This is a genomic window from Azospirillum sp. RU38E, assembly GCF_900188385.1.
Lineage (GTDB): Bacteria > Pseudomonadota > Alphaproteobacteria > Azospirillales > Azospirillaceae > Niveispirillum.
Genome location: NZ_FZOI01000023.1, coordinates 1 through 57671 on the forward strand (window position 1 = coordinate 1; position 57671 = coordinate 57671).

General features: G+C 61.2%; 41 protein-coding genes and 2 pseudogenes (1 of these 43 running past the window's edge). 15 read left to right on the forward strand and 28 right to left on the reverse strand.

The features are described 5' to 3' along the window. Positions 1–382: 382 nt before the first annotated feature. Positions 383–1609 carry a tyrosine-type recombinase/integrase gene (locus CHB97_RS23045; protein WP_371333134.1) on the forward strand — a complete coding sequence of 409 codons (1227 nt, stop codon included), beginning with the start codon at positions 383–385 and terminating at the stop codon, positions 1607–1609. Between the two features lie 169 nt (positions 1610–1778). Here the strand turns inward: CHB97_RS23045 and CHB97_RS23050 are convergent. Beyond that, a pseudogene (locus tag CHB97_RS23050) lies at positions 1779–3112 on the reverse strand (IS1380 family transposase). A gap of 504 nt (positions 3113–3616) precedes the next feature. On the opposite strand from CHB97_RS23050, the gene CHB97_RS26195 reads away from it, so the two are divergent. The 7 genes from CHB97_RS26195 (at position 3617) to CHB97_RS23080 (ending at position 15958) form a co-directional block, all read left to right on the forward strand. Continuing rightward, positions 3617–4225 carry a hypothetical protein gene (locus CHB97_RS26195; RefSeq protein ID WP_143271144.1) on the forward strand — a complete coding sequence of 203 codons (609 nt, stop codon included), beginning with the start codon at positions 3617–3619 and terminating at the stop codon, positions 4223–4225. Between the two features lie 57 nt (positions 4226–4282). Continuing rightward, positions 4283–5299, forward strand: a complete 1017-nt coding sequence (locus tag CHB97_RS23055; protein WP_089290420.1) for a hypothetical protein — start codon at positions 4283–4285, stop codon at positions 5297–5299. Positions 5300–5349: 50 nt separating this feature from the next. Then, entirely contained in the window at positions 5350–7296 is a 1947-nt protein-coding gene (locus CHB97_RS23060; RefSeq protein WP_089290421.1) for a dynamin family protein, read from the forward strand. Between the two features lie 35 nt (positions 7297–7331). Further along, positions 7332–10073 carry a right-handed parallel beta-helix repeat-containing protein gene (locus CHB97_RS23065; RefSeq protein WP_089290422.1) on the forward strand — a complete coding sequence of 914 codons (2742 nt, stop codon included), beginning with the start codon at positions 7332–7334 and terminating at the stop codon, positions 10071–10073. 66 nt (positions 10074–10139) lie between these two features. Further along, positions 10140–12032 (forward strand): SUMF1/EgtB/PvdO family nonheme iron enzyme, encoded by a 1893-nt coding sequence (locus tag CHB97_RS23070; RefSeq protein WP_089290423.1) that lies wholly within the window; start codon positions 10140–10142, stop codon positions 12030–12032. Between the two features lie 137 nt (positions 12033–12169). Then, positions 12170–14065 (forward strand): Hsp70 family protein, encoded by a 1896-nt coding sequence (locus CHB97_RS23075; RefSeq protein ID WP_089290424.1) that lies wholly within the window; start codon positions 12170–12172, stop codon positions 14063–14065. A gap of 195 nt (positions 14066–14260) precedes the next feature. After that, positions 14261–15958, forward strand: a complete 1698-nt coding sequence (locus CHB97_RS23080) for a dynamin family protein (RefSeq protein WP_089290425.1) — start codon at positions 14261–14263, stop codon at positions 15956–15958. A 60-nt stretch (positions 15959–16018) separates the two neighbouring features. Here CHB97_RS23080 and CHB97_RS23085 read toward each other — a convergent pair whose 3' ends face one another. After that, positions 16019–16489 carry a helix-turn-helix domain-containing protein gene (locus CHB97_RS23085; RefSeq protein WP_089290426.1) on the reverse strand — a complete coding sequence of 157 codons (471 nt, stop codon included), beginning with the start codon at positions 16487–16489 and terminating at the stop codon, positions 16019–16021. Between the two features lie 344 nt (positions 16490–16833). On the opposite strand from CHB97_RS23085, the gene CHB97_RS23090 reads away from it, so the two are divergent. The 6 genes from CHB97_RS23090 to CHB97_RS23110 all read left to right on the forward strand — a co-directional run bounded on the left by CHB97_RS23090 (position 16834) and on the right by CHB97_RS23110 (position 27734). Continuing rightward, complete coding sequence (locus CHB97_RS23090; protein ID WP_160106195.1) at positions 16834–18849, forward strand: hypothetical protein; 2016 nt, start codon at positions 16834–16836, stop codon at positions 18847–18849. Between the two features lie 31 nt (positions 18850–18880). Beyond that, the gene (locus tag CHB97_RS23095; RefSeq protein WP_089290428.1) at positions 18881–20944 is read left to right on the forward strand and encodes a dynamin family protein; all 2064 of its coding nucleotides are present in this window, start codon (positions 18881–18883) and stop codon (positions 20942–20944) included. Next, positions 20941–21525, forward strand: coding sequence for a hypothetical protein (locus tag CHB97_RS23100; RefSeq protein WP_089290429.1), 585 nt, complete (start codon positions 20941–20943; stop codon positions 21523–21525). The genes CHB97_RS23095 and CHB97_RS23100 overlap by 4 nt, the downstream gene beginning before the upstream one ends. Positions 21526–21764: 239 nt before the next feature. After that, positions 21765–22265, forward strand: coding sequence for a hypothetical protein (locus CHB97_RS26205; protein WP_143271151.1), 501 nt, complete (start codon positions 21765–21767; stop codon positions 22263–22265). 50 nt (positions 22266–22315) lie between these two features. Beyond that, positions 22316–25492 carry a right-handed parallel beta-helix repeat-containing protein gene (locus CHB97_RS23105; RefSeq protein WP_143271153.1) on the forward strand — a complete coding sequence of 1059 codons (3177 nt, stop codon included), beginning with the start codon at positions 22316–22318 and terminating at the stop codon, positions 25490–25492. 58 nt (positions 25493–25550) lie between these two features. Next, the gene (locus CHB97_RS23110; protein ID WP_089290431.1) at positions 25551–27734 is read left to right on the forward strand and encodes an Hsp70 family protein; all 2184 of its coding nucleotides are present in this window, start codon (positions 25551–25553) and stop codon (positions 27732–27734) included. A 310-nt stretch (positions 27735–28044) separates the two neighbouring features. On the opposite strand, the gene CHB97_RS23115 is transcribed toward CHB97_RS23110, so the two are convergent. The 12 genes from CHB97_RS23115 to CHB97_RS23170 are packed head-to-tail and all read right to left on the reverse strand — an operon-like array spanning position 28045 to position 37922. Beyond that, positions 28045–28362 carry a DUF736 family protein gene (locus CHB97_RS23115; protein WP_089290432.1) on the reverse strand — a complete coding sequence of 106 codons (318 nt, stop codon included), beginning with the start codon at positions 28360–28362 and terminating at the stop codon, positions 28045–28047. 3 nt (positions 28363–28365) lie between these two features. Continuing rightward, a complete protein-coding gene (locus CHB97_RS23120; RefSeq protein WP_143271155.1) occupies positions 28366–28662 on the reverse strand; it encodes a DUF2274 domain-containing protein in 297 nt (98 codons plus the stop codon). 3 nt (positions 28663–28665) lie between these two features. Then, entirely contained in the window at positions 28666–29844 is a 1179-nt protein-coding gene (locus tag CHB97_RS23125; protein WP_089290433.1) for a TrbI/VirB10 family protein, read from the reverse strand. Further along, positions 29841–30821, reverse strand: coding sequence for a P-type conjugative transfer protein TrbG (gene trbG / locus CHB97_RS23130; protein WP_089290434.1), 981 nt, complete (start codon positions 30819–30821; stop codon positions 29841–29843). The genes CHB97_RS23125 and trbG overlap by 4 nt, the downstream gene beginning before the upstream one ends. After that, the gene (gene trbF / locus CHB97_RS23135) at positions 30818–31525 is read right to left on the reverse strand and encodes a conjugal transfer protein TrbF (RefSeq protein WP_089290435.1); all 708 of its coding nucleotides are present in this window, start codon (positions 31523–31525) and stop codon (positions 30818–30820) included. The genes trbG and trbF overlap by 4 nt, the downstream gene beginning before the upstream one ends. Before the next feature lie 2 nt (positions 31526–31527). Further along, entirely contained in the window at positions 31528–32838 is a 1311-nt protein-coding gene (gene trbL, locus CHB97_RS23140) for a P-type conjugative transfer protein TrbL (protein WP_089290436.1), read from the reverse strand. 11 nt (positions 32839–32849) lie between these two features. Then, positions 32850–33545: a P-type conjugative transfer protein TrbJ gene (gene trbJ / locus CHB97_RS23145; RefSeq protein WP_089290437.1), complete on the reverse strand. Its 696-nt coding sequence runs from the start codon at positions 33543–33545 to the stop codon at positions 32850–32852. Positions 33546–33557: 12 nt separating this feature from the next. Beyond that, on the reverse strand, positions 33558–35969 hold the full coding sequence (trbE, locus tag CHB97_RS23150) for a conjugal transfer protein TrbE (protein ID WP_089290438.1): 2412 nt from the start codon (positions 35967–35969) through the stop codon (positions 33558–33560). Continuing rightward, positions 35963–36226, reverse strand: coding sequence for a VirB3 family type IV secretion system protein (locus CHB97_RS23155; protein ID WP_089290439.1), 264 nt, complete (start codon positions 36224–36226; stop codon positions 35963–35965). The genes trbE and CHB97_RS23155 overlap by 7 nt, the downstream gene beginning before the upstream one ends. Further along, complete coding sequence (locus CHB97_RS23160) at positions 36223–36546, reverse strand: TrbC/VirB2 family protein (RefSeq protein WP_089290440.1); 324 nt, start codon at positions 36544–36546, stop codon at positions 36223–36225. The genes CHB97_RS23155 and CHB97_RS23160 overlap by 4 nt, the downstream gene beginning before the upstream one ends. A gap of 12 nt (positions 36547–36558) precedes the next feature. Beyond that, the gene (gene trbB / locus CHB97_RS23165; protein ID WP_089290441.1) at positions 36559–37527 is read right to left on the reverse strand and encodes a P-type conjugative transfer ATPase TrbB; all 969 of its coding nucleotides are present in this window, start codon (positions 37525–37527) and stop codon (positions 36559–36561) included. Next, positions 37524–37922: a CopG family transcriptional regulator gene (locus CHB97_RS23170; RefSeq protein WP_089290442.1), complete on the reverse strand. Its 399-nt coding sequence runs from the start codon at positions 37920–37922 to the stop codon at positions 37524–37526. The genes trbB and CHB97_RS23170 overlap by 4 nt, the downstream gene beginning before the upstream one ends. A gap of 210 nt (positions 37923–38132) precedes the next feature. On the opposite strand from CHB97_RS23170, the gene CHB97_RS23175 reads away from it, so the two are divergent. Next, positions 38133–38420 carry an HU family DNA-binding protein gene (locus CHB97_RS23175; RefSeq protein ID WP_089290443.1) on the forward strand — a complete coding sequence of 96 codons (288 nt, stop codon included), beginning with the start codon at positions 38133–38135 and terminating at the stop codon, positions 38418–38420. A gap of 47 nt (positions 38421–38467) precedes the next feature. Here the strand turns inward: CHB97_RS23175 and CHB97_RS23180 are convergent. The 14 genes and pseudogenes from CHB97_RS23180 to CHB97_RS23245 all read right to left on the reverse strand — a co-directional run. Then, positions 38468–40493 (reverse strand): annotated as a pseudogene (locus CHB97_RS23180) (conjugal transfer protein TraG). A gap of 107 nt (positions 40494–40600) precedes the next feature. Further along, a complete protein-coding gene (locus CHB97_RS23185) occupies positions 40601–40942 on the reverse strand; it encodes a CU044_2847 family protein (RefSeq protein WP_089290444.1) in 342 nt (113 codons plus the stop codon). Positions 40943–40957: 15 nt separating this feature from the next. Further along, complete coding sequence (locus tag CHB97_RS23190; protein WP_089290445.1) at positions 40958–45646, reverse strand: trypsin-like peptidase domain-containing protein; 4689 nt, start codon at positions 45644–45646, stop codon at positions 40958–40960. Between the two features lie 125 nt (positions 45647–45771). Then, the gene (gene rlxS, locus CHB97_RS23195) at positions 45772–47760 is read right to left on the reverse strand and encodes a relaxase/mobilization nuclease RlxS (protein ID WP_089290446.1); all 1989 of its coding nucleotides are present in this window, start codon (positions 47758–47760) and stop codon (positions 45772–45774) included. Between the two features lie 262 nt (positions 47761–48022). Then, on the reverse strand, positions 48023–48388 hold the full coding sequence (locus tag CHB97_RS23200; RefSeq protein WP_089290447.1) for a hypothetical protein: 366 nt from the start codon (positions 48386–48388) through the stop codon (positions 48023–48025). A gap of 286 nt (positions 48389–48674) precedes the next feature. After that, entirely contained in the window at positions 48675–48968 is a 294-nt protein-coding gene (locus CHB97_RS23205; RefSeq protein WP_143271156.1) for a hypothetical protein, read from the reverse strand. 181 nt (positions 48969–49149) lie between these two features. Next, positions 49150–49704, reverse strand: coding sequence for a lytic transglycosylase domain-containing protein (locus tag CHB97_RS23210; RefSeq protein ID WP_089290449.1), 555 nt, complete (start codon positions 49702–49704; stop codon positions 49150–49152). After that, entirely contained in the window at positions 49692–50258 is a 567-nt protein-coding gene (locus tag CHB97_RS23215; protein ID WP_244559681.1) for a S26 family signal peptidase, read from the reverse strand. Before CHB97_RS23215 ends, CHB97_RS23210 begins: the two co-directional genes overlap by 13 nt. Then, positions 50255–50494, reverse strand: coding sequence for an AlpA family transcriptional regulator (locus CHB97_RS23220; RefSeq protein WP_089290451.1), 240 nt, complete (start codon positions 50492–50494; stop codon positions 50255–50257). Before CHB97_RS23220 ends, CHB97_RS23215 begins: the two co-directional genes overlap by 4 nt. Positions 50495–50670: 176 nt before the next feature. Then, entirely contained in the window at positions 50671–51009 is a 339-nt protein-coding gene (locus CHB97_RS23225; protein WP_089290452.1) for a DUF736 domain-containing protein, read from the reverse strand. Between the two features lie 447 nt (positions 51010–51456). Then, entirely contained in the window at positions 51457–54681 is a 3225-nt protein-coding gene (locus CHB97_RS23230; RefSeq protein ID WP_200820090.1) for a type I restriction endonuclease subunit R, read from the reverse strand. Continuing rightward, positions 54678–55943: a restriction endonuclease subunit S gene (locus CHB97_RS23235; RefSeq protein ID WP_089290453.1), complete on the reverse strand. Its 1266-nt coding sequence runs from the start codon at positions 55941–55943 to the stop codon at positions 54678–54680. The genes CHB97_RS23230 and CHB97_RS23235 overlap by 4 nt, the downstream gene beginning before the upstream one ends. Beyond that, on the reverse strand, positions 55940–57484 hold the full coding sequence (locus CHB97_RS23240; RefSeq protein WP_089290454.1) for a class I SAM-dependent DNA methyltransferase: 1545 nt from the start codon (positions 57482–57484) through the stop codon (positions 55940–55942). Before CHB97_RS23240 ends, CHB97_RS23235 begins: the two co-directional genes overlap by 4 nt. Before the next feature lie 100 nt (positions 57485–57584). Further along, positions 57585–57671, reverse strand: partial view of a hypothetical protein gene (locus CHB97_RS23245; RefSeq protein ID WP_089290455.1) — the 3' end only. It continues 399 nt past the right edge of the window; only the last 87 of its 486 coding nucleotides appear in the window; the start codon falls outside the window, past its right edge; the stop codon is at positions 57585–57587.

Genomic DNA, 57671 nt, shown 5'->3' on the forward strand with positions numbered 1-57671 from the left:
AAGCCCTGACCCGAAAAATCCTACCCCCAACCCGGCGCCGGAGGCCAAATGCGACCGATTTTTCAGGCAAAAAAATTCCCGTGACGAATCCGGGGCGGACAGCAAAAACCCCAGCAACCGTTTCGGATTGCTGGGGTTTTCTTTTGGATGCGGGGACAGGATTTGAACCTGTGACCTTCAGGTTATGAGTTTGAAAAGTACTCATACGATGATGTACTCTGGAATACCCCAAATCATCTAAATATCTGATAACACTTCTGATATTTTGACTTCCATGTACGACCAGATACCATCATCAGCGCTCCGATTTTATCTCATCTGGTAGCTATATGGTAGCTGATACCAAGCACCATGATGGTGCTTCCGGTGTTTCTGGAGATGGATGATGGCAAAGCTCTCCAAGCGTTCCGTGGATGCGGCGGCTGCAGGTCCGACCCTGAAGGTGGTCTGGGATGACGAGTTGCGGGGGTTCGGCGTCCGCATCCATCCCACGGGTCGCAAGGTCTATATCGTGAAGTGCCGGATCAACGGACAACAGCGTTTCATCACGATTGGTCAGCATGGCCCTGTAACCGCGGAGCATGCCCGGGCGCGGGCATATGAAATCCTGTCTGAAGCGAAGAACAAACGTGATCCGGCACAGGAACTCGATCAAGCGCGGAAGGCACCGACCATGAAGGCGCTGGGAGAGCGGTTTCTGGAAGAGCACGTTGCTGTCCGTTGCAAGCCTTCGACCCAGTATGAATATCGGCGGTCGGTCGAGCTGTTCATCAATCCCAAGATCGGCACTCGGCGGGTTACAGACATTCAACGCCGGGATATTGCGGAACTCCACCATTCGCTGCGGCATATCCCCTATCAAGCCAACAGAACCCTTGGCGTATTATCCAAGATGTTCAATTTGGCTGAAGTCTGGGGCCTTCGACCGGACGGCAGCAACCCATGTCTGCATGTGAAGAAGTTCCCTGAGGAAAAGCGGGAGCGTTTCCTCAGCGCGAACGAATATGCAGCGCTGGGGCGGACACTGGCCGAGTTGGAAGCAGCGAAATCGGAGCCGGCTTCCGTCATCGCTGCCATCCGGCTGCTGATGCTGACGGGTTGCCGGCTTGGCGAAATCATGATGTTGAAGTGGGCCTATGTTGACTGGCAGGCCAAGGCGTTCAGGCTGCCGGATTCAAAAACGGGGGCCAAAGTCGTTCTGTTCGGAGAGGCTGTTGCAGTCGTCCTGCGTGCTGTCCCAAAGCTGCCGGATAATCCGTGGGTTATCACAGGCACAAAGAAGGGAACCAGACTGACAGACTTGCAACCACCATGGCGGCGCATTCGCCGACGGGCGGGGCTGGACGACGTTCGCCTTCACGACTTGCGACATTCCTTCGCCAGCGGTGCCCTGTTCCTGGGCGAAGGACTACCGATGATAGGGAAGTTGCTGGGCCATACGCAGGTGCAGACCACCGCCCGGTATGCGCATCTGGCGCTTGATCCGGTCAGGAACGCTGCGGAGAAGGTGTCTGGCTTCATTGCAAAACAGGCTGGTGGCTCATCGCACTCCAGCTACGCACGGCGCAGTCGGTTCAGGATCAACGCCCGGAACTCAACGGTCAGATAACTTGGGAAATACGTTTAGCCCGTCTTATTCACCGGATATGATCTGACCGGTTCTGTGTTCTGCGGGTGTACACGTTTTGGTGGCGCGAAATGCGCGGTTTTATCTTGGCTTTGGATTTGGGCTTGGGTTTTCAGGGTTGTGGGTTTGCCGGGACACGCCGTCCCGTTGCTCATGCCGGTGCCGGCCTGAGCGCGTATGCCAAGCCGCGAAACAGCGGTGCTTCCGGGCATGATGCTGCAAATGCGATGCGGACGCGGCTGGTTGTCTCGATGACGCGGGCAGCGCTTTTCAGCAAGCGCAGCCTGATTGTTGCGAATTCGGCCCTGGCAAGGGGATTTTGGCGAGGAACGGCATCGCGGACGGTGAGCATCAGCCAATAGGCGGCGGTGTGCATGATCAGGCGGACCTGATTGGCCAGCGGAGAACGGCAACTGGTGCGATCAGACGCCAATTGGGTCTTGTGCAGTTTGATCAGGTTTTCGGCCTACAATAGAGGCTTTCATACAGCCATTCTGGCGTGCCGATATCCAGGCTGGTGACGACAAAGCGGATATCCAGGCCGAGCCGGGTGGCCTCGATGCGGGCGACGACGCGGCGCTGTCTTTTCCATGATCCCGCCTTGTGACTGGTCTCGGCAAAGCCACGCACGGCGTCCTTGTCCTCCAGGGCGCGATGGGTGCGCACGGCATCGGCGGCGGTCTCCACCTTGGCCTTGAGCGGCTTGGAGCCGGTCAGGCCGAAGATATAGTCGATGCCGTTATCGTCGCACCAGTCCATCACCTCCGGCCGGCCATAATGGCCGTCGCCACGGATGGTGAGGCGGGTGGCGGGCCAGTGCCGCCGGACCCGGCGGACCAGACGGCGCAGATGACCCCGGATTTCCACGCCGGTCGGCGTTTTGCCAGGCCGCAGGATCATGGCCACCGGGCGGCTGGTCTCGGTGTCATAGATGTGGAGGGGCAGGAAACAGCGCTCATCATAATGGGCGTTGAACAGCGACAATTGCTGATGGCCATGCACGACATCGACGGTGTCGTCGATATCCAGCGTCACCGCAGTGGGCGGCTTGGCATAGCTGGCGCACCAGAGATCGACCAACACGCCGCCAAGCCGGATCACATCGCGCAGGCGGGGCGTGTTCTCCAGACGCGAGATCGTCGGCTGGGAGCAGAGATCGGCCCCGCTGTCGGGCAGCCGCCCACAGGCCAGTTTGAGGGCGGGGTCGTGGCGCAGGCTGTCCAGGTCGTCCCCGTCCTCATAGCCAAGTGCGATGGCGAAAATCCGCGCCCGCAGCATGTCGGCCAGAGAATGAATGACGCGGCTCGGATCGCGCCGGTCCGGGATCACGGACGCCAGCCGGTCGGCAAGGCCAAGCTGGCGATCCGCCAGCGCCAGCAGCATCGCACCCCCATCAGAACTGATCCGCCCACCATCAAAAGCGGCGGTCACAGGGCGACGCGAGACGGCTGGAAATGCAAACGGCAGAAGGGTATCGTCCAACATGGCGGGTGTGGCGCTCTCCGATGCGGTTGCAGAGATGGTTCAGACACCCAAATCCTACGCCATATCAGTGACTTGCGATACACCCGCCAACCAAAATCATGCAGTCCGGTGAATAAGACGGGTTAGCATTACAGTTGCGGTTCAAAACAAGGGCAATAGAGCGTTGGCAATGACCGCGCCTGAAGCCAGAAAATCACAGAAATCCTGATCTGCCGACAAGACCTTATTGAAGGGGTAAAACAAGAAAAAATCTAACTGCAACTGTAATGCTAGCCCCGATGTCATGGCTCTGGTAAGGGCACGAATTTCCGGTTTCATAAGTCGTAGCGCAGTGGAGCCATTCCGCCTTACGTTGGCTTTCTTTTTGAAAAGGCACCAGCGCTCGTCCACCGTCACCGGAAGCGATCTCGGAAAAGACCCGATTTCAGTCTTGTGGTTCGTCTAAATTAATGAGATGCTCAAGATATGAATAAGGTGACTTAACTGCATCCGGGCAGGCTCCCCATGCACAAAGACGTTTTCGTTTATATCCGGAAGCTCTTCCATTCCGCTCTGAGCCGCATGCAACTCAGGGGTAGAAGAGCCGTTCCTAGAGATAAATTTGTTGACAATGCATCGGTTCACTTAGAACCGGTGCCTTCTTCACAGAGTCCACAAGTTACCCCTCACGCGGAAGACCATCCGGTAGTGCTTCCATCAGTACCCTCACCGGTAGCGAAAGCTGAATTGCCAGAGATTGCGGCGGGAGGCCAAACCCCGGCACGCGAAACGCTTGATCTACTGGAGGATTGTGTCAGCCTTTTCGACGAAATCGACGGACATATTGCTAGTCTCGACCCTCCCGCCCAAGAAATTGCCAAGCATGTCTGTGATCGGTTGCAGGAGATTCTGGAACGAGCCGGGATGGAGGTCATCGCCGAAGATGGGGTTTTCAACCGTCGCCTGCATCGACCAGAGAAGAAGGGATCCGGAAACAACGGTGACGATTCGCAATGGCATGCGCGAATCCTCAGTCCTGGTTTCCAGTTGGACCGTCGTGTTTACCGCAAGGCACGTGTCAGCCTGCGGCCCGGCGGCGACGGGGCGACGACGGGTCAGGGCTCGGGCGCTTGATCATCAGAAGAAAGCTTGAATCCAACGAACTCCTTGGCAGAGAAAGGGTGCTCGATCATGAATGATCCTTCCAAAAGCCATCTTTCATCCTGGTCCTCTCCCTTCGATCTGGTTTTGCGGCCCGCATCGGAGGTGCCTTCAGCGCCGGTGATTACGGCGGAGCCTGTAATCGGCACGCCGCATGTTGACGCTAATGCCTGGGTCGGCCAGCAACGGCATGACGATACCTGTGGTATCCGCTGCCAGGAGTTCATCATTGCCCAGTTCACCGGCCATGACCCGGGCGAGGACGCCTTGATCAAGGAAGCCACCCAGAACGGCTGGTACCATCAGGGTGAGGGAACGACGATCAATGATCTGGGAAAACTGCTGGAGCATCACGGCATCGCCGTCAATCGCTTTGAACATGCCAATATTTTTCACCTGAGCAACGAGCTGGCGCAAGGTCACAAGGTCATGGTGGGGGTCCATGCCGATGGCCTGTGGCACCCGGACCCCATGCTTGATGCGCTGTTCGCCAAGTTGGGCATGAATGGGGCTGACCACGCCGTCGTCGTTTCCGGCATAGATACCTCTGACCCTGAGCATGTTGGTGTGATTGTGACCGATCCTGGTACCGGCGAGGCGGTTGCGCGCTATCCGTTGGAACAGTTCGTCAACGCCTGGAACGGCAGCAACTTCTTCATGGTGGCAACGCAAGAGCCTGTGCCACCGTCGGCACATCAGCCCGAAATGGCGAATTTCGATTACGCCAAGGGACACGTCGAACATGTTTGGGGTCTGCCCTACACCATGTTCACGGCTCTTGAGCATCAAGCCTCGCATTGGTTGCATGCGATACGCGATATTCTGGCTCATATGCCGGAACCCTTTCCCGGCTTTCCCCCGGTTCACCCGTCGGAGGTGCGACTGCAATCCGTTGCAGGGCATGACGAAGTCGCCACCCGTCATGATGACGGCGCGCCCCACCATACGGATCCAGGCATTCTCCACCACATTTTCGACGTGTTGGCCCACCCCGGCTATCCGCAGCCGCATGATCATGACGTCAGCGACATTCCGCGGGATCTGTGACCGGGAAGCACCTGTACCCCTTCCTTACCCAGGCTTTGAATGGAGATAGCATGACCAGTCTTTTTGAACGGATCGACGGCTTGCGCGTCGATGTCAAAGCCCTGATCAACCGGGTGACCACCCTTAGCCAGAACAGTGAATTGCCGCCGCTGCCCGATGCCGTAGATGGCATCATAGCCAAGCTGGACCAGAATATCTATCTGGTGCCGGTCATGGGCGAGGCCAAGCGCGGCAAGTCCAGCTTCCTCAACGCACTCATGGGGCGGTCGATACTGCCGGTTTCCGACAAGATCGCCACGAACCAGGTCTTCCGCATTGCCAGGGCAGAAAAATTCGCCTGCCGTCTGCGCTACGAGGATGGTAGCGCCGATCCGATCGCTGTGGAGGATCTGGCAACCTATGGCTCCCAAATCTATGCGAACAGTCCGCGGGCGCGGGCGGCAGCGCAGGGCAAGCTGCTGCGTTGGATTGAGATTGATATACCGGATACCGTGGCAAAATTTCTGCCAAAGAATATCGCCCTTCTGGACACACCCGGCCTCGGCTCTATCCTCGCCGCACACGGCAAGATCACGCGGCGTTTCATTCCCTACGGCGACGGGGTCATCTATGTCCTGGATTCAGAACGGCCGATGGTCGAAGATGACACCCAGTATATTAATGAAATACTTGATAACACGCCCAATATATTCTTCATTCAGACCCGGATCGACCAGTTCGGTTCCGCGTATAAGGGGGTGCTGGCGCGCAATCGCGAGATTCTGCGCGAAAAATTCGCGGAACGTCTTTCCGATCCCCAAGTCTGGCCAATCTCCAATACCAATCTGATGAAGGCGGTCGAAACCGGTGATGCCGATTATCTCCAGGTCAGCCGTTTCCCCGCTCTGGCCGAGGCGCTGCAGATATTCCTGTTCCGCTCGGCAGGTGTGGAAAAACTGGCCCAGGCGACGGGGCTGCTGGCAGAACAATTGCGCCAGGGCGGCGATACCCTCAATACCCGGCTAAAGAACCTGATCGCGGAGTCCCAGGAGGGTCGGGCCGAAATCCAGCGCAAGATCGCCGAGAATCTGCGCGTCTTCCACGATACCTGGGGTGAGCGGGGCCGCGAACGGGAGCTGTTGACCAAGGATCTGCGGCAGATCGTTCAGCGCGGCAAGCATCAGTTCGTCCAGACACTTCAGCCGACGGGCCGGATCGCCGCCATGATCGGTCGGGAAATTGATCAGATCGACTCTGTTGCCGCTGCAAAGAGTTTTGCTGAATCACTAAAAACCAACATTCTTGAATGGGCCGATGTTGAATGGAACAAGGTGAGCGAGGCCACCCGCACAGCCTGTGCCGCTAGGTTGGCCCATTTGATCGCCGATGTCGGTGACCTTTCCACCGGCGTAAACGGAGCCGATGGTGCCAGCATTTCCCGGACAACCACGCTCTCGGCACGCGGTGATCTATGGACACGGGTAGTGGGGGGGCGCGTTCACATGGTCCAGACGACCATGACCGCCGGTCTCGCCTCGGCTCTGGCGGGGGTCGCCATCACCACATCCTGGTTTCCACCGGTTTCGCTGTCCATAGTTGCCGGCCTCGCGGTCTGGGGTTTCCTGCGTGGTTGGCGCGACACGGGCGCCCGCGAACTGGAGAAGGCCAAGGCGGAGTTGAAGCAGCATTTGGCAGCCGGGTTGGATGAGGTACGCAGCCATTTCATGTCGGTCAGTGTCGAGCAGTCGAGTCTTCTTGACCGGCATTTCGGCGAACTGGAGGCGCGGGTTTTAAAGCGGGTCGATGGACTGATCAACGACAAATCCAAACAGGTGAAAGTGGAACAGGAACGGCTGGAGGCCGATGGCAAGCTGGGTGAGGCGGCCAGGGCGGCAAAGCTGGCGGCACTGCGTGCCCAGATCGACGATTGGACTACGCTGACTACCGACGCCACTGCCTTTCAAGGCGCGTTCAACGCGGTGCTCCAGGAACTGATGCCGAAAGAAGCGGCTGTCTGAGAGCGCCATCTTCCTCTATCCATCACGGAGTTTTCATGCCGCCTCGTATTCTTGGGATTGATTTTGGAACGACGTACAGCAGCATGGCGATGCTGGACGCGGAGAGTGGCCGTGCGGTTGTGCTGCGGAACCAGGAGGGGGAGGAGAAGACGCCCTCCATCGTCTGTTTTGGCGAAGACGGCACGGTGGCTGTGGGAGCGCCGGCCTGGGATTTGCTGGACGACGACGAGGCGGCGTGGGGTTGGGCTTTCCTGACACCGAAGCGGCATCTGGGTGATGTTGATTTTGTGCGGGGCCTGCCGGATGGTCGGGTGGTGACGGCGGTGGACGCGACGGCGGCGATCCTGCGCAAGCTGCGCGAGGATGCGGAGGCGGGTGATCTTGGCGGTCCGGCGGATACGGTGGTACTGACCTGCCCGGCCAGTTTCGGGCCGACAGCGCGGGATGGGTTGCGCGAGGCGGCGGCGCTGGCAGGCTTGGGCGATGTGCGGTTGCTGGAGGAGCCTGTGGCGGCGGGTCTGGCGGGCCTGCGCGACCAGGGTGGCCGGCTGGGTGAGACAATCCTGGTTTATGATCTGGGGGGTGGGACATTCGACGTGGCGGTGCTGCGCCGCGACGGCAGCGGCTACCGCCTGGGGGGGGAGCCACGGGGGATGGAGCGCTGCGGTGGCGAGGATTTCGACCAGGCGATCTATGACTGGTTTGACGGTTTGGCGCAGGCGGAACGGGGGCAATCGTTCGACGGTGAGGATGGCCTGAACCCAACCATGTTAAAGGCCTGCCGCCGGGCGAAGGAGATGCTGTCGACGAAGACGGATGTGCCGCTGCGGGGTTTCCTGGACGGCAAGCGCTTTGAGAAACCGCTGAGCCGGTGCCAGTTGGAAGAACTGATCGGGGAGCAGATCGCGGCGACAGTGCGGTTGAGCCAGGATGTGGCGGAGGCGGCCGAACGCCGGGGCCATGCAGTGGACAGCGTGCTGCTGATTGGCGGATCGTCACGTATCCCGCTGGTGCAACAGCAATTGCGGGATGCGCTGACCCAGCCGAAAGGCTTGGCCGAACCCGTACGTTTGGGTGCCACCGATTTTGCCGTGGTGATGGGCGCAGTGTATTTCGTGGGAGAATCGGCACCGAGGGAACTGGTGGTTGGCTCGGGTCCTGGTCAGTACCGTCGGATACAGCAGGCCCTCGACGTGGCCCCTGCGGGAGCGACAATCCGCATCACTGCGGGGCGATATCAGGAAGTGCTGACCATAACGGTACCGGTCCACCTGTTGGGGGATGGTGATCGCGACAGCATCATTCTGGAAGCAGAAGATGCCGATGTCATAGATTGGACGGCCCCCACCGGGTCGATCCGAAATCTGACCCTTCGGCAATTGGGGGGCGATGGATTTTCTTGTGTCGATATTGGTTCCGGCTCCCCTGTATTGGAGAATCTTGATATCAGTGCTCAGAACACAGGTGACACTGGAGCAGGGATTCTCATCCATAAACTAGCCGACCCGGTCATCCGCAACAACCGCATCCATGACGGGAAAGATATTGGTATCGCTGTTATTGGGCCGGGCAAGGGCACGATTGAGGGAAATGACATATACGCCAATGCTGGTTCCGGGGTCTTTATAACGGCAGGTGGCGATCCGATCATCCGCAAAAACTGCATCCATGACGGGGGATATGTCGGCATTGCTGTCCACGGCCATAGCAAGGGGACGATTGAGGGAAATGACATCTATAACAATACCCATATCGGGGTCAATGTAGTGGAATATAGTAGTCCAATAATTCGTAATAACCGTATTCATGATGGGAAAAATGTTGGTATATCTGTCATGGCACAATGCAAGGGGATGATTGAGGGTAATGACATCTATAACAATATATTTACCGGGATCCTTATAGCGACAGGATGTGACCCTTTAATCCGCAACAACCGTATCTATGGCGGTGGACATGTAGGAATTGCTTTCCACGATCATAGCAAGGGTACGATTGAAGGAAATGAAATCTTCAACAATACACTTGCTGGAATTAGCATAAAAACAGGTTGTGATCCTGTCATTCGCAACAACCGTATTTATGACGGAAAAGATGCCGGAATCGGTGTCAGCGATCAAGGCAAGGGGACGATCGAGGGCAATGATATCCACAGCAATACCTTTGCCGGGATCTCCATAATGACGGGCGGCGATCCGATTGTCCGCAACAACTGTATCCATGACGGGAAACATGTTGGTATCGCCATCCACAATCAGGGCAAGGGCACGATTGAGGGCAATGACATCTACGCTAATACCAAAGACGGAATCTTCATAGCGACAGGTGGCGATCCGATCATACGCAACAACCGCATCCATGACGGGAAAGATGCCGGTATCTTTGTCCTTGAGCAGGGTAAGGGCATGATTGAGGGCAATGACATCCATGCCAATACCAATGCCGGGATCTGCGTGATGACAGGTGGCGATCCGGTCATTCGCAACAACCGCATCCATGACGGGAAAGATGTCGGTATCCTTGTCCGTGAGCAGGGCCAGGGCACGATCGAGGGCAATGACATCTATTCCAGTCATACATTCGGGATAGTCATTTTGGATCGCGGTGATCCGATTGTCCGGCGTAATCGGATTGATACCCCGGCATCCAATGGCATCCGCATTGTCGGGAATGGGTGTGGAACAATCGAAAATAATAAAATTACAAGATGTAATGGTTTAGGTATTGCGTGGGACAAATCGTCTCCGGCAAAAATTGGGCAGAATGACACACCATGAAATTTATATTAATATCATGAATTTTATGGCTCTTTTTTGGAAAATATTCTACTAAAAGGATCGGCCATGTCGCAGCGTATACTTGGTATCGATTTTGGAACGACGTACAGCAGCATGGCGATGCTGGATGCGGAGAGTGGTCGTGCGGTTGTGTTGCGGAACCAGGAGGGGGAGGAGAAGACGCCCTCCATCGTCTGTTTCGGCGAAGACGGCACGGAGGCTGTGGGGACATCGGCCTTGGATTTGCTGGAAGATGAGGCGGCATGGGGCTGGGCTTTCCTGACACCGAAGCGGCATCTGGGTGATGTTGATTTTGTGCGGGGGCTGCCGGACGGGCGGGTGGTGACGGCGGTGGATGCGACGGCGGCGATCCTGCGCAAGCTGCGCGAGGATGCGGAGGTGGGTGACCTTGGTGGGCCGGCGGATACGGTCGTGCTGACCTGCCCGGCCAGTTTCGGGCCGACGGCGCGGGATGCGTTGCGCGAGGCGGCGGCGCTGGCGGGCCTGGGCGATGTGCGGTTGCTGGAGGAGCCGGTGGCGGCGGGTCTGGCGGGGCTGCGCGACCAGGGGGCGCGACTGGGTGAGACAATCCTGGTTTATGATCTGGGGGGCGGGACGTTTGACGTGGCGGTGCTACGCCGCGATGGCAGCGGCCACCGTCTGGTGGGCGAGCCACGGGGGATTGAGCGCTGCGGCGGGGAGGATTTTGACCGGGCGATTTACGACTGGTTTGACGGGCTGGTTCTGGCAGAGCGAGGGCAATCGTTCGACAGTGAGGATGGCCTGCTGAACCCACCGATATTGCGGGCCTGCCGCCTGGCCAAGGAGATGCTGTCGAAGAAAGCGGAGGTGCCACTGCGCGGGATTCTGGATCGCAAGCGCTATGAACGATCATTGAGCCGGGGCCAGTTGGAAGAACTGATCGGGGAGAAGATCGCGGCGACGGTGCGGTTGAGCCAGGATGTGGCGGCAGCGGCGGCGCACCGGGGCCATGCGGTTGAAAGCGTGTTGCTGATCGGCGGGTCGTCGCGCATTCCCCTGGTATGGGAGAGCCTGAAGCAGGAGTTGACCCAGCCGAAAGGCTTGGCAGATCCGCTGCGGCTGGGTGCAACCGATTTTACTGTGGTGATGGGGGCCGTCTATTTCGCGGTCGCACTGCCGGTCCCTCCCCCTCCGCCACGACGGAAGGTTGGGACGGTTTTCCGGGATAGTAAAGAACCCTGTTGCCCGGAGATGGTGGCGCTGCCGCGCGGAACCTTCTGGATGGGCTCGCCGGTGGATGAGCGTGAGCGGGACAGTGACGAGGGGCCGCGTCATCCGGTGACGATCGGCTATGATTTGGCAATGAGTACTTGCGCGGTGAGTTTTGCCGAATGGGATGCCTATGCGCAGGCTACCGGTGATTATCGTCCTTCTGACCAGAGCTGGGGCCGTGGCGAACTGCCGGTGATCAATGTGTCCTGGGATGATGTACAGAACTATCTGGCTTGGTTGAACGAGCGTCTGGGGCTGACGGGGCGGCTAAATTGCTATCGTCTGCCCAGCGAGGCGGAATGGGAATATGGTTGCCGGGCCGGGACGGAGACACCGTTCTGGTGGGGGCATGGGATTACGCCGGAGCAGGCAAATTACGAGGACCGTGTAGTTTACCTTTGCGGCAAGAAAGCGGTATTCCGGCAATACACGCTCCCGGTTCGCAGCTTTGCCCCCAATCCGTTTGGGCTGTACCAAATGCATGGGAATGTCTTTGAATGGTGCCAGGATTGCTGGACGGATAATTATGAGGATGCGCCCAGTGGCGGCGGTGCGGCTGAAGGAAATAATTTCGGCGACCGCCTCATTCGGGGTGGTTCCTGGGGCAACGATCCCAGGAACCTGCGCTCGGCCTGCCGCAACTGGTGCGCCCCCGACGATCGCCACAGCAATCTGGGGTTCCGCCTCGCCAGGACGCTCCCGTGAGGGAGCGTTGGTTCCTGGTTCTTTCGCTCGTTCGACCACCGCCTTCAAGGGTGCCTTCAACACTGTGATCCAGCGATACAGTCCGCTGTATAATTAATTAAGGCGGCCTTTTTCTCTTTCCGGTTACGGAGCAGCGCATGTCGCAGCTTATTCTTGGGATTGATTTTGGGACGACGTTTAGCAGCATGGCGATGCTGGATGCGGAGAGTGGCCGTGCGGTTGTGTTGCGGAACCAGGAGGGGGAGGAGAAAACGCCCTCCATCGTCTGTTTCGGCGAAGACGGCACGGAGGTTGTGGGAAGGCCGGCAGTGGATTCGCTGGATGTCGATGAGGCGGCGTGGGCTTGGGCTTTCCTGACACCGAAGCGGCATCTGGGTGATGTTGATTTTGTGCGGGGCCTGCCGGATGGGCGGGTGGTGACGGCGGTGGATGCGACGGCGGCCATCCTGCGCAAGCTGCGCGAGGATGCGGAGGTGGGTGACCTTGGTGGGCCGGCGGATACGGTCGTGCTGACCTGCCCGGCCAGTTTCGGGCCGACGGCGCGGGATGCGTTGCGCGAGGCGGCGGCGCTGGCGGGCTTGGGCGATGTGCGGTTGCTGGAGGAGCCTGTGGCGGCGGGTCTGGCGGGCCTGCGGGACCAGGGCGCCCGGCTGGGTGAGACAATCCTGGTTTATGACCTTGGGGGTGGCACGTTTGATGTGGCGGTGCTGCGCCGCGACGGCAGCGGCCACCGTCTGGTGGGCGAGCCACGGGGGATGGAGCGCTGCGGTGGGGAGGATTTCGACCGGGCGATTTACGAGTGGTTTGACGGGCAAGCGCAGGCGGAACGGGGTCAATCGTTCGATGGAGAGGATGGCCTGCTGAACCCACCGATATTGCGGGCCTGCCGCCTGGCCAAGGAGATGCTGTCGAAGAAAGCGGAGGTGCCACTGCGCGGGATTCAGGATCGCAAGCGCTTTGAAAAGCTGTTGACCCGGGTGCAGTTGGAAGAACTGATCGGGGAGAAGATCGCGGCGACGGTGCGGTTGAGCCAGGATGTGGCGGCGGCGGCGGCGCACCGGGGTCATGCGGTGGAAAGCGTGCTGCTGATCGGCGGGTCGTCGCGCATTCCCCTGGTATGGGAGAGCCTGAAGCAGGAGTTGACCCAGCCCCGGGGCATGGCCGATCCGTTGCGGCTGGGTGCCACCGATTTTGCCGTGGTGATGGGGGCGGTCTATTTCGCGGTCCCGCCTCCATCTCCGCCGCCACCACCCCGCCGGAAGGTCGGGATGGTTTTCCGGGATCGTGAGGAACCCTGGTGCCCAGAGATGGTGGTGCTGCCGCGTGGAAGTTTCCAGATGGGCTCCCCTGACTCCGAGCCTGAGCGGTACAGTGGCGAGGGGCCGCGTCATCCGGTGACGATCGGTTATGATCTGGCGATGGGCACCTGCGCCGTGACTTTTGCCGAATGGGATGCCTATGCGCTGGCCGCTGGTGGCTATCGTCCAGGCGACGAGGGCTGGGGTCGTGGGGATCGACCGGTGATCAATGTATCGTGGGATGATGTACAGAACTATCTGGCTTGGTTGAACGAGCGTCTGTGCCTGACGGGGCGGCCAGATTGCTATCGTCTGCCGAGCGAGGCGGAATGGGAATATGGCTGCCGGGGCGGGACGGAGACACCGTTCTGGTGGGGGCAATCGATAACGCCGAAGCAGGCGAACTATGATGGAGACTATGTGTACGCTGGCGGTGGCAGCAAGGGTGAATACCGGGCGCGGACACTGCCGGTGCGCAGCTTTGATCCCAATCCGTTTGGTTTGTACCAGATGCATGGTAATGTCTGGGAATGGTGTCAGGAAAATTATCATATAACTTCGCGAAATAGAAGTGCGTTCAGTGGTATTTTTGATATTTCTTCCCATATTCGTGTCTTTCGGGGTGGGTCTTGGAATTATATTCCTAGGGGGCTGCGCTCGGCCTGCCGCAATGGGACCGCCCGCGACACTCGCGGCTACAATCTGGGATTCCGCCTCGCCAAGACGCTCCTGTGAGGGAGCATTGGTTCCTGGTACCTGGTACTTTGCCTCTTTGCTTGTTTAAGCTTATGTTTTTGTTTCTTTGCGGGGGAAGGGGTCTCCCCTCTCCTTACCCGCCGCAGGCGGCGGCTTTCTTGGGGGACTGGCGATGGAACCCAGTCGCGGTACGCACCGCGATTGTATACTGCCCGCGAAATCGAGAGGGGATGAATGGGTGCGATCCAGGACAATGTTCGTGCCGGCCTGCATGAGGCGGCCCGGTTGCTGCAACCGGTTGACCCTGTTGTGGCGCTGGATCTGCGCCGGTTGGCGGACGAGGTGGACAAGCCCTGCACCGTCGCCGTCGTCGGCCAAGTCAAGGCCGGGAAAAGCAGTTTCGTCAATGCCCTGCTGGATGAGGATGTGGCGATGGTCGGCACAACCGAAACCACGGCGACGATCAACCACATGATTTATGGCGTCCCGGACAATAAGGACTTGCCGATCCTGTGTGTCTGGCGTGACGGCTCCGTCGAGCCCTGCGGCAAGGCCTTTCTGGATGGCTTGCAGGGGCGGGATATCGAAACATTGCGCCGGGCCGACGGCATTGGTCGGCTGGAATACCGCCGTCCTCTTCCCTTCCTGCGCCAGGCCACGCTGGTCGACACGCCCGGCACGGGTGCTGTTGTTGACGAGCATCAGAACCGTTCGGCCGAGTATCTGCGGCTGGAAAACCAGCTACGCCAGCGCCATGATGCGGAAAGCCGGATGATCGAGGGGCGGGCGGACGCCATCATCTATATCACCGGCAATGTCCCCCGCCGTGGCGACCAGCAGTTTCTGGAAGCATTCGGCCAGGGTACCGGGGAAGTATCCCGGGCGTTGAAGGCCGTTGGCGTCATCACCAAGATCGACGCCCGACCCGACGTTCTGGCCCGGCCCGATGAATTTGCCGCCGAATATGCCGAGGCGCTGAAGGGGCATCTGGGTGCCGTGGTCCCGGTCTCCGCTGCCCTGCACCGCACCGCCAACCGGCTGGCGGCCAATGATTGGGCGGTGATGGCGCGGCTGATCGATGGTATCCGCCGAATTCCCGCGGCCACCCTGGATAAGATCCTGTCGAACGAAGAATGGTTGATGGAGGATGATTTCGCTGCTCGGCTAGACTTTTCGCCTTCATCGCGGGCAGAGGTGCTGGCCTTGCGGGCGCTGGTCGATCCCTGGCCGGTATTCACCCTGATCGCCGGCATGGCCCGTGCCAACCCGGCGCCAACCCCGGCAGCCCTGGGCGCGCGGATCGCCGCCCTGTCCGGTTTTGACCGGCTGCGGGAAGTGTTGGAGCGGCAGTTCTTCGCCCGTGGCCACATCGTGCGCTGCTTTCGCATCATGGACGACGCGATGGCGGCAATGCGCGCCCTGCGCTATGAGCGGCTGGAGAAGTTGCGCGACGCTGCCGCTGAGGCGCGGGCCCGACAGCAGCGTTTCAGCAGCGTGCTGGCCGCCATCCCCACCCATAGCCCGTTCCGGCAGGAGCTGGCGGATTTCCTCGACGCGGCGCTGGCTGAAACGATGGCCGCACCGCAGCAGGCTGAACCGGTGATCGAACAGGTTCTGCGTCGGCTGGAGGGTTTGCATGGAGAGCTGGTGCGGCACAATCAGGACTTCGACGCGCTGCAAAAAATGATGACCGCACCGGAACTGTTTACCCCGGAGGAACGCGAAGAACTGGAACCGCTGTTCGGGCGGCGCGGGGTGGAGCGCAGTGCCCGGCTTCCGGGTCGTGATCAGGACAGCACCTATTGTGTTCTTCGTCAGTCCTGGTGGAGCCAACGCCTGACCCGCGAGCGTCATCCGCTGCGTCAGCAGGTGGCGAAGGCCGCCATGCAACGCTATGGCGCGCTGATCAAGGAACAGAATAACGGGAGGTGATCGACGCTGCACCGCCGGTTGGGGCGGTTCCAGAGGTCAAGAGTTGTGACATCCAATATTTTACTTGGTTTTGGATAGAATCATGGTGCTGAGCAGGGTGCCAATGAGAAAGCCGACCGGGCCCCCGGTCATCAGCGACCCGCTTACCGGCACACTCTGTCCAAAAACATTGGGTCCAGCAACATTGAATGAAGATTTCGTGGTGGATTTGGCCGCCACCTCCACTTGATGCTCACGCAACGTATCGCGCAGCATATCGGCAAGATCAAACAACAATCCCGGACGACATTCCAGCGTCCGGGCGATGGCGTCAATCTGCGGAACGGTGATGTCAGCTTCACCAAGCTCAATCCGCGACACGGTGGGCTGCGACACGCCGGAATGTTTGGCCAGTTGGTTCTGCGACCAGCCCTTTTCCCGGCGCAGCACTGCGATGACCAGCCCGATCAGGCCGGTGTAGGTGGCATCCAGGCTGTGGCCCTGGCGGCGTAAGGTTGCCAGGGCCCCTGAAAAAGTGCGTGAGTCTATCATTTTTCTTTTTGAACTTATTCTGATATGGGTTTATATAATGGTAACTGAATTGGTTCAGCAGGGCAAGAATTTTAAGCATGCCCTGTCTGCCACCCTTGTGCCACGGGGAAACTGGCGACATGAGTCAAGCGTCTTTCGGGGATGAACTGCCGGATTTACCGACCGTCCGCATCGCCGCCGGGCTATCGCAGGCTGCCCTGGCTGATGGGGTGAATGACATCTTGGGCGCTGTCTGGCTTTGCGCCGATCAGGTCTCTACCATCGAGCAGATGGACCACAAGGGGGAGGAACTGACCCGACGGCAGCATCGGGCCTGGTATCAGGCGTGCGGCTATGGCGACGACATGCCACCGCTTGATCTTGGCAACCCCTATGCGCCACTGCTCCACCGGCGCGAGACGGTCATCAAGCATATCCTGAATTGGCCGGATTCGGCATTCGGTGATGAAGATACACAGGCGGGCTTTGACAAGGCCGGTTTGCTGGCCAATGTCGCTACCGGGTTGCGCTTGCCGCGCCTGTTGGTCTCGGGCGGGTTCGACGCCGGTAAGACTTTCCTGTGCAAGAAACTGATCGGCGATCCGCCGCATGACCAGGGTGGGCTTTTGCGCTCCAATTACGCGCCGGAAACCAAGATGATCACGGTGATCATCCATATTGATCATCGCCCCCCCTGGCTGACCCAGCCGGTCGCCCTGATGTCGGCGGCCTTCGATCTGGACCGCCTGTATGACCAGCGGCATTTTAAGGCGGAATTGTTGCTGGCCGGCGATCGCTCCCTGATTGATCGTTATGCCGTTCACCAGAAGCAAAAGCCAGGTGATGCTGGTTCCGGGAATCCTCACGGCTCCGATACCGGATATGAGCCGACCGACACGGCGGTTCGGGCGCCGGAAAATGCGGTTTATTGCCTGGTTTTCATGGCGGCCCCCTTGCTGCGGTCACTCATTCTGCTTGATCCGCCGGGCTTCGACAGCGGCATGGTGCTGGACCAGGAGCGGGCCCGGAAAATGGCTGGGCTTGCCGATATCGTCATATTTCTGTCTCAGTTCGTCGGCTTCCTGAATGCCCGCGATTTCGGGCTGTTGGCCGAACAAGTGCGGGCGCTGCAGCTTTATTCGCGGCAGGCGTATCCAGGCATGGGGGCCTTCCGCAACCTTTACGTTGTCGCGACCCACGCCCGGCAGCGACAGCATGATATCGACCATGTACTGTCGGAAGGTGCTCGTCGCCTCTGGGGCGATTCGGAACGATCCTCGAAGCTGTTGCAGCGGCGTGCCACCGACGCAGGGGAAGCGCAGCGCGCACCGGGACGATTGCTGGAGCGCTTCTTCGCTTTCTATCCTGACTATCCGTTTACCCGTGAGCCCTTACGGGAAGATCTGGCGGATCTGCTGTCCGTTCCGTTTCCACAGGCTTTCAATCGCCGGGCAAAAACGGCAACCGTCCAGACACTGGAAGCAGCCCGGCTTTATTATGCCCGTCGCGTCACCCGGTTGGAGGAGATGCTCAGCGGTCGTCGTCTCGTCGGTGACGAGGTACGCCTCGCCGAAACAGCGCAGGCTCAGGTCGATATCCTTGTCGCCCGCTATAGTAAGCGACTTGAAGAGATTCTCACCCAAGCTCGCCGTGCCGGGCTGGATGCCGCCAATCAGGTAGCCGATGAGTTATATGACCCAGTCCGGGTTGAACAGATGTTGCGCGGCAGCTTCGACAGTTTCAACAAGGCCACTCAGAATTGCGGCGTGCTCATCAAGGAGACAATTCAAGGACGCCTGGAAGCGGCACTTAAGGACCCGATCCTGTTGTACAGAGCCATGGTTCGGGAGTTCGCGCGGGAGGTTGTGACCATCGACCTGTCATTGACCGGGACAACGGTCAATCTGAATGACGAAGCGCTGGTGACCGGGCTTGCTGAAAAACTTTTCGGCGGTGCTATGGCCGGGCTGTTGGCGCTGGATGTGGCGATCATTGGCACCAGCTTTTCCGCCCTGGCCTTCCTGGGGCCGATTGGCGTGGCGGTGGCGATTGCCGTCATTCCTCTGGTCGCCATCAACCATTTTGCCACCCGTTGGCAGGAACTCGCCGGGGCGGTGGTGGCAAAATTCCGCGCTGGTACATTGCGCGCCAGCCTGCATGACGCCGTGGAGGCGACGTGCGTGCCAATGCGCGAACAGTTCACAACCTTGACCTCCAAGGTGCGGGCAGATCGCCTGGCGGATCTGGCGCGCAAACAGCGCCGGTCCCGACAGACCATTTCCGATGCCATGGCGTGCTTCCGACGCGAGCGCGATCTCGCGGAGGAAAACCGCCTGCGCGTTGAGGCTTTGCAACGGTCGCTGAAGGACGGTGATCGATAGTCCACTCAAATCCGACCAAGGAGAAGTTATCATGGATGGAAGTTCCGACCTTCACGATCTGGGTGCAATGCGGCGGGCGGCGGGCCTGTCGGTTGAGGATATGGCCGCCCGTCTCGGCATCACAGCAGACGAGGTAACCGCCTGGGAAAGCGATCCCGATAATGTTCCGATGGGGCAGGTCCGCCGCTGGAAGGAGGCAACCGGTCACGCGGGAAGCTTCCAGGCGATTGATCCGGGATCGCCCTATGAGCTGTTCGCCGGTGAAGTGCTGGCCACCACGCGCTACCTGCTGAATTGGTCGGAAGCGGTGCCGAGTTTGGCAGCACCTCTGCCAACCACCGCAGAGTTAGCGGCGCAGATCCACCGCTCGGTGCGCAAACCCCGGGTGATGCTGTGCGGTGGCTTCGATGCCGCCAAGACGACATTGGCGGCATCGCTGCTGGGTCTGCCGCCGGGAACCCTGCCGGCCGCCTTTTCTCCGACCACCCGGTTGATCGTGGAGCTTCGCCACATTGACGACCGCCCGGAATGGCTGGAAGACGCGGTGGCCTATTTCGGACCGGATCTGGACCTGGATCGATTGGAGGACAGCGACCATGCGAAGGCATATCTGGTGCGCCAGGATGATCTTCAGTCACTGAATCGCTACGCGGCGCACGACCCAGAAAGCCCGGACGCAGATAGTGCGCAAACGGCCGTGGTGTTTCTGGCAGCAGACGCCCTGAAAGCCTTTTCCGTCATTGACCTGCCGGGCCTCGGTTCCGGCAACCAGGGCGACGAGGACAAGGTAGCGCAAGCCATCGGCATGGCGGATGTGCTGCTTTATCTCAGCCCGACCGCCCGCTTTCTGACCGAGATTGATTTCCTGGTCCTGCCGTTGCTGCTGCGTGCCTTACCCCAGGTACCGGGGATTGATCCGTTGGCCAACATCTTCATTGTTGCCAGCCATGCCGATGGACCCAAGGGCGAACTGGGGCCGATCCTCGACAATGGTGCGGCCCGTCTGTATCGGCAACTCACCGCCGGCATCGCACCGGAGCAGGAAGACTTCACCCTGCCGACCGAAGCGGAACTGCGCCAGCGCTTTTTTACTTTCTCCGCCCGGCAACCGATTCTGGCGGCAAGCCTGCGCGCGGCCTTAGAGGGTCAGTTGGGCAAAAGCTTGCCTGGTCCGTTCATTCAGCAGCGGCGCCATCAAGTCGCCGACCTGCTCGACCGGGCGCTTCACGTCTGCGAAGCGCAGGAACAGGCGCTTATGGCCATGAAGGACAACCGTGACGCGGCACAGCAGGAACTTGACCGGCTGAAAGCCAGTGAGGGCGATCGAGACGGCTTGGTCAAACAGGGACATGCACGGATCACCGAGATCATCCTGAAAGAGTTTGCCGGCACCAAGGAGGATGTTGACGAGATTCTGGACCGCGAATTGACCGCCGACGCTATTGAGGCCCGCATTCGGCATAGTTTTGCCGATCATGAGAAGGAGGATGCCGGCGAACGGGCGCTGCCGTTGATTGTCGGCCTGCTCCAGGCGGAGGTTTCCGGCGTTGCGACCTCGCGCATGGAGCGGGTCGAAGCCGAGGTCCAGCAGTTCATTGGCGATTATCATGGCTATTTTGAACCGGGCGAGGGGGTGGCCAAGTTGCAACTGCCCCGGTTCAATACCGCCCGGATGTTCCGCCTTAGTGCGGCCAGCGGCGGCCTGGTGATGGGGACGTTGAGCCTATTCGGTTATAGTTTGCTCTTCCCCATTGCACCCTTGGTGGGCTTGGCCCTGGCCATTTTCAGCACCTACACCCTGATCAAAATGCTCCGCCAGGATTGGCAGCGAGTGATGGCGGAAAGGATCGTCCAGAGATTGCGGGCTGCCGAGTTCGGTCCGAACCTGCAAAAGGCGGTGCGCAGGATGTTCCGTGAGGTTGGTGAACGCTTCGATCAAGGAGTCCGCGGCATGGATGCTGGAGCGAAGTCCTATCAGGCCCGATTGGACGAGGTTCTTGGTGGGGAGCACGCGGATGAAGAAATTGACGACATTCTGGATGTAACCAAACGCTTCACCTCCTTCCTGCGCCTGACCCCATGGAGCCTGTCATGACTGTACCCCCAACCCTTGCCCATGATCTCGTGCGTGGGTTCAACGCCGCACTGGTCATCCCTGCCACCGCATCCACCTTGAAACAGGCCCAACGCGAAGCGGCCAGGGAGCTTCATGTTCTGGCCGACTATCATCGCGCCGCCCGGACAGCCCGTTGCCTGCCTGCCCTGTCGCGCCCCGAACGCCAAGCGGTTCACCGTGTGGCCGAAATCATCGCCGAACAGGGTATCAACGGTACGGTCTGGCTTCTGGCGGTCAAGACCTCCGCCAGCCTGGGCGGCATGGATGGCGGCATGCTGGCCCAGGTCGGCGTGACCTTGAACACCATGGTTACCCCAGGACAGACCCAGGCCTTCAATCCCGCCCGGTGCCTGTTTCGCGAGGTCGGTATGGACCCAGACTGGCTTTCCGCCTTACCGGACGCCGTTGTCCTGCGCTTTGCCGATATGGTCGGACGCTTTGCCGCAAGCTGCGGCTATGGCCTCGGGGGTGCTCGGCACTCCCCGCCCGTGGGCACGCGGAGCGGGCGGGACTGGGACGGGTTGCTGCAATCCGCAGCAACCGCGCGGCCACCGGCATGATGCCTAACCACTGTTCCGTCGCTGAAAGACTTCTACTTTTTGCGACGAATCCATTCCAATTGTGGGGGAACCAACCCTGGATTTTCCGGATAATCAGGCGATGTGAGATCGGGCTTGACCGATAACAAAACAGCATCTGGGTGATGCCGATTTTGTGCGGACCCTGCCGGATGGGCGGGCGATGACAGCGATCAATGAAGTTACGGCAATTTTGCCTCGTTAGAAAAATGGAGACAAAAATGGAACTATATAAATTTTGTCAGCGTTTTACGCTCTCAAGTTATTATGTTTGTGCTTTGACTTTCTTGTTATTCTCACCTGCCCTGGCAAGCGATCTCTCAGATAAAAACATGAACTGCAAAACCATAAAAGATAGACAGGCAATGATATCATCTCTATCAAATTATTTTATAACCAGCAATCCAGAAACAGAACTAATATTAGAATCATGCTTGGCATCGAACACACTTTCACCAAAGGCAACGAAACAAGAATATGATAAATACTTTAAGGAATGCATTAGAAATGAATGCCATTCGTACTACAAAAACCCTGAAAAATTCAAAAAAATATGCCAAGATGGGCGGGATAAATATTTTTATTGTCGCCACGCTCGCGTAGAAGATAAAAGTAAAAATCCAGATTCATGTCTTGAAAACGGGAAAAGTTTTCTCGACATATCAATAGAAAATGCAGAATTAAATATTCTGTCGGGGAAGTTATCATGCAGAGATAAATAATATTTTTCATAATAGTAGAAATTTATCCCGCCCCCCTTACGGAGTTGATCATGCCACCACGTATCCTTGGTATTGATTTTGGGACGACGTACAGCAGCATGGCGATGCTGGATGGGGATAGCGGTCGTGCGGTTTTGCTTCGGAACCTGGAGGGGGAGGAGAAAACCCCCTCCATCGTCTGTTTCGGGGAAGACGACACGGAAGCTGTGGGAACGCCGGCGCTGGATCTGCTGGAGGATGAGGCGGCATGGGCATGGGCTTTCCCGACACCGAAGCGGTATCTGGGGAATGCGGACTTTGTGCGGGGCCTGCCGGATGGGCGGCGGGTGACGGCAGTGGACGCGACAGCGGCGATCCTGCGCAAGCTGCGGCATGATGCGGAGGTCGGTGATCTTGGCGGCCCGGCGGATACGGTTGTGCTGACCTGTCCGGCCAGCTTTGGCCCGACAGCGCGGGATGCGTTGCGCGCGGCGGCGGCGCTGGCGGGTCTGGGCGATGTGCAGCTTTTGGAGGAGCCTGTGGCGGCGGGCCTAGCGGGTCTGCGCGACCAGGGCAGCCGGCTGGGTGAGACGGTCCTGGTTTATGATCTGGGAGGTGGCACCTTTGATGTGGCGGTGCTGCGCCGCGACGGCAACAGCCACCGTCTTGTCGGCGAACCGCGGGGGATTGAGTATTGCGGCGGGGAGGATTTCGACCGGGCGATCTATGACTGGTTTGACGGGCTGGTACAGGCAGAACGGGGGCAATCGTTCGACGATGAGGATGGCCTGAACCCGCCCATATTGAGGGCCTGCCGCCGGGCAAAGGAGATGCTGTCGACGAAGGCGGAAGTGCCGCTGCGGGGTTTCCTGGACCAAAAGCGCTTTGAGAAAACACTGACCCGGAGCCAGTTGGAAGAACTGATCGGGGAGAAGATCGCAGCAACGGTAAGGCTGAGCCTGGATGTGGCGGAAGCGGCGGCGCACCGGGGCCATGCGGTGGAAAGCGTGCTGCTGATCGGTGGGTCGTCGCGCATCCCGCTGGTGCAGCAGCAATTACGGGATGCGCTGACCCAGCCGAAAAACCTCCCTGATCCGGTACGTTTGGGTGCCACCGATTTTGCAGTGGTGATGGGGGCGGTGTATTTCGCGGTTCCGCCCACCTCCGCGCCAAAGGAACTGGTGGTCGGCTCGGGGCTAGGCCAGTACCGTCGGATACAAGAGGCGCTTGATGCGGCCCCGGCGGGCGCCACAATCCGCATCACTGCGGGGCGATATCAGGAAGTGCTGACCATAACGGTACCGATCCATCTGCTGGGGGATGGCGATCGCGATAGCATCATCCTGGAAGCTGGAAATGCCACCGTCATAGATTGGACGGCCCCCACCGGGTCGATCCGAAATCTGACCCTTCGACAGTTGGGGGGCGATGGCGATTTTTCCTGCGTCGATATCGGCTCCGGCTCCCCTTTATTGGAGAGCCTTGATATCAGTGCTCAGAGTAGCGGTGCCCGTGCAGCAGGGATTCTTATCCATGACCGGGCCGACCCGGTCATTCGCAATAACTGCATCCATGACGGGAAAAGTGCTGGCATCGCTGTCCTTGACCAAGGCAAGGGCACCATTGAAGGCAATGACATCCATGCCAATACACTCGCTGGGGTCTTCATAAGAAAAGGCAGTGACCCGGTTATCCGCAACAACCGCATCCATGATGGGAAAGATGTTGGTATCGCTGTCCACGATCAGTGCAAGGGTACGATTGAGGGCAATGACATCCACGCCAATACCCTTGCCGGGATCTTTATAACGACAGGCAGCGATCCGATCATTCGCAACAATCGCATCCATGATGGGAAAGATGTTGGTATCACTGTCCGCGATCAGGGCAAGGGCACGATTGAAGGCAATGACATCCACGCCAATACACTCGCCGGAATCTTTATAAAGACAGGCGGCGACCCAGTCATCCGCAACAACCGCATCCATAACGGGAAAAGTACTGGTATCACTGTCCGCGATCAGGGCAAAGGCACAGTCGAGGGCAATGACATCCACGCCAATACACTCGCTGGGGTCTTTATAACGACAGGCAGCGATCCGATCATTCGCAACAATCGCATCCATGATGGGAAAGATGTCGGTATCGCTGTCCACGATCAGTGCAAGGGTACGATTGAGGGCAATGACATCCACGCCAATACCCTTGCCGGGATATTTATAACGACAGGCAGCGATCCGATCATTCGCAACAATCGCATCCATGATGGGAAAGATGTTGGTATCACTGTCCGCGATCAGGGCAAGGGCACGATTGAAGGCAATGACATCCACGCCAATACACTCGCCGGAATCTTTATAAAGACAGGCGGCGATCCGGTCATCCGTAACAACCGCATCCATGATGGGAAAGATGTCGGTATCGCTGTCCACGATCAGTGCAAGGGTACGATTGAGGGCAATGACATCCACGCCAATACCCTTGCCGGGATATTTATAACGACAGGCAGCGATCCGATCATTCGCAACAATCGCATCCATGATGGGAAAGATGTTGGTATCACTGTCCGCGATCAGGGCAAGGGCACGATTGAAGGCAATGACATCCACGCCAATACACTCGCCGGAATCTTTATAAAGACAGGCGGCGATCCGGTCATCCGTAACAACCGCATCCATGATGGGAAAGATGTTGGCATCTATGTCCTTGACCAAGGCAAGGGCACGATTGAAGGCAATGACATCCACGCCAATGCCAATGCCGGCATTTACATAAGTACAGGCGGGGACCCGGTCGTCCGCAACAACCGCATCCATGACGGGAAAGATACTGGCATCGCTGTCGATGACCAAGGTAAGGGCACGATCGAGGGCAATGATATCCACGCCAATACACGCGCTGGGGTCTACATAATGACAGGCGGTGACCCGGTCATCCGCAACAACCGCATCCATGACGGGAAAGATGTTGGCATCGCTGTCCGCGATCAAGGCAAGGGCACGATCGAGGGCAACGACATCTATTCCAGTCATACGTTCGGAATAGCCATTTTCGAGCGTGGCGATCCAATTGTCCGCCGGAATCGGATTGATACCCCGGAATCCAACGGCATCCGCATTGTAAGGAATGGGTGCGGAAGGATTGAAGACAATATAATTCTGAGGTGTGACGGCTCCGGCATCGCACCGGACGCCTCCTCTCGCGCTATAATCGGACAAAACAAAATGCCCTTCTGGTCACGATTCTAAACTGTATAGCAGTCAGTCAGAATCCTTTGACGTAGAATAGAATCTTCCGGAGCCGACCATGTCGCAGCGTATCCTTGGTATTGATTTTGGGACGACGTACAGCAGCATGGCGATGCTGGATGGGGACAGCGGTCGTGCGGTTGTGCTTCGGAACCTGGAGGGGGAGGAGAAAACCCCCTCCATTGTCTGTTTCGGGGAAGACGGCACGGAAGCTGTGGGGACGCCGGCGGTGGATCTGCTGGAGGACGAGGCAGCATGGGCATGGGCTTTCCCGACACCGAAGCGGTATCTGGGGAATGCTGACTTTGTGCGGGGCCTGCCGGATGGGCGGCGGGTGTCGGCAGTGGACGCGACGGCGGCGATCCTGCGCAAGCTGCGGCATGATGCGGAGGTCGGTGATCTTGGCGGCCCGGCGGACAGGGTTGTGCTGACCTGCCCGGCCAGCTTTGGCCCGACAGCGCGGGATGCGTTGCGCGCGGCGGCGGCGCTGGCGGGCTTCGGCGATGTACGGTTGCTGGAGGAGCCTGTGGCGGCGGGTCTGGCGGGCCTGCGCGACCAGGGCAGCCGGCTGGGTGAAACGGTCCTGGTTTATGATCTGGGGGGTGGCACCTTTGATGTGGCGGTGCTGCGCCGCGACGGCAACAGCCACCGTCTTGTCGGCGAACCGCGGGGGATTGAGTATTGCGGCGGGGAGGATTTCGACCGGGCGATCTATGACTGGTTTGACGGGCTGGCGCAGGCGGAACGGGGGCAATCGTTCGACGGTGAAGATGGCCTGAACCCGCACATATTGAAGGCCAGCCGCCGGGCAAAGGAGATGCTGTCGACGAAGGTGGAGGTACCGCTACGGGGTTTCCTGGACGGTAAGCGTTTTGAACAAAAACTGACCCGGAGCCAGTTGGAAGAACTGATCGGGGAGAAGATCGCGGCAACAGTGCGGCTGAGCCAGAATGTGGCGGAAGCAGCCGAACGCCGGGGCCATGCGGTGGAAAGCGTGCTGCTGATCGGCGGCTCGTCGCGCATCCCGCTGGTGCAGCAAGAGGTGGCGGATGCGCTGGGGATCGAACCGTTAAAAACGGGTGTGGCGGATTATGCCGTCGCCCTGGGCGCGGCCTGGTTCGGCGGGCTGGCGCCGGATCAGCCGGCAACTTCCAGCTCCACGGCGCTGGTACGCCCACCGGGAACTGTGTTCCGTGAGGTGGATGAACCCTGGTGCCCGGAGATAGTGGTGTTGCCCCGCGGCAGTTTCTGGATGGGCTCCCCGGTGGATGAGCCCGCGCGGGACGCGTGTGAAGGGCCGCGACACCGGGTAACCATTGATTATGATTTCGCCCTGGGCACCTGTGCCGTGAGTTTTGACGAATGGGATGCCTGGTATCGCCATGTCAGTGAAGAAACTGGTGTGTGGGATGAGAGCGCCCATCGCCCCGCCGACGAGGGCTGGGGTCGCGGGGACCGACCGGTGATCAATGTATCGTGGAATGATGCCCAGGCCTACATTGCTTGGCTTAATGAACGTCTCGGACTGACGGGGCGTGCGGATTGCTATCGCCTGCCCACCGAGGCGGAATGGGAATATGGCTGTCGTGGCGGAACAGACACGCCGTTCTGGTGGGGAAAGTCGATTACAGCGGATCAGGCAAATTATATTTTTCGCACGGAAATCAAAGTACCCGATCTAAATGGCGCTTCAGCGACATTCACCATAAACAAGTGGCTGCGGCGCCCCTATGATATTGTGGCCCCTGACGAGCCGCTTGTTGAACTGGAAACCGACAAGATCACCCTAGAGGTAAGCGCACCCTCAAGCGGCTTCCTAGATCCGAGAAGAACTGACCTTGATGGAAAAACCAACCGTGAATCCTTTCAATATGGAGTTCAAGGCATAAAAGTCAGTACTGGAGACTTTTTATTTCATATATTAAAGCCATATGCATATGATATCGTACACTATTTTAAGCCGAAAACTGTTCCAGTTCGGGAATTCGCTCCGAATCCATTTGGCTTGTACCAGACTCATGGAAATGTCTGCGAATGGTGCCAGGATTGTTGGAAGGATACTTATCAGGACGCCCCTCGGGATGGCAGTGCGGTTGAAGGAAGTAATTCCTGCGTCCGCGTCTACCGGGGCGGTTCCTGCGGCGACTATCCCGGGGCCCTGCGCTCGGCCGAGCGCAACGCGAACGCCCCCGACTTTCGCATCAACACTATGGGGTTCCGCCTCGCCAAAACGCTCCCGTGAGGGAGCGTTGGTTTTGCTGTTTTGCCTCCTTCGATAGCAAAGCCTTCCACAGTACATTCAACGTGGTGATCAAGGAACTGTTGCCCAAAAAGATCGGCACCAAAGAATGTCCCATCCCCTATCCGTCATGGAGTCACGGGGCTGACTTGAACGACGCTCACATGCGGTTAGGCACCATATGAAAATCCATCAAATGTGATGAAGTGCCAGAAATCAGCCATTGCCGAAAACCAGATCACCGGATTGAACCCCGATCCTGTGCTGGACGCGCCAAATACATGATAAATCACCCAGAATAGGTGCATCTTTATTATGCGCGAATGCGCTTCCATAACAGCTTTGCCGACACCCCGTCTTCGCTTGGAAAAAGAGCAGCACTGATTGGCGTCGGCAAAGCCGGGTCATCAAAATGTAGGCGGAGATAGGGACGCTGTTCATTGTCATTGGTCTGGGCTTCCCAGGCATCCCCGATGTGATGGTGGCCGAGTAACAAGCGGTAGGCCGGTGCGGAGGGATTGTCGCGACCGTCGTTGGGAACCAGACGTACCTTCGCATTGATGGTCAGGGTGCGGATGGTTCCGGTCCAACCGCCATCCTTGGATTGCGTGAATCTGCCAATGGTGGCCATGGCTCAGTCCTCCGGCTCGCCGGGCTGTCGACCAGATGCCATAGCCACACGCTGGCGTTTCCGACCGCCAACAGGGTCCGGTCCAGAAGGACGGTCTTCCTTCTGGGCTTTTGCATAAGCACGGTCGCTATCCAGGAAGGCGTCCAGCATATAGGGGATCAGATCGGCCACCGGCTCGGTAGTACCGTATGTATCCCGGTAAAGGGCAGCATAGGATTGCAGCCGTTGATGCAATTCCGGATTGAGGGTGACGGTCAGCTCGACCGGGATGCGGTCGGGGAGCTTGGGGAGCTTCAGCATGGGTCAACCTCCGCGGTAGGGCGACAGGATCAGGTCGCGACGCAAGATGACGCGCATCGGCCAACCTGGGCGGACGGTCAGGGTTGGCTGGATGTCGAGATTGCGCTCAACCAGACGCTGGCCAGCGCGGTCGGCGTTTTGCTGGATGGACTCCCTGACGGCTCGAACCAAGTCGCTCTCCTGCTGCGCAAAGGTCAGTTCGGTACCGACACCCAGCAGCGTGGCCAGGGCGATGCCCTTCAGCAGGCGGCCTGTGTGGAAATCCACTTCGTCGGTAAGGCCGGACTGGCCCTCTGTGTCGCTGGCGGGCAGGTTGTCCAGTTGCAGGGATGAGCCATCGGGGCGGATAAGACGCTGCCATACCAGCAACGCACGCTCCTGCCCAAAGATGACTCGGCTGTCATAGGTGCCAATCAGACGTGTGCCCTGGGGGATCAGCAGGATCTGGCCGGTGACAGTGTCATAGACATTCTCCGTCACCTGGGCCGTCGCGGTGCCCGGCAGGTCGGAATTGAGCCCCGTTACCAGGGCCGCCGCGATGATGCTTCCCGCCATAATTTGATAGTCGGACGCAGGTTGCTGTTCGGCGTAGGGGTTATAGATCCCGCCCGCGTCGGGACGGGCCAGGAAGTCCATCTTGCGCTGAGGCTCATCGGGTGTGGCAGTTTCAGCAACGGAGACCGGAGCCCCAGGAACCGCCACATTCCGACTTTCTGGAATGGCTGGCCCTGTTTTCGGTTCTGTGCGGATGAACAGACCGGATTGACGCGCCTGGTTGATCTGGACCTGCTCCGGGCTTGGCTGATTGGTGGAACCAGTGGGTGACCATGGCGTGCTGCTCGCCTGTCGACGCTGCTGTTCCAGGATGGGGCGGCCCAGATCACCGGGCAGTGGTGGCCCCAGCAGCGGCGTATCGGGCTTGACCTGACTATAGTCGGTGGGCAATCCGGCCAGCGCTTCCGGTGCCGGTGGTTTAGCCGGCTGGGCCAGTTCCTGGCGCTCGGCGTCGCGTTTACCGGACGGGCTCTGGAGCGACAGCATCGTCAGCGTCAGGATGGCACCGGCGGCGATGCCGCTGCCGCCAATGATCACCCCCCGCCGCAGGCGCAGAGCCCGGCGCGGGGCTGCCCGCAGTTCCAGCTTTTCCGGCGGCTGCTTGGTCTCGAAAGGCGCCGTGGTCATGAGGGCCTCCCTTCCGTGCGTTCGATGCGCACCACTTGCTGCGGCTCACTGCCCAGACGCAATTCCGCCGCAGCGAACAGCCGGTCCACGATATAATGGCGTCCCCGCACGCAGTAGTTCACCAACTGCGCCTCACCCTGGGCGCCGATGACAAACAGTGGCGGGGCTTCGCCTTGGTCCAGGCGGCTGGGGAACTCGATATAGACCTTGGCCCCATCGTCAAAGACCCGCTGCGGACGCCAGGGCGGATTGTCACCGGTGATGGCGTAACGGAAATGCAGGTTCTCCAGCGACAGGCCGGTGGCGACCGGCTGCGTTGGCGCTGCCTGACTGTTGCGGCGTTGCAGCGCCAACAACTGGTCCTGCGGGTAAGTCCAGGACAGCGAGGCCATGGCTGTCTGTGGAGTGCTTTCCAGCAGCAGATGATAGGCGCGGCGGTCGGTGGTGATGACCAGGTTGGTGGTGAGGCTGGCAGCAACCGGTTTCACCAGCACATGCACACGGCTGGTGTCCCCTGCCCCGCTGCTGGTGTCGCCGATGACCCAGCGCACCGTGTCACCGGCGGAAACGGCCACCAGGGCCTCGCCCGGCTGTAGGGCGATGTCGGTCACCCGTTCCGGGGCGGCATAGAGCCGATACAGCGCCCCCTCGGTATAGGGATAGACCTGCATGGCGTTGAGATAGCCGCTGCGCGTGGGCTCCAAGGTGGCCGCCTTGTTGGCGTCCGTGACGCGCTGGGTCGGAAGGCGATTGTCGGGAGTGACCCCCGTGGCCGGTGGCGGCAACGGCTGCAACTGACCGGGCAGTGGCAAGGGGATGGGTTTCTCAACGATTTGGACCGGCAGGGGAGCCTCGGGTTCAACCGTTGCAGCCTGGAAATTGCTGCTGTCATAGGCGATGACGGGCTGCTGTTTGGGTTGGCCGGCGCAGGCGGAGAGTATCCCGGCCATCAGGACCGACAGGATCAGCTTGGTCATGGCGTGTTCCTCGGGGATAGTTGGGTGTCGAACTCCCGCGACCAGTCAATGGCGCTGATGGTGACACCCAAAGGGTTACGGGCCAGGGCTTCCGGTGTGCTGGGGGGCCGCAGGCTGACCGCCAGGATCGAGGTCCAGCGGTCAGTGCGGACCAGACTGCCGCGCTCGAAATGCTGCTCAGTCCATTTCACCTGGAAGGATTGGTCAGACGCGCGGACGATGCTGGTCACCTGCACCGTGACGCTGTTGGTGCCGATCTGGCTGAAGGGATCATTGATCTTGGCCTGTTCGTTGAGGAACAGAGCCGCGCGGTCGGCCACAAAATCATAGGCAGACAACCAGTTCTGTCGCACCAGCACGGGATCGGTGGAGAGTGACCGGACATTGCTGATGAAGCGCCCCAGATAATAGGCGACCTGGGTGTCGGTAGGCTGGTAGGCGCTGGTCGCTGGTGCCACGGCACGGGCCTCGCCCAGCCGGTCGATCTCCACCACATAGGGAATGATCCGGCTTTGGCCCGATTGCCAGACCACGATGCCCGCCAGCCCAACGGCCAGCCCCAAGCACCCGAAAGCCATCAGCCGCCAGTTCCGGGCCTGGACACGGGCGCTGCCAATCCGCTCGTCCCAGAGTTGGGCCGCCTTCTGATAGGGCGTCACGGGGTCCGGCGTGGTGCCGTAACGTTGCAGGGTGCGTTTGAACATGGTCAGTCATCCTTCTGATCGAGGGACGGGGCGGCACCGCCGCCGGACCGATCCCCTTCCTTGATGGCCTGTTCGGTGCTGTGGCGGCGGGCGCGCGCGGCCTGTTCAGCGCGCAGCCTGCGCGCCCAAGCAGGAGCGTTGTCAGCGGCAGCAGGCGGTGCAGCACCTACCCCCTCCCCGCCTGTGTCAGGCGAAGGGTCGGGGTTGGTGGACTGGCGACCGGACTGAAAGGCTTCCCGCAGCGGTTCGGTGATGCGATGACCAGCCTCCTTGGCCTTCCGCAGGGTGGCCTCTCCGGCGGCACGGGCCATACCGCCCACGCCCGACTGTCCAGCGGCCTGCGCAGACTGGTAGGCACCTGTAGCGGCACCGCCCAAGCTGGCACCCGCACGGACGGCCGCCAAGCCAGCTCCACCGGCCAGTCGAGCACCGGCGACAGCGGCACCGCCGGCCAGCAAAACCGTTCCAGCGGCGGCCCCGGCGGTCCCAAGTGCAGCACCCGCGCCGAGTTGGGGTGAACCAGACACCAGCCCAGCGGCGATGCCGGGACCGAAGATGCCCAGCCCCAGCAGCGCCAGGGATGCCAGCACCATGGTCATCGCTTCATTGATGCCTGGGACCTTGCCATTCAGCGCTTCGGTGAATTCTCGAAAGAAACTGGAGCCGATGCCAACAATCACGGCCAGCACCATGATCTTAATGCCAGAGGAGATGACATGGCCAAGCACCCGCTCGGCCAGGAAGGCGGTCTTGCTCCACAGGGCAAAAGGAACCAGGACGAACCCGGCCAGCGACGTCAGCTTGAATTCGACCAAAGTGATAAAGAGCTGCACCGCCAGGATAAAGAAGGCGATCACCACGAAGAACCAGGCCAGAACCAGGATGGTCAGGTTCAGGGCATTGCCGAAGATGTCAGGAAAACCCAGCATGGTGCATGCTTGATCCAGCAGCGGATGCGCCGCCTGAAACCCTACGGCGGCCAACTGTCCCGGATGCAGCAGGTCACTGGCCGACAGACCGGAATTCCCCGCCCGCAACCCCAGCTGCGCAAAGGAGCTGTAAACAGCCTCCGACAGCGCCTGGAAATTACCCAACACCAGCGCGAAGAAGCCGACATAAAGCACCTTACGGATCAGGCGCGGCATCACGTCGTGATGGCTATCCATCGCCCAGAACAATCCGGCCAGCACCATGTCGATGGTGATCAGGGTAGCCGTCAGGTAGGCGACGTCCCCCGACAGCAGCCCGAAGCCGCTGTCGATATAGAGGATGAAGGTTTCCGTGAACCGGTCAATGATGCCGAGGTCGCCCATGATGGTTTCCCTCAGCGGCTATAGGCGCGGCCATCGCCCAGGAACTGCCGGGTGCGTTCCCGCGCCATGGCATTGGCCTCGGCAATGGCGGCCTGGGTTTCGGCATCGGCACGGTATTGGGCGGCCATCAGGCTTTGCAGTTGCATCTGCTGCTTGATGGACAGGGCGAGGAGCTGGTTGCCCGCCTGCTGGGCCTGCAAGCTGCCATCGGCCCCCTGGCTGCGGTTGACGAGATCGGCCAGCAGGGATGCATCGGCCTGGATCGCCGTGACGATGCCGGACTGAACCCGCATGGTCTGCTGATAGGCGGCCCTGGCGCTGTGCCATTGGATGTCGGCCTGCCGGTCCAGGCTGGCAGCATCGGCCTCGCGGTAGGTACCGGGATAGGTGCGCTGCCAGGCGGCATCACTACCAGCAAGGTCAAAGCCGATACTGTCAGCCTGGATCATCAGCCCGTCGATCCGGTTCAGGGCGCTGGTGATCTGACCCAGCGACGAGTATTCCAGCCGCTGGAGCTGCCGGGCCATGTTCAGCAACATGGTGGCCTGATTTTGCAGGGTCCGTATCTGGTTGTTGATCTGCTCCAGGGCCCGGGCAGCCTGAAGCACATTCTGGGCATGGTTGGCAGGGTCATAGACGGTGAAGGCATCCGCCCTGCTTATGATCAGGGTGACGGCCACCAGGGCCGCGAACAGCTTGGTGTTCATTGTCGGGTCTCCTCAGGGATAGCGGTGCAGAAGGTCGGCGGCCCAATCCAAGCCTTTGGCGCGCAGCCAGCGCGCGGCAAAACCACCCTGCCCGGCCTCGGCCAGAACCTTGTCGATCAGCGCCTGCGACGCCGGGTCCGACGCGGCGCAAAAGGCCTTGACCACGGGCCCCAGCCCCAGTTGGAATAGCCGGTTGCCACGCCTGGATTGCAGGTAATAGTCCCGCTTGGGCGTGGCCTGGGCGATGAGGCTGATCTGGCGGTCGTTGAGCCCGAAGGCGGCATAGACAGCCCTGGCCTGCGGTTCGATGGCGCGATCATTGGGCAGGAAGACGCGCTGCGGGCAGCTTTCGATCAGGGCCGGGGCAATGCTACTCCCGGCAATGTCGGCAAGCGACTGGGTTGCGAACAGCACCGCCACGTTGCGCTTACGCAGGACCTTCAGCCATTCCCGGATACGGGCGGCAAAGGCGGGATTGTCGAGATAGACCCAAGCCTCATCCAGGATCAGCAGGGTGGGCGCGCCCGTGAAGCGTTCCTCCAGCCGATGGAAAAGATAGGCCAGGACCGGCAGCACTGCCCCTGTCCGGTGCAGCAGCGCCTCCATCTCGAAACACTGCACGGCGGCCAAGTCCAAGCCATCCGATGCGGCGTCCAGCAAGGCGCCGTGCGGCCCTTCAAGCGTGTAGGGCTGAAGGGCGGCCTTCAGCGGGTTGGATTGCAGCAGCAGGGACAGACCGGTCAGCGTGCGCTGCTCTGGCGGTGCCCCGGCCAAACTATTCAACGCTGACCAGACGAGGTCCTTGATCTCCGGCGTGATGGCGACCTGCTCATGCTCCAGCAAGCCAACAATCCAATCTGCGGCCCAGGCCCGCTGGTCGGGATCGTCGATGCGGCGCAGAGGCTGGAAGGACAAATCGCCCGTCTGGCCTAGCGCATGGTGGCGACCACCCATAGCCAGGGTAGCGGCTCGGGCGGAGTTGCCTTTGTCGAAGATATAGACCTGGGCACCGGGATAGCGGCGGAACTGCATCGCCATCAGAGACAGCAGCACCGATTTGCCGGCACCCGTCGGACCCACCACCAGCATATGGCCGACATCGCCGACATGGGTGGAAAAGCGGAACAGTGTCGCCCCGCTGGTCTCTGCCTGGAACAAAGGCGGACCATCCAGGTGCCCATTGCGGGCAGGCCCTGCCCATGTCGCCGACAGCGGCATCAGATGGACAAGGTTCAGACTGTGAACAAGCGGCTGGCGGACATTGGCATAGACATGGCCGGGTAGGCTGCCCAACCAGGCTTCCACGGCATTGATCCGCTCGGGAATGACGGTAAAGCCAAGCCCTGTCAGCACCCGCTCGACAGCGGCCAGCTTGTCGTCTGCCCCCTGCGTGTCTGTATCCCAGACCGTGACACTGGCGGTCAGGTGACCATAGGCGACATGGTCGGCCCCAAGCGATTGCAGCGCCGCATCAACATCCATCGCCTTATTGTCGGCATCACTGTCCAACAGGGTCGAGGGCTCATTGGTCATCACCTCGCGTAACAGGGCACCGATGGATTTGCGCTTGGCGAACCAGTGGCGGCGCAACCGGTTCAGGGCGCGGGTGGCCTGCTCCTTGTCGAGCGGGATCCAGCGGGTGACCCAGCGATAGGGGAAATTCATATGGTTCAGCCCATCCAGCAGGCCAGGGCTTGTCTGGTTGGGAAAGCCCAGCACCGACAGGACGCGGAGATGCCGGTCGCCCAGCATCGGCTCCAGCCCGCCCAATAGCGGTGTATCGACCAGCACCCCGTCCAGGTACAGCGGCACCTCCGGCACGGCGACAGGATGCCGCCGGGTGGAGATACAGCCATGCAGATAGGTCAGGGTCTCGGCATCATCCAGATCATGCTGTTCGGGCAGGATGGTTTGCAGCAGCCCCGCCAGCCGGAAGAATTCCTGCTGGAACTGATCCAGTTCCCGCCGCCAGTCGCGACGGCCACCCGTGACCTGCCCGCCATCCAGCAAAGCATTGCTGGCACGGGCCTGACTGTCTGGCGGCGGCAGATAGAGGACGGTCAGATGGTAGACGCTCTCATAATGGCTGCCCGCCCGTTCAAATCCGGCCCGGCGTTCCTGATCCACCAGCCAGGACGCAACATCGGGGAAGGTACTGTCGGGATAGTCTGACGCCGGCACCCGTTCGGCCTCAAAGAACAACGCCCAGCCCGATCCCAGCCGTCGCAGGGCATTGTTGGTGCGCGCCGACAGCGCGACCAGTTCCGCCTCGGTGGCGGAATCCAGGTCAGGCCCGCGATAGCGCAGGGTGCGCTGGAAGCTGCCATCCTTGTTCAAGACTGTACCGGGGGCGACCAGGGCGGCCCAAGGCAGATGATCGGCCAGCCGGTCGGGCCGGGGGCGATATTCGCGCAGGTTCAGCATGACCAGCCTCCCGCCTGACGCAGGTGGCGGGCCAGGATGGCGGCGATGTGGGGATCACGCCGGCTGACCAGTACGGCCAAGCTGTGCCCGCCGAGCGCCAACAACAGACCCGCCAGCCATTGCTGAAGCCCCAGACCAATGGCCGCGGCGATGGTGCCATTGAGGATGGCCAGCGCGCGCGGGGCACCGCCGAGCCGGATCGGCTCGGTCAGCGCCCGGTGCAGCGGCACGGTAAAGCCTTCGGGCAGGTCTTTCATGGCAGCAGCGCCCCACCGCCAAAGGAGAAGAAGGACAGGAAGAAGCTGGAGGCAGCAAAGGCCACCGACAGCCCGAAGACGATCTGGATCATCCGCCGGAAGCCGCCCGACGTTTCCCCGAAAGCCAGAGTCAGGCCGGTGGTGATGATGATGATTACCGCCACGATCTTGGCGACGGGGCCCTGGACGGAATCCAGGATGCGCTGGAGGGGATCCTCCCAGGGCATGCCAGAGCCGGCAGCGTAGGCCGGTGCTGCCAGCAGCAGGGCCATGCCGGCAAAGGCCAGGGAACGCAGACGGGACACGCGGAACTGTCGCATGATGATCTCCTGTCAAAGCTGTTGAAGGTCGGCCGGACCCAAAGTGACGATCCGGTAATCGCCATGGGCGTCGAGCCCATCGGTGCGGGCGATGGCATCGACTCGGCGCTGTCCACCGCGGGACTGGATATGGACGATCAGGTCCACCGCCTCGGCGATCAGACGTCGGGGCACGGTGACCACCGCCTCCTGCGCCAACTGTTCCAACCGGTAGAGGGCGGCCTGGGCGGAATTGGCATGCAGGGTGGCGATGCCGCCGGGATGGCCGGTGTTCCAGGCCTTGAGCAGGTCGAGCGCCTCCCCGCCCCGGACCTCCCCCACGATGATCCGGTCGGGCCGCAGCCGCAGGGTGGAGCGAACCAGATCGCGCAAGCTGACCACGCCCGACCGCGTGCGCAGGGCGACACAGTCCGGGGCGGCACATTGCAGTTCGCGCGTATCCTCAATCAGGACCAGCCGTTCGGAGGTCTCGGCCAGTTCGGCCAGCAGGGCATTGGTCAGCGTGGTCTTGCCGGAGGCGGTGCCGCCCGCCACCAGGATGTTGCGGCGCGCCCGCACAGCCCGGCGGAGGGCATCGGCCTGCAACGGCGACAGGATGCCGTCGCTGACATAGTCGACCAGGGTCAGAATACGCGCCGCCGGTTTGCGGATGACAAAGCAGGGTGCGGTCACTACGGGGGGCAGCAAGCCCTCGAACCGCTCGCCCGTCGGCAGCTCCGCCGACAGGATGGGCCGGTCGGCATGGGTTTCAGCACCGACATGCGATGCCACCAGCCGGATCAGCCTTTCGACCTCCTCGGGCGGCACCTGCATGCCGGTGGCGGCAATGCCCTGCCCGGCTCTTTCCAGCCGCAGCATCCCGTCGGGATTGACCATCACCTCGGTCACGGTCGGATCATCCAGGGCGGCGGCGATATCCGGCCCCAGGGCCGTGCGCAGCATGGAATGGCGGCGTTCGTCCGCCTCGCGCCGGGGGCTCATGCTGCGCCCTCCCGGCTGGCGGACAGGGTGCGGGTGGGCGCGGCCATCTGGCGGCCCACCTGATCAATGAATTTCTGGAACCGCTCCTTGCCCACGGCGTGGGCGGCCCGGTCGGGTTCAGGAACCGGGGCCGTAACGGTCAGTTGATAGCGGACATAGAGCGCCAGGCTTTCCAGCAGCACCTGCACATCCCGTTCGATCCGCTCCAACTGCCGCCCCTGCCGGTCCAGCCGGATGCGCAGGGCCTCCTCGATGCCACTGGCCCCCCGCCGGGTCAGATATTGGCGCAGCGCATCGGACACGATGGCGGATTTGGTCGTACCCGGCTTGGCGGCCAGAGCCTCCAACTGGGTCGACAATTCATCATCGAGGTAAAGGTGATGGCGGGGTTTCATGGCCCGGCTCCAACAGCAGAAATGTTGGTGCCAAGCGTGGGACAGAGCGGCGAAATCTCTTATGGCCGTTACCTACGCCCTTGCGCGATCTGCACCAGAACCGACTGTGCCCCTGTCCATCCAGGTAACTGGTCAGACGCCGATCATTCAGGGTAAAGGCTTGGAAATCGGGCACGCTGTTGGTGCCGGTAATGCAGAACGGGATGAGAGATGACGGAAAAGATCAGCAAGGACGACCTGGCCGCCATCGTGGCTGAGGTCACGGGCAGCACCAAGGTCAGCGGCAAGGAAGCCGTCGAGCGTATCCTGGGCGCCATTGCCGCCGGCCTGAAGGATGGCAAGGAGATCAATCTGGCGGGCTTTGGCAGGTTCACGGCGCAGCAGGTGCCGGAGCGTCAGGGCCGCAACCCGCAGACCGGGGCACCCACCACCATCGCCGCCCAGACCAAGGCCAAGTTCTCCCCGGCCAAGGCGCTGAAAGATGTGCTGAACGGTTGATCCTGATGGCGATGCCCCACCCAGCGGGCATCGCCCATCCAGCTCTGTCAGAAGTTGGGCAGCAGATCGTCGCGCGATCCCTCATTGATCGCATGGGCACGAGCGACATTCGACAAACGGTCCATGGCGCGTTTGTCCGCCGCCACATCCGTCTCGTCATCGGCAGACCCGAACAGGTCAGCACCGTCAGGGTCGACCGGCCTGACCATACCCTCCGCCGGCAGCCCCGGATGACGCTGCTGCTGTAGACCGCCCTCCGTCAGTTCATCCAACGCGGTACCGTCATCCTCCTCAGCCAGACGCTGATCCATGCCGCGCACCTGTCCACCCCAATCATCGGATCTGGGTGGGGGGCGATCGGCATAAGGACCATCCGAAAGGGCTGGTGCCGGCAACACCCGTTCCGTGAAGTTCCGATCCTCGTAATAGCGCAGCTTGCGGGCGCGGATCGGGGAGAGGCCGGAGACCAACACCAGCTGATCCGTCGGCGGCAACTGCATCACCTCGCCGGGTGTCAACAGAGGCCGGGCTGTTTCCTGTCGGCTGACCATGACATGGGAGAGCCAGGGGGCCAGCCGGTGGCCGGCATAGTTGCGTTGCGCCCGCAATTCTGTCGCTGTGCCCAGCGCGTCCGAGATGCGTTTAGCCGTCCGCTCGTCATTGCTGCTGAAGGCGATGCGGACATGGCAATTATCCAGGATGGCGTTGTTCTCGCCATAGGCCTTGGAGATCTGGTTGAGGCTCTGGGCAATCAGGTAGGCGCGGATGCCATAGCCCGCCATGAAGGCCAGCGCCGTTTCAAAGAAGTCCAACCGCCCCAGGGCCGGGAACTCGTCCAGCATCATCAGCAACTGGTGCCGCCGCCGCTTGGCGGGGTCGCCCTCCAGCCGCTCGGTCAGCCGTCGCCCGATCTGGTTCAGCACCAAGCGCACCAGCGGCTTGGTGCGGGAAATGTCCGATGGCGGGATCACAAGGTACAGCGACACCGGTCGTGGCGCATCCACCAGATCGGCAATCCGCCAGTCACAGGCCGCCGTCGTAGCCGCCACGGTCGGATCACGGTAAAGGCCCAGGAACGACATGGCGGTGGACAGCACGCCTGACCGCTCATTCTCCGACTTGTTCAGCACCTCCCGTGCCGCTGACGCGACAACGGGATGGACAATGGGGTTATCGGGCGTGCCCAGATGGTTGGTCGCCATCATCCGGCGCAGGGGTGTGGGCAAAGCTCCGCCTGGGGTCGGACAGGAAGGTGGCCACACGGGCCAGGGTTTTGTCCTCCTCGGCATACAGCACATGCAGGATGGCGCCGACCAGCAGGCTGTGGGAGGTTTTCTCCCAATGGTTCCGACGTTCCAGGGCTCCCTCGGGATCGACCAGGATATCGGCGATGTTCTGCACATCACGGACCTCATCCGGCCCCTTGCGCACCTCCAGCAGCGGATTGTAACGGGCCGAGCGCGGATCGGTTGGGTTGAACAGCAGGCTGTGTGAGAAGCGCGCCCGCCAACCGGCCGTCAACTGCCAGTTCTCGCCCTTGATGTCATGGATCACCGCCGATCCCGTCCAGGACAGCAGCGTCGGCACCACCAGCCCTACGCCCTTGCCCGACCGGGTGGGCGCAAAGGCCATCACATGTTCCGGCCCATCATGCCGCAGGTACCGGCGCCCCAACCGCCCCAGAAAGACCCCCGCCGACCGAAACAGCCCCGCCCCCTCCACCTCCCGGCGAGTTGCCCAGCGCGAGGAACCATAGGTCGTAACCAACCTCGTCTGCCGGGCGCGCCACAGTGACCCGATGATGGCAGCAGCACAGCCCATGAAGCCGCTGGCCCCGGCCAGCATGCCGGCCTTGTCAAAGACATGCGGCGCATAGGCCTCGTACCAGTACCACCACTCAAACAATTGCCAGGGGCGGTAAACGCGCCAGCCAACGATAACGGTCCAGGCAGGACCGAGCTGTGCCTGATAGCCCAACATGGCAGCCGCCCATTGCGTCGCAGCCCATACGCCCAGGATAACGATGGCGAAAACGACCAGGATCTGGCCGATCAGCAATTTAGTGGGGGTCATTGGGGCCTCCGTGGACGACAAAGCGGTCAACGGAGGGTGACAAGACCTGAGCCGAAGAGACTACGTCCCTTACATACGCCAGACTGCTATTTGTACGCTGCGACGACTCATGTAGGGCCGGGAGCGGATTGGGTGGGTTTCCAGGTCAGGGTGAGCTTGATCGTCCCCTCCGTCGCGGCCTTGGTCAACACGGCCCCCACCTCCCCCTTCAGCGCGAAACCCAGTTCCAGGGTAATTTGATCCGGCTGTTCGGCGATCCCGGATAATTGATCCATCACGGCGGCGACGGTGGGCCGAATGGCCGCCAACGTCTCCTCAAACCCCTTCTTCGCCTTGGCCGCCAGCCCCGTCACGGGGTTGGCAACCATGCCGCCGCGATCGACATATTCCTCCTCTACAACGATCTGGGTGCCATCGGACAGGTCATAGGGGACGAGGCGGGTGGGCATGGGGATTGCTCCTGGTCAGCGGGGGTTACGCGGGCATTGGCCCTGGGCGTCGGGCATGGGTATGGCATCCCGGTCGCCCTGGGTGGTGGCGACACCGAACTGCTGCCATTGCGCGCGGGTAAGGCAGCGGGTGAGTTGCTTGCGCGCATCGCGGATCAGTGTGTCAATATCGGGATAGGGGTGGATCAGGACGGTGCCGTCGTTAGAGGCGGTGACGACCTGTTTGCCATCGGGGCTGAAACTGGCGGCCCTGACCCAGTCTGTATGCCCTTTCAGGATGGTTGCGGTTGGGGTTTGTGCCGACAGGTCCCAGACCCGCGCGGTCTGGTCGAAAGATGCGGTGACAACCCGTTTGCCATCGGGGCTGAAACTGGCGGCATTGACGAAGTAGGTATGCCCTTGCAGGATGGTTTTGGTTGGGGTTTGTGCCGACAGGTCCCAGACCCGCGCGGTCTTGTCGGAAGACGCGGTGACGACCCGATTGCCATCGGGGCTGAAACTGGCGGCATTGACCCCGCCGGTATGCCCTTGCAGGATGGTTGCGGTTGGGGTTTGTGCCGACAGGTCCCAGACGCGCGCGGTGTTGTCTTCAGAGGCGGTGATAGCCCGTTTGCTATCGGGGCTGAAACTGGCGGCGGTGACTTCGCCTGTATGCCCTTTTAGGATAGTTGCAGTTAAGGTTTGTGCCGACAGGTCCCAGACCTGCGCGGTGTTGTAGATATTGGCGGTTATGACCCTATTGCCATCGGCGCTGAAACTGGCGTCACAGACGGTGTCAAAATCCATTTCCAGGATTGTCGATGTTGGCGTGGGCTCTGACAGGTCCCAGACGCGGGCGGTATTGTCGTCAGAGGTGGTTACGACCCGATTGCCATCGGTGCTAAAACTGGCGGCCCTGACGGTGCCTGTATGCCCTTTCAGGATGGTTGCGGTTGGTGTTGGGCCCGACAGGTCCCAGACGCGCGCGGTATCGTCGGCAGAGGCGGTGAGGACCCGTTCGCCATCGGGGCTAAATCTGGCAGCGTTGACGCCGCCTGTATGCCCTTGCAGGATTGATAGTGTTGGCGCGGGTCCCGACAGGTCCCAGACGCGGGCGGTATTGTCGGCAGAGGCGGTGACGACCCGTTTGCTATCGGGGCTGAAACTGGCGGCATAGACTATGTCTGTATGCTCTTGCAGGGTGGTTGCGGTTGGGTTTTGTGCCGACAGGTCCCAGACCCGCGCGGTGTTGTCGGCAGAGGCGGTTATGACCTGTTTGCCATCGCTGCTGAAAGTGGCGGCAATGACCCTGCCTGTATGCCCTTGCAGGATGGTTGCGGTTGGTGTTTGTGCCGACAGGTCCCAGACGCGCGCGGTATTGTCGGAAGAGGCGGTGAGGACCCGTTTGCCATCGCTGCTGAAACTGGCGGCATTGACGGGGCCTGTATGCCCTTGCAGGATGGTTGCGGTCGGATTTTGTGACGACAGGTCCCAGACGCGCACGGTATTGTCGAGAGAGGCGGTGAGGACTCGTTTGCCATCAGTGTTGAAACTGGCGGCGCTGATCCCGCCGGTATGCCCTTCCAGGATTGTTAGGGTTGGTTCGGGGCTCGACATGTCCCAGAGTTGCGCGGTATTGCCGGAGGAGGTGGTAACGACCTGTCTGCCATCGGGACTGAAACTGGCGGTAGTGACGGGGCTTATACCCCATTGCAGTATGGTTGCGGTTGGGTATTGTTCCGACAGATCCCAGACGCGCGCGGTGCTGTCGTTAGAGGCAGTGACGACCTGTTTGCCATCGGGGCTGAAACTGGCGGCATTGACCCAGCCGGTATGCCCTTTCAGGATGGTTGCGGTTGGTGTTGGTGCCGACAGGTCCCAAACGCGCGCGGTATTGTCGCCAGAGGCGGTGACGACCCGTTTACCATCGGTGCTGAAACTGGCGGCGATGACTCTATCAAAATGCTCTTGCAGGATGGTTGCGGTTGGTGTTGGTGCCGATAGGTCCCAGACCTGCGTAGCCCCGTCGGCAGTGCTGGTGATGACCTTGCCGCCATCGGGACTGAAGTTGGCCGTTTCTAATCTGTCACCGGCACCGAAACGGGAGACCGTGACCCACTCCGCATGCCCTTTCAGGATGGTTGCAGTTGATGTGTGCCGCGACAGGTCCCAGACCCGTACAGTCCCGTCTACTGAGGCCGTGCTAACCCGTTTGCCATCAGGGCTGAAAGCGGCCTCTATGACCGCCCCCTCATGCCCCACCAGCGTCTTGATTTCCCGATTTTGCATCCAGGCCTGGCGCAGGGCAGCCTCAGCCTCGGCGGTCACGGGGCGGTTCAACAGGCTCAGGCCGGGGTTGGGCAGGGCCTCCAATGCCAGCAGCATAGCCGACATATGGTCACCCCGGTCGTTTTCCTGCCGGGAGAAGGCGGCGAGAACGCGGGATTCCTGACGTTGAGCCTCCTGGAACAGCCAGTACCCGGTGATGCTAGCAGCTATGGCAAGTGCCAACAATACCATGGCGATACCCAACCAGCGCTTGGTACGACTGTTCTGCTTTTTAAGACTCTCCTGTTGTTCTGTCAGCGTCAGGTTCTGCTCTTCCAGCTTTTGTTGCTGCTCTGTCAGTACGTTGTTCTGCTCTTCCACTTTTTGCTGCTGCACGACCAGTATGTTATTCTGATCCGCCAGCATCTGCTGCTGTTCCAGCAGCCTGCGGTTCTGTTCCTCCTTCTCCCACAACTCTGCCGCGATCCGCTGATCCTCCTGTTCCACCTGCTCCCAGCTGGCCTGGATAAAGGCTTCCTGGTCCGGGGTGGGGGGAATATAGATCCCGGCTTTGATTGCCTGCCATTCCCTGGCCTGCTCCAGATCATGGCGGCGCAACAGGTCGCGCCCTTCCCGTCCGCCCTGCTGCCATGCGGCAAATTCGCGGTCGAAACGGTCGCGCCAGGACAAGAAATGCCGGTGCTGGGCGATCAGGTCGGCCAGCTTTTGCCACCCGGACATCAGGGATTCATGCAGCAGTTCCACGGTTCTGGCGCTGCCCTCCCCCTCCACCACCGCAATGCGCTCGCGCGCCAGATCCTCCAGCAGGCGGCGGTCGCGCTCGCTGGTCAGTTCGGACAAGGGCAGCCGTCGGCGCAGGGGCCGGTCATCCACCAGCCGCACCAGCGACAGCAGCGCGCGGTCAATATCCAGGGCACGGCGCAGCGCATCCTCCAGCAACCGGGCCGGGTCGCCATCAGCCAGATCGGGCGGCTGGCGCAGCCGCCATTGCGTGCCCACCCGTTCCAGCCGGCGCCAGCATTGGCGCAACGCCTCCTGCAACAGCGGCAGGCGACCCGCGCCGCGCGTGGCCTCCACCGCCAGGGTTCCGGCGAAATAGCTGTCGGTTTCCACCCCGAACAGCCGGGCCGGCCCCTCAATCGCTTCGCGCACCTCCGGCACGCTCATCGCCGTCAGCATGAAGCTGGGATAGGGGTCGGTGAACAGGCGGGCCACGGTTTCATCCGCCGTCACCATGGTTTCCAACAGGTCCAGGCGCGCCGTCAGCAGGCAATGCACATCCGGGCGCGTCACCGCCGATAGCAGCAGCGACAACACCTTTGTGCGCTGTGCCGTCAGGTGCTGGGCGCGGTCGGGTTGACCGGTGCCGATATTGCCCCGTATCTCCTGCCCCGGAAAAAACTCCTCAAACTGATCAATGATGAACAGGGTGCCGCTGCTGGCATCTTCCCCCTGCCCCATCTCGACCAATCTTTGTTTGATCTGACCAGCGATATCCTGGCTTTCGGTGTCGGTGGGGCGGAAGGTGAACAAGGCCCAGCCGCGCCGCCGGTAATCTTCGGCAATGCCCGCCTTGACCAGGGATGATTTGCCGCTGCCCGATGTGCCGACAATGGCCATCAACCGTTGCTTGGCAAGCCGGTCCAAGATTTCCTTTATCTTGCCCGATGGATCGCTGCCGATCTTCGGTGCGCGACCACGGCCAAAGAATAGATGTGCGTTGCGCTGGTCAAAGGCCGACAGACCCGGATAGGGGGTGGTCAATAACGGCCATGCCTTGGCCAGGGCATGGCCGGGAATGACAAAGCCCTGCCGCAGCTCCCGCGCCAGCCTTTGCACAACCATGCCCAGAATCTGCCGCCCATCACGGGAAAAGGCCGGGGCACCGCTCAACCCCTCCTCAATAAAGGGCTGTACCCCGTCATGGCCATAGGCCACGAACCAGTGGCGATGATCGGTCGCCTTTAACTGCCCATCGGCAGCCAGACCGTTTTGAGAGACCATATAGCCGAAGGTGTGGAACGGAACATTGGCGTTCAGCGGCACCACCTGTCGCGGTGGCTCCACCCGTAGGGGTGGCAGGGATTCGGGCAGGTTCAGCCCCTCTGCCACCGGCCTCAGAATGGCGATATCCGCCACACCATCATGATCCTGTGCGGCTGATATGTCGGTTGGCGGGAACCAGGCCAACAGGGTCAGGATTATCACCCCCCGCCCCGGCATATCGGCCCGGATGGTAGCATTCTCCGGATGGTCGGCCTGTTGTTGGTCTAGCCCCAGCGCCGCATTCACCACATGGGCACAGGTAATGGCATAAGCCTGCCCATCGGCCCCCTTCACCAGAAAGCCGGTCCCGACGACCGCTTTTGATGCGCGATCATATTCACCGAACTCAGTCCATATTCGTATTATGCAGTCCTGCACGCTTTGGGACATTCTCGAAGCCCATATCGTTCAGGCAGTCGTAAATCACTATTTTATGTGCCTTTTATAAACTTTTGAGCATATGCCTGCTATATGCAAATTCCAGAAAATGATGAATACCTGCGTGAGGTTGATCCTCACTCAATCGCCGGGCCGCCGCGCTGCCGCCCGAAGTTCCAGGTCACGCCATCGCCGCTGACGATCCCCGACACGGGCTGCCCGATATGCCTGTCCAACACGGGTCGCCAGGGCACCAAGGTGAAGTCACGGCTACGTTCGATCAGGGCCAGCTTCGCGCTGGCAAGGGTCACCGTCCGGCGGTAGGTGCCCTCGACGGGTTGGCCACGGGAGACACTGGCATAGGGCAAGCCCAACTCGTCGGATAGTTGGCCGGCAACCCGCAGCAGTTCCCGCCGCCGCAGAGTTGTCAGCAGGTCGGAACGGTAAAAGGTTCGGCCTTGTTCCTCGCGGGCCAGATCCTCGACCATCAGCCATTGCCGCCGACGGTCTTGGGCGTCTCGCACCTCACGACCGAAACCAGCATCGCGCAGCGGCGCTGGGTTGCTGGCGACCAACTCGCGGTCCAGCCAGGTGGCGCCGTCGGTGGTGATCTGCTGTTCAAGTGGTAGGGTGGAAAGAACCCGGACGGTGACCGGGTTGAACCGGGCCTGGGTACGCTCATACTCAGCGACGCGGTCCAGATGGTCGGCTTGGATGATCCAGGTGCCGTTCGGTTCGCGGGCGACGGTGTTCGTCAGTCTGCGCATTGCCTCCAGCCGCCGGACGTGCGTTTCGGCAAAGGCCTCACTGGCCGTGGGATCGTGGCGCAGGTGGATGTCGGCGCTGTATCGGCCATTATTGGCTGCTGCGATGTCCATAATGCGGCTATCCATCGGGCGTGGGTCTGTAGCGCGGGGCTCCACGCGCAGGATGCTGCCGACCGGCGTTGGCTCCGTGGCGTCGCCCTTGCCGATATCGACATAGTGGGTGCGGCCATCGGTGGCGTCGATGATCAGATAGTGTCGGTCATTCACCTCGTCCGACAGACCACGCGCGATGACACGGCCGGTGATGGGCGGAGCGTTGGCGGCACCGGGATCATGGATAAGCAGATCATTCGGCGCACGGGTCAGGTTCTGCGCGTCCAGTTCCCGATGCAGGGTCTTGATGATATCGCCGCGCTCGCCCATGCGGCGCAGGGTGGCTTCCAGGTCAGGGTCGAGCCGCCATTGGCCCGCGCCCAGGTCCTCGGCCAAGCCCAACCGCTCCAGCTTGCGCAGACGGCCCGTGCGAAGGGCTTGCTCAAACGGGTCCTGGTCACTGCCCGACACGAGCTGATCCGGCCCCCGGTCCCGCAGCAGACGCCGGTCCAGGCTGGTGAGCCGTTCCTGTTCCACCTCCCGGCGCAGCTTTTCCTGGACCTCCAGGTCGGTGCGGGGACCCAGATCCAGGCTGACGATCTCGGCGGCGCGTTCGCGCATGCCCTGGGACAGATATTCCCGCGCGATGATCAGGTCTTTGCCACGATCATCCTTGCCACGCAGGATGATGTGGCTGTGCGGGTGGCCCGTGTTGTGGTGATCGACCGCGACCCAATCGAGCCGCGTGTCCAGGTCCTGTTCCATCTGCGCCATCAGGCGACGGACCAGAGGTTTCAGATCGTCATACTGGTCGCCATCTTCCGCCGAGAAGATGAAGCGGAACTGGTGGCGGTCCCTGTCGGCGCGGTCGAGAAAGGCCTTTCCGTTTACCTGATCCTGGTCAGCACCATAGAGCTGGCCCGCCTGTCCGTCACGGGTGACACCATCGCGCTGGATATAGCGCAGATGGGCACGGGCCCCGGCCATGCCCTTACCCGCCAGTTTGACGATCCGGGATTTGATGATGACACGCCGCTGCCGCAACGCTGCAAACTGGTCGCGCGACGCCAGCACACGGCCGACGCCGGCACCGCGCCCAATGCGGCTGCCATCGAAACGGTCGGACCGGAGGGTGAAACTCAGCAGTCCGCCCCTGGCCAGGACGGTCGCCGCCAGCACCCGGTTCAGGAAGCGTTTGCCGCGGTGCCCGGAGGCACTGCGCATGCGACCCAAACGGGGGCGGAAATCATGATCATCGCCGAACATCGCGGTCTCTCCGATTCCGAGGCTGGTACAACGGCTGTGGGCGGGGTTGGTGCCAGGATGGTGCCAATCCCGCCGCCCTGGCGCCACCGCAAGGCCCCAAAAAGGATGTGCAGACAGGGGGTTACGGGGGCGCTGGCGCCACCGTTTTATCTTGCCCTACAGCGCCCCTGATCAGCACCCGGCTTATCCACGCCCTTCGACGCTCTCATGCTGGAAAGAAAGGGAGCGACCGCCTGAACCGCCGCTCCCGTATCAGCGCCGCCTATCGACATGCGGCATTCTGGAAGGCCTTCTCGGCGGCGTCGCGCGTGGCATAGGCCCGCTGACGGGTCATGGAATGCAGACGTTCATCGCCATCAACAACGCAGCTGGCGACGATGAACTCGCTGCGGAAATGGCTCAGGATGAGGATGCAGTAGAGGCCTTCTGCGCTGTCATCTTCGCCCATCCATTCGCCCAGATAATGCTCCTGGAAGCGGCCATCCCAGATGAATTCGGGACGTTCGGCGGTGATGAAACGCTCGACATTGGCCATCAATCCGTCGCTGCCGAACTCGGTCCGGACGTCATCGACAAGGGCGTCGAAACGGTCGATCGAGGCCTGGGGATGCGCTGCAATGAACGGCATGGGAACCTCCTTGGCTGGCGTCCTCCTGATCGAGGACGAGGTTCCCGTCCAGCCGGAGAGGGGCCGGTCAAGGACGCCGCAGGCGCCGCAAAGCGGGGCGCGGGGGAACCAAAATGCGCAGCATTTTGGGGGGACCGCGCATCCTTGACGGGTCCCGCTGCCCGGCTGGTACGATGGGCGGACCGAGATGAAAACCCCCTACCCCGCCTTACGCAGAGACCGGATCAGGGATGCCGGAGGCCTCCAGAAAAGGGAGCGGCATCCGATGGACGCCGCTCCCGCCACGCTATGCCGTCAGAAGCGTCAGCCGCTTCTGGGCGGCCAAGGTCTCCAGGACCAAAGGGTGCAGACGGGCGCGGTCCTGGAGCTGACACACCCTGTCCCATGGCCCGATATTCTCGATGGGATCATCGGCTGATCCGACATACATCGGTGCCTGATTGCGGATGCGGATGGCCCGCTCCAGGTTCTGGATAAGGGCAAAGGCCAGACGGCGTTGACGCCAATAGGCATCGGTTCCACGGATCGGCGCGGCAGTCTCGGTCACCATGATCTCCTCCATCGCTGTCATCCCCGTCATCGAGGACAGCGCCTGGCATCAGCCGGAGCGGGGCCGGTCAAGGAGGCCGCAGGCACCGCGAAGCGGGGCGCGGGGGAGCCAAAATGCCTAGCATTTGGGGGGGGGACCGCGCATCCTTGACAGGTCCCGCTGCCCGGCTGGTACGATGGGCGGACTGAGATGAAGTCCCCTGCTCAACCGACTATCGCCCAGTGGTCCCAGCCTTGGACAAGGGCGCAAACAATCGGCTGTCAGAGCTGTCCAGCGGCACGAACAACCGACCGGGGCTGCCTGCTGGCAATCCCAGTTTGGCGTCGAGTTTTGCCAGATAGGCCTGGGTCTCGGCTGGCAATGGCACACCATAGCGGAGGTGGGATTCATAACGCGCGGGCCCGGCATTATAGGCGGCGAAAAGGCCCGGATAGCCGAAGCGGTGGCGCATTTCGGCAAGGTACGCGCTGCCCGCCATGATGTTGGCGGCAGGGTCCAAGACATCGCTCTGGATGCTATATCGGTCGCGCATCTCCGCCCAAGTGTCCGGCATCAGTTGCATCAGGCCCAGCGCGCCCTTGGCCGATACGGCATTGGCATCGCCGCCGCTTTCCGCTTTGATGACCGCCCTGATCCAGTCCTGCGGCAAGTCGAAACGATGGGCAGCGGCGGTCACCGCGGTATCGTAAGAAGCATGATCCGCAGCCCCGGCAACCGTCGTGGCCAGCAGCGCCAGGGCCAGCCCAACCGCCTTCAGCGCAGCCATAGTGGCACCAGCCGACCGATGACATGCACCGACGACAGCGGACCGAAATAGCGGCCATCCAGGGACTCTGCCGCTGGCATCAGGAACAGGATTTCTCCTGCTGAAAGCACCCGACAGCCCTCCCACCAGGGCAACGGACGGCCTGCCCTGTCGGCCTTTTGACGCACGGCGACCGTATCGCCATTGATGGTGATGACATCACCTTCGGCGCAGACATGATCCCCGCCCATGGCCGCCACCTGCTTGATCAGCGGCACACCGCGCGGCAGATAGCCCCGCCGCGCCGCCATGTCGGCAATGCTCTCCGGCGGTGTTATCAGCGCCATATCGCCAGGACGAAGGCGGGTTTCAGGCAGCACAAGATAGAGCCCGAGGGGGGCCGAGGCGCTGCTGTTCCAGACCAGGATCGGCTCCGGGTGAGCCATCACCGAAAAGCCGAGCGCCGCCAGGGCTACACCTGCAAACCACAGCGCCCGACGACGAGCCGCCCGCGACAAGCGGCGGCGCGATGGGCGACCGGGCGATTTCTGTTGCGACATCGGGGCGCAAGTCATGACGCATCCCCTTTGTCTGAGGTGCTGTCGCGCCGCTCCCCCAATGACCAGGCATCCAGGTCATCAATGTGGTAGCGAACATAGCGTCCGTGCTTGCGAAAGCGCGGGCCACCGCCCGTCAGGCGCATCTTTTCCAGGGTCCGATGCGACAGACCGATATAGAAAGCAGCCTGGGCCGTGTTGAGAAACGGGCTGCCTTTGCGGGCTTTTGCCGCCCGATTGACCTCATCCTCCATCTCACCGCTCCTCGGGTGACAGCGGCGGGGATCGCCGCAGATGGGGCGAGCATGGCGAACGGGGGCGTGGTTGCGGACGCTCGCAAATCCATCCCCTGGATTTCCGATCCCCTTGCCCCTGAACAGGCGAAAAGCCCCGTCCCGGCGGTGCCGGAACGGGGCTGAATTGCCCGGGATCAGCGTTCGCTGGGCTCCCACAGGGCGATGTGGGTGGTGCCATCGTCAGCCGGATGTTCCAGCTTGACGAGGCGGGCACGCAACCATTGCCGGCCGAACTCAGGTGCCCCCAGCTTGAGATTCAGGTAGGTTTCGCCGCTGGATTTGGCGATCTGGGACCAGCCGGCACCGACCTCGTAGCGCTGGCCGTTGCCGGCAAAGACGCGGTGGTCAGGGGCATTGTCGGACAGCTTGGTCACCGGAACAATGGTGAGCGAAGCGGTGATGTTGAGGGTCTTGAGGATGCCCGAGAAGCTGCCGTCGTCGAGCTTGGTGAAGGTGCCGAGGGTGATGGCCATGATCTGTCTCCTACGCTGCGGTCGCGGGACCATCCCCGCGATGTCCCCGGCGTCAGAGACCGCAAAGGTGACCAGCGCCACCCGAGCGAAGCGACGGGCCGCAACGCAGTGGAGGACCCTGGGGTGGAGAAAATTTGTTCCGCGCGGAATGCCGGAACCGGGGTCCCGCCCCATGGGCGGGGTGGTTCCGGCAGGGGAAATTTTCTAGAAATCCCCAGGGTTGGCGCGGGCACCGCGGGCTCTACGCCAACAGGAGGACAGCGGGGATGGGGCTGTGATTGCGGGCGGAAGGGAGGCGGTCAAGGCCAACCGTTGGCAGAGATGCCACCGGCTCTTTCGGCAGAAGCACGAGAAAAGATCGACCCCTTCCCTGTCACCTCCGCCGCAATCGGGACGGAAAGATGCAGATCGGAAGACTCGGCCAGTGCGTGGCAGCAACCGGCCCGGTCAGTGCATCGTCGGCTGCCGTTCATAGACAAACCGGAAGGTATCCTGGACCTTTCGCTCCCAGATATCCTGGATGAAGGCTTCGGGCAGCTTGTCCAGCTCTTCCTCGATGGCGATGCGCACCTGATCGCGCATCGACGGTTTGCGCCACCAGTCCAGGATCGCCGTCTCCCGTTTCAGCCGGGCCAGAAGGTCGCGGGCCACCCGCTTCACCTGCACGATTTCCGCCCGCGACAATGTCGGCCCCGGCTTGACCAGCAGGTCGAACACGGCCAGTTCATCCTCACTCATCTGTTCGCGCGCGGACCGGCGGGCTTCCTCATCCAGTTCGCGCACGAAGTCCAGCAGCCGGTCGAACAGTTCATCCAGCGACACGGTATTGGCGTTGTAATCGGCGATAAGCTGTTCCAGCTTGTCGGCCAGATCGCGGCGGGACGGGTTGGCCGCCGCCATCTCCGCCACCTTGGCGCGCGCGGCGGCGATCAGCGCTTCGGCCTTGCTGCGCCGGTTGCCACCGGAAAGTTTGCCGGCCAGTTTCTCGAAGTCGATGGCTGAAAGATCGAACAGTTCGCCCAGGTCGTCGGTACCGCGCACCGGCACCTCGATATCGATCCCGGCGATGGACCGTTCGATCAGGGCCGCGATCTCCGCGCGCACGCGGGCCAGTTCGGCGGGATCGGGGCGGATGCTGGCCCGGATCGTATCGGCCACGATGCTGACCGCCGCCACGTCGCGGGTGAAGTCTGACGCCGTTTCATCGGGCAGGATCGCCTTATAGAGACGTAGGATCAGGCTGGCCTGCGCCAGGAAGGCCTGACGGCGGTTTTCCGGGTGGATCAGAGCATCGGCCGCCGCCTTCACCCGTGCCAGCCGGTCCAGCTTGCTGGCGGTCCAGATGGCGTCCAGGTCGGCCCCGGCGGCAGATGCCAGCAGGCGGACGACCGACAGCTTGTCGCGCAGCACCGCCACCAAGGCGGCCTTATCCTCAATCGGGCGGTCATCGCCACCGCCGGGTTTGGGCCGGGCATAGAGCGCCAGGGCCTTTTGAAGATTGGCGAACACGCCGACATAATCGACGATCAGCCCGGCTTCCTTGCCCGGCGCGCGGCGGTTGGCGCGCGCGATGGTCTGCATCAGCGTGTGATTGCGCATCGGCTTGTCGATATAAATGGTCGAACAGGTCGGCACATCAAAGCCGGTGATCCACATGGCGCAGACAAACACCAGGCGCAGCGGATGATCCGGTTTCTTGAAATCCGCGTCCAGATCCGCCGCTTGCATCCGGGCGCGATGGGGCCGGATATCCAGCCCGCGCGCGGCCAGTTCCGCCACCTCGTTCTGGCCCTGGCTGACAATCACCGCCATGTCGGTTTCCCGCAACCAGGCCAGATTATCGGCGATGGAGGCCTGCTGGTCAGCCGGTGCCCGGGCCAGCTTTGCCGCCTCCGTCGCGATCAATGCGTGCCAATGTTTGCGGACCAGATCATGCATCTGCACCGCCGTGGCCTTGTCGATGCCCACCACCATGGCCTTGCCGCGATAGCCGCGACCCGCGAAATGGCGCACCAGATCGGCGGCGATCTTGTCTAGCCGGTCGGGGTTGGTGATCAACTGGTACAGCGTACCCAGCGAGCGGCCAAGCTGGCGTTCCTGATCCTCATCCAGGGCGGCATCGTCGATAATGTCCTGCAGCTCCTCCTTGAAGCTGTCATTGACGATATGCACCTCCGGCACCCGCTTTTCATAATAAAGCGGCACCGTCGCCTCATCCTCCACCGACTGCCCGAAATCATAGATGGAGACATAGTCGCCGAACACTTCGCGCGTCGGCTGGTCCCCTTCCATCAAGGGCGTGCCGGTGAAGCCCAGGAAGGCGGCGTTGGGCAGGGCGCGGCGCAGGTTCAGGGCCAGTTGGTCATATTGGCTGCGATGCGCCTCATCGGTGATGACGATGATGTCGGACCGGTCGGACAGGCGCGGATAGACCTCCCCCTTGCCGGCGGTGGAGAATTTCTGAATCAGGGTGAAGATATAGCGTTCATCCCCGCGCAGAAGCTGTTTCAGATGCTCCCGGTCATGGGCCTGCACCGCCTCCAGGTCCTTCTTCACGGCCCCGGCGGCGGCATAGGTGGCGGATATCTGGTCGTCCAGTTCCGTGCGGTCGGTCAGGATGACAAAGGTCCAGTTGCCCGGTAGGGTGCGATGGATTTTTTCCGTGAAGAACAGCATGGACAGGCTTTTGCCGCTGCCCTGCGTATGCCAGAACACGCCCAGCCGCGCGGCCTCACGCGGGTCCGCCTTTCCCGCCTGGGGGGTGCGCAGCGCCATCAGGCGGGCCACGGCCTTGTTGACGCCCAGATATTGGTGGTTCTGGGCGATCTTCTTCACCAGCCCGGCGGGCGTCTCCTCAAACGCCGTGAAATTCTCGATCAGGTCCAGCAGCCGGTCGGGCGTACAGGCCGCACGGATGGCGGTTTCCAGGCCGGGGCGCGGTTCCTCCCCCTCATCCGCCACCCGTTTCCAGGGCTTGAAATGGCCGAATTCGCCATGGCTGGCACCGATCACCGCCTCCATCCCGTTGGATAGCAGGGTGATGCCATTGAAATCGAACAGGCGCGGGATCGTGTCGCGGTAATCGCGCAAATTCTCATCAAACGCCGCGCGCAGGGGCCGTCCCAGCCCCTTCAACTCCGCAAACAACAACGGAATGCCGTTGACGAAGCCGACCAGATCGGCCCGCCGTTCCCACAGGTCACTGGCAAACCAGACCTGTCGGGCCAGCAGGAATTCGTTGGCGGTGGGGCAGCGCCAGTCGATCAGGCGCACCAACTCATCCACCATCTCCCCCTGCGGGCCGCGGGTGCGCACGGGCACGCCGTCGCGCAGCAGGCGCCAGACCTCGCGGTTGGCGGCCACCGGGTCCATGGCGGACCGGTCACGCGTCAGTTCCGCCGCCGCCAGCTCCCACGCCGCCGGGTCCAGCCCCGGATTCAACCGTGCAAGGGCCGCCATCAACGGCTTGGGCAGCACCACATCCCGCCGCCCCCGGCGGCCCATCGTCCCGTCGGGGCCGAACCGTTCCTCGAACAGATTGGCCGTCTGCCAGCCCAGGCCGGTGAACAGGTCCAGCGCCGCATCCTCGACCAGATCACCCTCCCCCAACCCGGCATGAAGCCGGTCGGGCTGCACGTAATCCATGGCTGGCAACCGGGGCGGCGGCGTCATTCGGCGGCGATCTCCACCGGTAACGGCGCGCGCGAAACGTCGATCTCCCCGGAGATCAGCTTGGGCAGCAGCAGGTCGCGGGCGGCGCGGAGGCGTTGGTTCGCCTCAAGCAAGGTCTCCGCGAGATCGTCCAGATCAGCGGCGGCTTCCACATACCGTTTCTGTGCCTTCATGGGAGGCACTTGAATCTGCACACCCCGCAAAATCGAGGTGTTCAAGTTGGGCATCGTAGCGCCAACTGCTTTCCCCGCAATCTCTGCGATGACCTCCGGAAGACCAAGATAGGCGAATAGATACCTCGGCGCGATAACATCGCCGTGAACCGATATTCGCAAACATCCTGTACCGCATAAATAGCCAACCTGACGGCGGCGGATCAGGGCTCTGCGTCCGATGTCACCACGCCGACCATAGACAATATCACCTTCAAGCAACTGATGATGGTTCAGCCGTTTGGTGGTGTCCTCATCGATACGCGCTATCGACATTGTCGACACCCGACCACCGATGATGTCCTTTGGCATAACAACCGGGATGCCTTCTTGGGTGTAGTCGGATTCATGCAACTGGCTGCCAAAGGGTCCGGTTTTGACCAGACCGCCGACCCTGTCGGCAATTTCACCCAGCGTCATCGTTTCAGAACTCGGCGCGGATTCTGATTGGATTTCCTCAAACAACCGCCGCGCCATCTCCTCCAAAATCGCAATCCGTCGCGTGTTGTTTTCGATCAGGTCGTCGTAGGCGGAGAGGATCGAGACGATGCGTCTTTGGGTGGATGGCGGTGGCTGAGGCAACTCAATCCGCTCGATGATGTCCTGATTAAGCGTGGGCATCGTAGCGCCATGCGACGCCTGCCCCATAATCCACGATTTATGATGGTCCAAAAGCAAACAGTAAGAGGCGAATCTGGGAATGATACGGCCAGGGTTTAGACGCAGCCGAAGGCAGTCCGAGCCTTGAATCCAGCCATTCTGGTTTGGTCCGATCAAGACATGGCGTTCGACAGCCCCTTTACGACCGAAAACGATATCATTGGATCGAAGCCGATGACTGTTCAGTCTATTTGCCGTGGTATCATCAATAAACTCCAGTTTTTCATCTCGAATAGTGCCGAAGCCAATGTTTCGGACGTTAATAACGGGGACGCCATGCTCGACATACTCTGCCGCCTTCAACTGCGTGCCAAATGGGCCAGTCTTAATTGCTGCCTCGTCAGCCTGAACCAGTTCACGGACAAATACAGTTGGCCAAGTTGACATCATGCCCCCAACAACTCAGCCACGTTCGCCGCGATCTTCGCCTGCAGCCCCGCCGCCTCGGTATTCAGAACCTCCAGTTCCTCCTGCAACGCTTCCAGCCGTTCCTTGAAATCCACCTCTTCCTTGGCCCCGGCGGCGACGCCGACATAGCGGCCGGGGTTCAGGCTCCAGCCCTGGGCGGCGATCTCCGCCCGGCTGGCCAGTTTGCACAGGCCCGGCACGTCACGATACCGGCCATCGGGGAAATGGTCCCGCAGGGCAGCCGCACTGCCGCGCAGGGCCTCGCACAGCTCACCGCGCCACAGGCGGGCGATATTGGCCAGGAATTCCACCTGCCAGCCCTCAAAATCCCGGTGTGCCCGGTCGATCTGGCGATAGGTGTGGCGGGCATCGATGAACAGGACCTGATCCTCCCGGTCGGTCCCCACCTTGCCCTTGTCAAAGAACCAGAGCGTCACCGGCAGGGTGACGGTGTAGAAGAAATTGGTGCCAACGGCGACCATCACATCCACCGCCCCGCTTTCCACCAGCCGCTGGCGGATTTCCGCCTCCCGCCCCCGCGCGTCGGACGCGCTGTTGGCCATGACAAAGCCGGCGCGGCCCCTGTCATTCAGGGCGGAATAGAACAGTTGGATCCACAGGTAATTGGCATTGTCCGTGGTCGGCACGCCAAAGGGGAACCGCGCCGCGCCACCCAGAAGCCGTTCACGGTCCAGCCCCGACACGTTGAAGGGCGGATTGGCCATGACGAAATCAAACCGGCCGGTCAACCGGTGCGGGTCGGCATACATGCTGTTGGCTTCCGCCAACTCCCCCGTCAGCCCATGCACGGCCAGGTTCATGCGGGCCAGGCGCAGCGTGTCGCGGTACAGCTCCACGCCATAGATCGACAGTTCCTTCTGCGGCGAGCGTTCATGCGCCTTCACGAAATCCGCCGAATGCACGAACATGCCGCCCGACCCGCAGGCCGGGTCCAGGATACGACCATGATAGGGCTCGATGATCTCCACGATCAGCTTGACGATGCTGGACGGCGTGTAGAATTCCCCGCCCTTCTGCATCGTCTCCATGGCGAAGGCGCCCATGAAATATTCATAGACCTGACCAAAGGCGTCACCGGCAATATCCAGCGGGTGCAGCAGCTTCAGCAGTTCGCGCAGCGTTTCCTTCGGCAGGCCCTGATAGGTTTTGGGCAGCACATCGGCCAGATAGCTGTTGTCGCGTTCGATGGCCGTCATGGCCTCATTCAGCGCCTTGCCCAGATTATCCGCCTCCGGCAGGGCGATCAGCCGGGAATAGCGCGCATCCTCCGGCAGATAGATCACGCCCCGGCTGATGAAATCCGCCGGCCCGATGCTGCGCCGCGACCCGGCGGCGGGCTTCAGGGTCCGCGCCATCTCGTTGAAGCGGGATTCGGCATAACGCAGGAACAGCAAGCCCAGCACCGGATAGGCATAATCCGACGGCTTCAACCCCGCATCGGCCCGCAGCTTGTCAGCGGCTTTCCACAGGGTCTGGTCAATCTCACGCAAATCGGCGGGCACGGGCAAAGGCTCCTGTCTGACGGACGGCGGACTATGGCGCGCAACCGGTTGGGCGTGCAAGGGGGGTGGTGATAGTGGTGAAGCACGCTTTCCGGCGGGACTATGAGTTTACCGCGTCTATGTCGATCTTCCGCAGGACCCGCTTGGCTTGCCCTTCGCCCAGTACGATCTGCCATTTGCGGAAGCC

Coding starts and splice junctions, on each gene's coding strand:
- CHB97_RS23095 (WP_089290428.1), top strand. CDS start 18,881: ATGGATGGAAGTTCCGACCTTCACGATCTGGGTGCAATGCGGCGGGCG.
- CHB97_RS23185 (WP_089290444.1), bottom strand. CDS start 40,942: ATGCCCACCCGCCTCGTCCCCTATGACCTGTCCGATGGCACCCAGATC.
- CHB97_RS23120 (WP_143271155.1), bottom strand. CDS start 28,662: ATGCTGAAGCTCCCCAAGCTCCCCGACCGCATCCCGGTCGAGCTGACC.
- CHB97_RS23155 (WP_089290439.1), bottom strand. CDS start 36,226: ATGAAAGACCTGCCCGAAGGCTTTACCGTGCCGCTGCACCGGGCGCTG.
- trbF (WP_089290435.1), bottom strand. CDS start 31,525: ATGTTCAAACGCACCCTGCAACGTTACGGCACCACGCCGGACCCCGTG.
- CHB97_RS23085 (WP_089290426.1), bottom strand. CDS start 16,489: ATGATAGACTCACGCACTTTTTCAGGGGCCCTGGCAACCTTACGCCGC.
- CHB97_RS23220 (WP_089290451.1), bottom strand. CDS start 50,494: ATGGAGGATGAGGTCAATCGGGCGGCAAAAGCCCGCAAAGGCAGCCCG.
- CHB97_RS23090 (WP_160106195.1), top strand. CDS start 16,834: ATGCCACCGCTTGATCTTGGCAACCCCTATGCGCCACTGCTCCACCGG.
- trbB (WP_089290441.1), bottom strand. CDS start 37,527: ATGAGCCCCCGGCGCGAGGCGGACGAACGCCGCCATTCCATGCTGCGC.
- CHB97_RS23225 (WP_089290452.1), bottom strand. CDS start 51,009: ATGGCCATCACCCTCGGCACCTTCACCAAGCTCGACGACGGCAGCTTC.
- CHB97_RS23110 (WP_089290431.1), top strand. CDS start 25,551: ATGTCGCAGCGTATCCTTGGTATTGATTTTGGGACGACGTACAGCAGC.
- CHB97_RS23190 (WP_089290445.1), bottom strand. CDS start 45,646: ATGTCCCAAAGCGTGCAGGACTGCATAATACGAATATGGACTGAGTTC.
- CHB97_RS23105 (WP_143271153.1), top strand. CDS start 22,316: ATGCCACCACGTATCCTTGGTATTGATTTTGGGACGACGTACAGCAGC.
- CHB97_RS23170 (WP_089290442.1), bottom strand. CDS start 37,922: ATGAAACCCCGCCATCACCTTTACCTCGATGATGAATTGTCGACCCAG.
- CHB97_RS23100 (WP_089290429.1), top strand. CDS start 20,941: ATGACTGTACCCCCAACCCTTGCCCATGATCTCGTGCGTGGGTTCAAC.
- CHB97_RS23075 (WP_089290424.1), top strand. CDS start 12,170: ATGTCGCAGCTTATTCTTGGGATTGATTTTGGGACGACGTTTAGCAGC.
- CHB97_RS23160 (WP_089290440.1), bottom strand. CDS start 36,546: ATGCGACAGTTCCGCGTGTCCCGTCTGCGTTCCCTGGCCTTTGCCGGC.
- CHB97_RS23045 (WP_371333134.1), top strand. CDS start 383: ATGATGGCAAAGCTCTCCAAGCGTTCCGTGGATGCGGCGGCTGCAGGT.
- CHB97_RS23200 (WP_089290447.1), bottom strand. CDS start 48,388: ATGCCGTTCATTGCAGCGCATCCCCAGGCCTCGATCGACCGTTTCGAC.
- CHB97_RS26195 (WP_143271144.1), top strand. CDS start 3,617: ATGCACAAAGACGTTTTCGTTTATATCCGGAAGCTCTTCCATTCCGCT.
- CHB97_RS23210 (WP_089290449.1), bottom strand. CDS start 49,704: ATGGCTGCGCTGAAGGCGGTTGGGCTGGCCCTGGCGCTGCTGGCCACG.
- trbE (WP_089290438.1), bottom strand. CDS start 35,969: ATGCTGAACCTGCGCGAATATCGCCCCCGGCCCGACCGGCTGGCCGAT.
- CHB97_RS23125 (WP_089290433.1), bottom strand. CDS start 29,844: ATGACCACGGCGCCTTTCGAGACCAAGCAGCCGCCGGAAAAGCTGGAA.
- CHB97_RS23175 (WP_089290443.1), top strand. CDS start 38,133: ATGACGGAAAAGATCAGCAAGGACGACCTGGCCGCCATCGTGGCTGAG.
- CHB97_RS23080 (WP_089290425.1), top strand. CDS start 14,261: ATGGGTGCGATCCAGGACAATGTTCGTGCCGGCCTGCATGAGGCGGCC.
- CHB97_RS23060 (WP_089290421.1), top strand. CDS start 5,350: ATGACCAGTCTTTTTGAACGGATCGACGGCTTGCGCGTCGATGTCAAA.
- CHB97_RS23065 (WP_089290422.1), top strand. CDS start 7,332: ATGCCGCCTCGTATTCTTGGGATTGATTTTGGAACGACGTACAGCAGC.
- CHB97_RS23215 (WP_244559681.1), bottom strand. CDS start 50,258: ATGACTTGCGCCCCGATGTCGCAACAGAAATCGCCCGGTCGCCCATCG.
- trbJ (WP_089290437.1), bottom strand. CDS start 33,545: ATGAACACCAAGCTGTTCGCGGCCCTGGTGGCCGTCACCCTGATCATA.
- CHB97_RS26205 (WP_143271151.1), top strand. CDS start 21,765: ATGGAACTATATAAATTTTGTCAGCGTTTTACGCTCTCAAGTTATTAT.
- trbG (WP_089290434.1), bottom strand. CDS start 30,821: ATGACCAAGCTGATCCTGTCGGTCCTGATGGCCGGGATACTCTCCGCC.
- trbL (WP_089290436.1), bottom strand. CDS start 32,838: ATGGGCGACCTCGGCATCATTGACCGGTTCACGGAAACCTTCATCCTC.
- CHB97_RS23205 (WP_143271156.1), bottom strand. CDS start 48,968: ATGACGGGGATGACAGCGATGGAGGAGATCATGGTGACCGAGACTGCC.
- CHB97_RS23235 (WP_089290453.1), bottom strand. CDS start 55,943: ATGATGTCAACTTGGCCAACTGTATTTGTCCGTGAACTGGTTCAGGCT.
- CHB97_RS23055 (WP_089290420.1), top strand. CDS start 4,283: ATGAATGATCCTTCCAAAAGCCATCTTTCATCCTGGTCCTCTCCCTTC.
- CHB97_RS23115 (WP_089290432.1), bottom strand. CDS start 28,362: ATGGCCACCATTGGCAGATTCACGCAATCCAAGGATGGCGGTTGGACC.
- rlxS (WP_089290446.1), bottom strand. CDS start 47,760: ATGTTCGGCGATGATCATGATTTCCGCCCCCGTTTGGGTCGCATGCGC.
- CHB97_RS23230 (WP_200820090.1), bottom strand. CDS start 54,681: ATGACGCCGCCGCCCCGGTTGCCAGCCATGGATTACGTGCAGCCCGAC.
- CHB97_RS23070 (WP_089290423.1), top strand. CDS start 10,140: ATGTCGCAGCGTATACTTGGTATCGATTTTGGAACGACGTACAGCAGC.